Raw genomic sequence first — 57671 nt, forward strand, 5'->3', positions numbered from 1 at the left:
CTAGCTTGTATTTTTCCTAACCATCTTTACTGTTATTGGTTTGTTGGATCTTTCGATCCGACGTTCTTGAAATTCTTTTTTGGAATTTCAGGGTTGTCATGTTGTTAATTTTTCAAGGTTCTTATATAGCTCTGATACTAAGTATGTCTAACGGAGAAGGAGGGATTTGAACCCTCGCGCCGCTATTAACGGCCTACTCCCTTTCCAGGGGAGCCCCTTCAACCGCTTGGGTACTTCTCCAGTATCAAGCGCTTGAACTTTCATTATGTATGAAAGCCAGCGGAGAGAGAGGGATTCGAACCCTCGCGCCCTTTCGGACAAACGGTTTTCAAGACCGCCTCGTTATGACCGCTTCGATATCTCTCCAAGTTGTTTTTGTTCGTCGCCATCAACCGGCGACTTGTACATATTATCACTTTACCATCTTTGTGTCAACATCTTTTTCCAAAAAATTTGAAGCAATTTTTAAATCCTCAGGAGTGGTGATTTTCAGGTTCTCATACGCCCCCATTATCACCTTCGTTCTGACGCTGCTATAACGCTCCACTATCATTGTGTCATCTGTTATAACCTGACTTTTGTCATGCGCCAGTCTATCATAACAGGTAAGCAGAAGTTCCCTGTTAAAACTCTGTGGAGTCTGAACCTGCCACAGCCTGGATCTATCAGGAGTATCCACTCCTATATGATCCTCATCTACTATCTTGATGGTATCCTTCACAGGTACACCCACTGTACACGCAGAATATATCTTTACTGCATCTATGGAATCTGTGATGATTTTCTGGGTTATGCATGGTCTCGCACCATCATGGATGAGTACATACTTCGCACCATCCGCCGCAATAAGTCCATTATGTACGGAGTCATAGCGCTCTGCCCCACCGGTCACGATCTTCCTGACTTTGGTGATGTTGTACCTGTCTACTATGTCATTTCTGCAATATTCTACATAATCCTCACCTGTGACAAGAATTATGTCATCAACCGGACTGTCCTGAAAGGCCTTGAGCGAATAATACAGTACGGGATAATCCCCTAGCGTCATAAATTGCTTAGGTATATCGCTGTGCATCCTGCTGCCCTTTCCGGCTGCAAGGACTATTGCCGTGACCTTTACTTCATCCACTGTATCAAAGATTTCTATATTTGATTCTTTGTAATCGGCATTATCCGCATCGCCCATGTTCATCTTCTCCCTAGTAGTAGTCTGACACCATCACACATTTGACCAGGCTGGTTATCTCTCACCCAGCTTGAGGTTTGGTATGGCATTCAGATCCCATCCATGTCTTGTTCCATTTATGTATTCGTAGTATCCCGCCGCACCTATCATGGCCGCATTGTCCGTGCACAGTATCGGCGATGGATGATACAATGTAAGCCCAGCCTTCTCACAGGCCGCCTTCATGCTGGCTCTGAGAGCAGAATTGGACGCAACTCCGCCAGCTATGGCTATCTTATCCATATGATATTCCTTTGCCGCAGCAACCGCATGCTCTGTAAGCACTTCCGTTACTGCTTTCTGGAATGATGCTGCCACATCGGCCTCATTGATCTGCTCGTCTCTCATATGAGCCTGATTGATATAGTTGAGCACTGCGGACTTCAGGCCACTGAAACTGAAGTCATAGGCTGATTCTGCCACCTTTGCCCTTGGAAATTCTATAGCGTCAGGATTGCCCTCCTTCGCCTTGCGATCTATCTTCGGTCCACCCGGGTAACCCAGTCCTATAGCCCTTGCTACCTTGTCAAATGCCTCTCCTGCCGCATCATCCCTGGTTATTCCCAGTATCTCAAACTTGCCGTAATCGACTACCTTTACAAGATGTGTGTGACCTCCTGACACGACAAGGCACATGAACGGAGGCTCAAGCTCCTTGTTCTCTATATAATTTGCTGCGATATGACCTTCTATATGATGCACACCAACAAGTGGTATATCTTTTGCAAATGCTATGGCCTTGGCTGCTCCCACACCAACGAGAAGAGCGCCAACAAGCCCCGGTCCATATGTGACTGCAACCGCATCTATGTCATCCAGTGTGCACTCTGCCTCTTTGAGCGCCTGTCTTATGACCTGTGTAATCTTCTCTATGTGCTTTCGCGAAGCTATCTCCGGCACAACGCCTCCATAAAGTGTATGGATATCTATCTGTGAATATATTATATTTGACAGTACGTTTCTTCCATTCACAACAACCGCTGCGGATGTCTCATCACATGAGGATTCTATAGCCAGTATCTTTACATCTTTCTCCATAATTCATCTCACCTTTGTCGATCTATTCTACTCCTCCGAAAACTTGAGCGTTGTTGTCGTCCTATCCTTTGCTGCAATAGTTCTCGGGAATATCTCTCTTATCTCATCCATAAACACCGCCGGTTTTGCCATCGACGGACTGTAATGTGTAAGCCACATCTCCCCCACATCTGCCTTTGCCGCTATGGCCGCAGCCTCCTGCATCATCATATGCTTATGCTCTATGGCTTTTATCTCTTTCTCCTTTTCGCCGTACATGCCCTCGCATATGAACAAATCTGATCCGGCTGCATACTTCTCTATAAGGGGGGTCGGTCTGGTATCTGTGCAGTATGTGAGCTTCAGGCCCTTGCGGTCAGGACCAAGCACCATATCAGGAGTATATATGTGTCCATCCTCCTCGTATGTGTTGCCCTTCTGCAGGCCATTCCAGTATTTCATCGGAATCTCGTTCTCTCTAGCTCTGTCCACGCTGAATTTTCCTGTTCTTGGAAGTGAAAGGGAATATCCATAACATGTCACATTGTGATTCACCCTGAATGCATCCACCCTGAGATCCTCCCACATAAAGCTCTCCTCAGCCTCCGAGAGCTCCTGGAACCTGATCTCAAACGGAAGCTCAGGCGCTATAACCCTGAGGGAATTGACTACCTTCTCAAGTCTCTTTGGGCCAACCATAAGAAGTGGCTCCGTTCTCTCGGCATTGCCTATCGTGAGCAGCAGCCCCGGCAATCCGCTTATATGATCTGCATGAAAATGTGTGAAGCAGATCACATCTATCTGCTTAAAGCCTATCATGCCCTGCTGACGCATTGAGGTCTGGGTTCCCTCTCCGCAGTCTATCAGCATCTCGTGTCCGTTATATCTGACCACGAGAGATGTAAGTGCCCTGTATGGCAGCGGCATCATCCCTCCGGTCCCCAAAAGACATACGTCTATCATCTTCTATCTCCATTTCTAAGGCAGAGTCTATATGCATACTCTATGCATACTCTGTCACATCATCTATCCTTGGAGGTATGACACATTCATTTACAAGTCTGTCGTAACAGTCCTCACACATCCTGAGTGTGTATTTTCTGCCATCCTTGCGCGAGAAATATCCCCACTCCTTCTGAATAAGGACGTAATCCTCCTTGTTATGCATATCTCCAAATACAATTATCCTTCCACACCTATTACATCTGATCTCACTCATATTTATCTCCTGTCCGACTGCATGCAGCCCTGTTATGAGTCTGATTATAAGCCAGATCCTTCACAGAATATACCGACAATGTTTTCCAGCCGTGCAAATGTGGTCTCCACGCACTGTATATTCTGCATATATCTATTACTACAACTGTTTTTGCATAACCAGACCATCCTCCACCGGTGAGTCGTAGTATTTTTTTCTTGTAGAAATTTTTATAAATCCAAACTGCTCATACATAGCTATCGCAGCAGCGTTGGATTCCCTGACTTCCAGAAATATGCTCTGCACATTCCTGTCCTTGCAGTCATCTATCATGGCTTCCATCAGCTTACAGCCGATGCCACGACGTCTTGATCCGGCATCCACTGCTACCCTGAGCAGATCTGCACTGTCACACACCGCCGAATATATGATATAGCCGGCGATTTTTCCTTCAGAAGTCTCAAGGATCTTGACATGATCGTATGTCCCCTGTATAGATGAGGACACCATCTCCTCATTCCACGGATGCGAAAACACCGCCATCTCAAGTGCAGCTATCCCGGCCAGGTCTTTCATATCTGCCAGTCTCGGGCGTACATGAAAAAAGCAACTATTCATGTCCATCATTCTCCAGTTTTGCCTTTTCAGCTCTCTCCCGCTCTGCCTGTGACTGTCTGAGATATTCAGGAGCAAATGTATCCCCCTCCTCATACTGTCCGGCTGCATATCTCACCTGGGCTGCGGCTGCCACCGAGCCAGCTCTCTGCTTATTCATGTGTGCCGGAGCAAACGCATAGTCTGCCGTCATCTTCTCTTTCAAAACATCAGCATACACATCTATTCCATCTCCCACAAATATAACCTTTTCCCCTCTCTCATTGAGCTGGTCTATAAGGTCGGCAATATCCATAGGAGTCTGATCCATTATCGTCTCAAGCCTGTCATCACTGTTAAAACTGTAAAGTCCCGTATACACCTGTTTTCTTCTCGCGTCCATGATAGGGCAGATAAGTCTGTCAGTTCCCCACACATTGTATGCAAGCCCCTCAAGTGTCGGCACCGCAATAACCGGTATATTCCATGCAAGTGCAAGTCCCTTGACCGTCGCTGAGCCTATCCTGAGTCCTGTAAATGATCCCGGTCCTGCAGCAACAGCCAACGCATCAAAGCTCTCTTTGTCCGTCTCTGTCATCTTCACGATCTCTTCCAGCATAGGAAGCAGTGTCTGGGAATGTGTCTTCTTGTAGTTGGTTGTATATTCAGCTATCAAATTATTGTTCTCGACTATGGCAACGCTCGCCACAAGTCCTGAGCTGTCAAATGCTAAGATCTTCATATCTGATCATGCCTCTCTTCTATCGTAATACGCCTGTAATCAAGGCCCTTTGAAAGGTCCTTCTCTATATCGATTCTGGTGTATGTGCCAGGTAATATCTCCTCAATGAGGTTAGCCCACTCTATAAGACATACTCCATCTCCATACACCATCTCATTGTAGCCTATCTCATCCATCTCGTCCACATCGCCGATCCTGTACACGTCAAAATGATACAGAGGCAATCTGCCCTCGTCATACTCCTTCACAATAGTGAAAGTAGGGCTGTTCACCACTTCAGTGATTCCAAGTCCAGCTGCCACCCCCTGGGATATTATCGTCTTGCCAACTCCCAGATCTCCATATATACAGTACACCTGGCCAGGAGCTGCATTCTGTCCAAGCTGCACTCCTGCATTGTAGGTTTCTTCCTTGCTATTACTCTCTATGACCATATTCTCTCCTGTCTGTCATACATATGTGTTCTCTCCGGTATTCCGGAACTATTCTGTTAACTCTAAAGATTGAGCGTGATCTTCCTGCCTTTTGCTTCAAATGGTCTGTATGCAACACCAGCCATGTCAAACATTTTCTTGGAGGCTATGGTGCTCTCTGTCATCGCATACTTGTCTGACATATACACTACTTCCTTTATACCGCACTGAATAATAGCTTTGGCACATTCATTGCACGGGAACAGAGTAGAATATATGATCGCATCCTTGAGATTGCCGCCTCTGTAATTAAGAATAGAGTTCAGCTCCGCGTGGCATACATAGAAATATTTGTTGTCAAGCGGGGCTCCAGACTTTCCCCACGGCATTGTGTCATCGTCGCATCCTGCCGGCATACCATTATATCCCATGGACAGAATTCTGTTGTTCTTGTCCACTATACACGCGCCAACCTGCGTTGACGGGTCTTTGCTTCTCTCTGCCGACATCATCGCAATGCCCATAAAATACTGATCCCACGATATGTAATCTGTTCTCTTCATACCCTGACTCCTTTCAATTTCTTTTATGTTCCCCTTATCTACGGGTGCAGACGCATGAAAGGCGCTCCGCGCGGCGTCTGCTTCATCATAAGGAATCCCCCGCCTTAACGGCGGTTCCCCCTTATGATAATATAAGCCGGAGTTTCCCCCGGCGTATATTGTAAGGTCCTGCAGAACAGAACTTCATATGATTCTGTTAGAATTAACGATCGCCGAGTGCGAACTTGTCATGGATCGCGTTCATTGCACGCTCTGTATACTGCTCGTCGATGAGAACTGTAACTCTGATCTCTGATGTTGAGATCATTCTGATGTTGATATTCTCATCATAGAGAGCCTCGAACATCTTGGCCGCAACACCTGCATTTGTCTGCATTCCTGCACCAACGATAGAAACCTTTGCAACATTCTTGTTGACATCTATGCTCTCAAACTTGCCTATGTTGTTCTTGATGATCTCCTCTGCTTTGTCTGCATTCTCATCACTACATGTGAATGTAATATCCTTTGTTCCATGTCTTCCTACTGACTGCAGTATCATATCTATATTGATGTCATTCTTTGCAAGCAGGTTGAAAAGCTTGAATGCAACACCTGGTGTGTCCTCTAATCCTACAACTGCCACTCTCGCTGAATCTGCATCCGCTGCAACTCCACTAACTAACATCTTCTCCATTCCAGTATCCTCCTTAACTATTGTACCCTCTGAAAAATTGAGACTTGAACGAACAACCAGCTGAACGCCGAACTTCTTTGCAAGCTCAACTGAACGGTTGTGCAGAACGCCTGCTCCAAGTGTAGCAAGCTCAAGCATCTCATCGTATGTTATCGTATCCAGCTTACGTGCGGTCTTTACCTTACGTGGATCTGCTGTATATACTCCATCCACATCTGTGTATATCTCACACGCATCAGCGTTAAGTGCCGCTGCAAGTGCAACAGCTGTTGTATCTGAACCACCACGACCAAGAGTTGTGTAATCGTCATACTTGTTAATTCCCTGGAATCCTGTGACAATAACTATCTTTCTCTGCTCCAGCTCATGTCTTATTCTCTCAACATCGATTCTCTTCAGACGCGCATTGCCATACACTGAAGTTGTATGCATTGCCACCTGGAATGCGTTCAGAGAGATTGCAGGAACTTTAAGAGAATTCATAGCCATAGCCATAAGCGATACGGACATCTGTTCACCTATTGTAAAAAGCATATCCATCTCTCTCTTAGGTGGATTCTCATTTACCTGCTTAGCCATATCTATCAGTTCATCTGTGTATTTACCCATCGCAGACAGAACTACGACTACGTCGTTCCCCCTCTGCCAGTCCTCAATACATCTTTTGGCCACGTTAAAGATTCTTTCGGTATTTCCAACAGAAGTACCACCAAACTTCTTTACTATTAACATATTGTCCTCCTGATCGCTCATTTGAAAATTTGTATATTTAACTCTTCACCGGAGCGGTCCGGTAAAAAGAAATAAGCCTTTTGTAAAATACCGCAATTCGACTAGGATTGCAAGGTCATTGAATAATATTGTACTAATCCAGCACTCTAAGAGCACTCTTGACACCAATCTTATTGCAACGTGCCTCAAATTCACCCTCTGTGATCACTGCTGTAACAAATGCCTTTTCATCGAGATCAGAATCGACATACTCAACATCACCAAATACCGCCTTGATGGCAGCCTCATCCTTCTCATCTGTTCTGACAAAGAATCTGCTCTCTGAGTCCGCAAATGTACCCATCTCAAGTTCTTCGTCCTCCCATATGATAGGAACATGTCTTCCCGCATTCTTCACTGCATCAATAACGTCTGATACAACCGCAGACGCTGTTGGAAGCTTTCCGGCGCCCTTGCCGTAGAACATTACGTCGTCAAGTGCATTACCATGTACAAGTATGCCATTGTATACATCATCTATCTTTGCCAGCGGATTGTCATGTGGAAGCATAACCGGGGCAACATATGAATATAGCTTGCCGTCTGTTTTTCTGGTTGTTCCGACAAGTTTTACAGAATAGCCCATCTTATCCGCATACTTGAAATCATCTGTTGTTATCCTGGTTATTCCCTCCATATGTATCCTGTTGTAATCCAGGTTCTTGCCATATACGAGAGATGTAAGTATAGCTATCTTTCTACACGCATCGCCACCCTCTACATCAGCCTCAGGATTGCGCTCCGCATATCCGAGCTCCTGTGCCTGCTTCAGCACTGTCGCATAGTCAGCCCCCTCTTTATCCATCTTGGTTAGGATGTAATTCGTTGTACCATTGAGTATTCCTGTGATCTCCGTAACATCATCCGCAGTTATGGATGTGTTAAGTGGTCTTATAACAGGAATTCCACCGCCTGCTGATGCTTCAAAGAAGAAATTGATATCGCCCTCTCTGGCAATCTTTATAAGCTCAGGTCCATGAACGGCCACAAGCTCCTTGTTGGAGGTTGCCACACTCTTGCCGGCAAGCAGACACTTCTTGACAAATGTATATGCAGGCTCAACACCTCCCATAACCTCCACAACGACGCTTATATCATCGTCGTTAAGTATATCTTCAAAATCATGGGTGAGAATGTTCTCGACAGGATCCCCAGGAAACTCCCTGAGATCAAGCACTCTCTTAACGTTTATCTCCTGTCCAGCTCTCTTGTTAACAATATCATGGTTGGTGTTAATCACTTCCACAACTCCTGAACCCACTGTACCATAACCTAATACTGCTATATTCACCATGTTTTTATCTCCTTCTTATCTCCTTTTTCTGCATAATAATGCAAGTTTAGTACGTCATTACTTTATCAGTATAAAGCGTCATTGTCAAAGACTAATTTCTTATCATCAAATGACTCTCATGTGCTGCTACACCTCAACCTTATTCACCCATTTGAGATAGGCTGTCATAAATCCATCAAGATCTCCATCGAGAACCGCCGATACATTTGAATTCTCATAGGCTGTACGTTTATCCTTGACCATGGTATATGGTTGGAGCACATACGATCTTATCTGACTTCCAAAACCATTGTCAGTTACCTCTCCGCGGATGTCCGAAATCTTCTCCAGATTCTCCTGCTTCTTCAAAAGATACAGCTTGGACTTCAGCATCTGCATAGCCTTATTCTTGTTCATGAGCTGTGATCTCTCATTCTGGCACTGAACAACTATACCGGTAGGATAATGTGTGATTCTGATGGCCGATGATGTCTTATTGATATGCTGGCCACCTGCACCGCTCGATCTGTAGGTATCTACCCTTATATCTTCATCCCTGATCTCTATCTCCAAATCCTGCTCTATATCCGGTATGACATCACAGGATGCAAACGAAGTCATTCTCTTGCCGGCCGAATTGAATGGTGATATTCTTACCAGTCTGTGCACTCCCTTCTCTGACTTGAGATATCCGTACGCATGCTGCCCATTTATCTGAATGGTCACAGACTTTATACCAGCCTCATCGCCCTCAAGGAAATCGAGCACCTCAACACTCATGCCGTGCTTTTCTGCCCATCTGGTATACATTCTGTACAACATACTCGCCCAGTCGCAGGACTCCGTTCCGCCCTCTCCTGAATGGAGTGTGAGTACCGCATTACAGTCATCAAACTCGTCAGTGAAGAGAAGATTTATCCTATACTCCTCAAATTCCTTCGTAAATATATCTATCTGCTCCCCTATCTCAGGCACAAGACTCGGATCATTCTCCTCCTCCGCCATCAGGATCAGTGTATCTATATCCACATAGTCATTCTCAAGCTTCTTATAGTTGTCAACCAGATCCTGAAGTCCCTTCAGTTCCTTCGATACCTCACGGGATCTGTCGATATCATCCCAGAAATCCGGCTGTTCCATCTCATAATTAAGCTTTGCTATTCTGTCTGTCTTGTTTTCAATGTCAAGGGATGACTTGACCTCCCCCAAGGGATCCCTATAGGAGGCCATCGTCGCCCTGAACTCATCCAATTCTATCACTTGGTTTCTCCTGTATCACGTATTTATGCGTTCTTACCGCAGCAATTCTTATACTTCAGACCGCTTCCGCATGGACAGAGATCATTTCTGCCTATCTTCTTGGCTTTCTTTACAGGTCCCCTTGACGCTGTGTCATCCTTATTGGTTCCTGTAACCTTATTCACCTCTTCACGCTCAATCTTCTGCTCAACCTTTATTCTGAGAAGAAGCTTTACGGTATCCTCACGGATCGCTGCTGTCATGTCATTGAACATGTCATATCCTGCGAATTTGTATTCTACAACAGGATCTCTCTGGCCAAGTGATCTAAGTCCGATTCCCTGTCTCAGATTATCCATGTCGTCGATATGATCTGTCCACTTTCTATCTATAGTCTTGAGGAGTATAACTCGCTCGATCTCTCTCATCTGATCAGGATCACCAATCTCTTCCTCCTTGGCAGCATAGAGCTCAAGAGCTTCATTGTACAGTCTATCCTTCAGCTCGCTGATATCTGCCTTTTTGATCTCCTCTTCGGTAAGTGTAACCGGCTCAGCAAATGGAACTATGCCCCTTATCATGTCATCCAGCTCTACCTGATTCCAATCCTCAGGTGCTGTCTCTGATGAGCATACCTGATCTACTGCTGCATTTATATCATCCTTTATCATCTTGAGGATAACCTCGTGCATGTTCTCGCCGTCAAGAACTCGTCTACGCTCCTTGTAAATGATCTCTCTCTGCTCGTTGTTAACACGGTCATACTCAAGAAGATTCTTTCTTATGGCAAAGTTGTTACCCTCGATCTTCTTCTGTGCCTTCTCTACGAAGTTGGAAATAGTCTTATGCTCTATCTCCTCGCCCTCAGGTATCTTAAGGGTATCGTACACTGACATAACTCTCTCTGATCCGAAAAGTCTCATCAGATCATCTTCCAGTGACAGATAGAACTTTGACTCTCCCGGATCTCCCTGTCGTCCTGAACGTCCACGGAGCTGATTATCGATACGTCTGCTCTCGTGCCTCTCTGTACCGATGATCCTGAGTCCTCCGAGCTCTGCAACACCCTCGCCGAGCTTGATATCAGTACCACGTCCTGCCATGTTAGTCGCGATGGTTACCGCATTCTTCTGTCCAGCATCTGCAACTATCTCAGCCTCAAGCTCGTGGAACTTGGCATTGAGCACCTTGTGAGGTATCTTTCTCTTGGACAGCATATGACTGAGTTCCTCTGATGCGTCGATATTGATCGTACCGACAAGCACCGGCTGTCCCTTTCTGTAACTTATATTAATCTGCTCAACGATCGCATTGAGCTTTTCTTTCTTAGTCTTAAATATAGAATCCGGCTGATCTATTCTCTGTATAGGTCTGTTCGTAGGAATGACAACAACGTCCATTCCATAGATCTCTCTGAACTCCTCTTCCTCTGTCTGGGCTGTACCTGTCATACCTGCCTTCTTGTCAAACATGTTGAAGAAGTTCTGGAATGTGATCGTTGCAAGAGTCTTGCTCTCTCTCTTGACCTTTACATTCTCCTTTGCCTCTATAGCCTGATGCAGACCATCTGAGAATCTACGTCCTGGCATGATACGTCCGGTAAACTCATCAACGATGAGTACCTCATCATCCTTCACCACATAATCTCTGTCTCTGAACATGAGGTTATGTGCACGGAGTGCCAAGATGATATTGTGCTGGATCTCCATGTTCTCAGGGTCTGAGAGGTTGTCAATATGGAAGAACTGCTCTACCATCTTCACACCATTTGCAGTGAGCATGACGTACTTGTCCTTCTCATTTACAAGGAAATCTCCATCCTCCTCTATCTCTGTCTTCATGAGCATATCCATCTTGGATATCTCTCCATCACCCTCACCTCGCTTCATCTGTCTCGCAAGGTAATCACACATCTTGTAGAGCTCTGTGGACTTGCCGCTCTGACCGGATATGATAAGAGGAGTACGTGCCTCATCGATAAGGACTGAATCCACCTCATCGATTACACAGTAGTGAAGATCTCTCAGAACAAGCTTCTCCTTGTAGATTACCATGTTATCTCTCAGGTAATCGAAACCGAGCTCGTTGTTGGTAACATATGTAATATCGCAGTTATACGCCTCACGTCTCTCGTCTGTTGTGGAACTGTTGAGTATGATTCCGACCTTAAGTCCGAGGAATTCATGCACCTGCCCCATCCATTCAGCATCTCGCTTTGCCAGGTAGTCGTTGACAGTTACAACATGGACACCCTTTCCTTCAAGGGCATTCAGATAAGCAGGAAGTGTTGATACAAGTGTCTTTCCTTCTCCCGTTCTCATCTCTGCGATTCTTCCCTGATGGAGAACTATTCCTCCTATGAGCTGTACCCTGTAATGCTTCATTCCAAGTACACGGTATGCAGCCTCTCTCACAACCGCAAATGCTTCTACCAATATATCGTCTAACGTCTCGCCGGCAGCAAGTCTGTCCTTAAACTCTTGTGTCTTGCCCCTCAGCTCTTCATCTGAAAGTGCCTGCATCTTCTCGTCGAGTGCCTCTATCGCATCAACTATAGGATTGATCTTTTTCAATTCCTTCTCGCTGTGCGTTCCAAATATTTTCTCAAACAAACCCATGTTGTTTTTGACCTCCTAGCTATCGTTATTCAGGGTACATTCTAACATCATATGACATTTATATCAAGCAAAAAGGAGACCTTCTATAACCGAAAGTCTCCTTTAAAATACTATATTCAATTATCATCGGCACTTATATTAACCGTGCTTTTGCCAATATCTGATCTTAATATTCAGGCTCGATGATTCCGTATGTGCCGCCCTTTCTCTTGTATACGACATTGACCTCATCTGACTCTGCATTCCTGAATACATAGAAATTATGTCCAAGCAGATCCATCTGGATACATGCATCCTCTGGATACATAGGTTTTACTTCGAACTTCTTAGTTCTCACGATCTTGATATCGTCATCATCCTCAACGTCCTCGTCGACAAATGCATCGTTCAGGTATGCTACATTCTGCTCCTTGTCAATGAGCTTCTTACGATGCTTGGTAACCTGTCTCTCAATAACCTCTACAACGAGATCGATCGAAACATACATGTCATCACTAACCTGCTCGGCTCTGATGATATGTCCCTTCATAGGAATCGTTACCTCTATCTTCTGTCTATCTTTCTCAACGCTGAATGTGACCTGTGCGCCAGTATCAGCCGCAAAGTACTTCTCAAGCTTTGAGAGCTTGTCCTGTACTGCATTTCTAAGTCCTTCTGTAACTTCAATGTTCTTACCGCTGATTATGTAATTCATGATGCCCAACTCCTTCTTTTTTGGATATGATCCAAATTGATATGACCATTATACCACAACGAGTCTTTTTTTCAATATATTTGACGTATTTTTATGTGCATATTGACAACTTTATTTATTTTCGCTGTCATGTTTTCGCCATTTTACACAAAAAGCGCACATGTATACCATGTGCACTTCAATGTATTCATTATACCCTATTATATACAGCTTGTCTACTGTCCTATGATTCTGACTGCACAGAGCGGATCTCTGTAGAATGCAGAGGATATCTTGATACCGGTCTCCTCTGTGCTGGCATGTACTATCATTCCGTCTCCGATATATATAGCGCAGTGCTCTATAGAGCTGTCTCCATAGAAAAGTATGTCTCCAGGCTCAAGACTTGAAGTGTCTACTCTTGTTCCATACTGTGACTGTGCTCCCGCTGAGTGTGGAAGTGAATATCCAAACTGAGCGTATACAGCCATGACAAAGCCTGAGCAGTCAGCTCCATCCGTAAGACTCGATCCGCCATATACATATGGATTACCCACAAACTGTGTTGCAAAGTTCGCAAGGTCTATTCCTGTCTGGCCGCTCGGTGCCACTACATTGTTCTGTGAATCGTCTGAATCGCTGCTGTCAGATGATGTGTCGTCTGATGTATCCGATGACTGATCTGCAGAATCTGTATCCGGCTGATCTGGCGTGTAGGAATCATCCTCTGTGCTCTGGCTGTCATCTGATGCGTCCTCAGCTTCTGCCTCGTCTGCGCTCTCCTGTTCCTGTCTTGCCTGCTCCTCTGCCGCCTTTTCTTCCGCAGCCTTCGCATCAAGCTCTGCCTGGATCTGTTCCATGGACTTGGCAGTTGCAAATGCATATGTATCATCTACAAATTCAGTGCTGACATAACCATTCGTCTCGTCGTCAAGTGCTATCTGCACCCATTTGTCATCCTGTGATATGACATCAAAGCTCTGGCCTGATCCAACCTGTGTTATACAGTCGGAGTTCACATCAGCCTCCGTTCTTACGTTGAGTGTCTCTGTATTGACAGTTACCTGCTTCGGACAGTTCGCCTCGGCATAGGCTCCCGCATCATCTCCAAAAAGAAGCAGGTCATTCCTTATGTATCCTGTACAGTCACCTGATGTGACCTTGGTCCACTCCTTGCCCTTCTTCTCTATGGTTACTATTCCATTGTTCCCTATGATACCAACTACATCTGAATCAGTTCCGGCTCCCGATCTTATATTCACATAATCCTCGGTGGCAACAAGACACTTATCCTTGAAATCAGGATATTTCACCTTGTTCTCTTCGCTTGTCTTGTCCTTCTTGGTCTCCGCAGCATTCTTTCCTGCGGATGCTGTAGTCTTCTGTGCATCTGTGGACGTTGCCGCCTTTGCAGCATCGCCTGCGTTTTTATCATTGCCCGCAAGGGTGTTAGCATATCTGTCAAATGCAGATGAAATACCTACAGTTGAATCGCTGTATATCTGTCCCGCGCTCACCGTTCCTATGGAAGTGGTGATCATCATTCCTGCCGCTGCAGCAACAACTATAGTCTTCTTAAATGACTTTGCTTTAGACATTATAAAAAACCTCCTGTGCTGATCTTAACGCAACAATTATTACATCTTTGTTACAAATCTATTGTAGTATAGCAATAATGATTACATTTGTCAACACAGGAGGCGTTGTTTTATACGTTTGTATTTATTTTTTGTTACATATTTGTTACATGTACTAGTTTGAAATTACAACTCCATCCTCGCCATTTACAGTAACTATAGAGCCCGACTTAAGGATCTTAGTTGCGTTCTGTGCGCCCAGGATAACAGGTATGTCACGGCTGAGTCCGACTATGGCAGCATGTGAATTGCCCCCGTTCTTCTCACACACGATCGCAGATGCAGTCTTGAGCTGATCCATGATCCTGTTGCTGGTCTCATTTATGACGATTATGTCTCCATCCTTATAGTTCTTGATGAGCTCATCCTCTGACTCGCATACACAGAGCGGTGCGGTTGCAGATCTCTCATTTATAGAGAAGCCCTTTACAAGGATATGTCCTACAACGTGTACCTTTATCAGGTTTGTCGTGCCGGTCACGCCAAGTGGGACTCCGGCGGTGATTACAGTCACCTCACCGTCCTTAACATAGCCGTGCTTCTTTGCCGCATCAACAGCATGCTCGAAGAGATCGTCAGTGTTGTTCTCCTCACCTATAAGAAGAGGCTGAACTCCCCATGAAAGATTGATCTGTCTGGCAACCTTCTTAACAGGGGTACATCCGATGATCGGACATTTTGGTCTGTACTTTGAGAGCATTCTCGCTGTCTTTCCTGACTTGGTAACAGTGATGATGGCTGCCGCTGCAAGGTCTATGGCCGTTGTACATGTCGCATGTGATATAGCACTCGTTATATCAGGATTCTGCACCGCATCCCTGTTGAAGAATCTCTTGTTGTAATCTATGTCTCGCTCTGCTCTCTCTGCGATGGTCTTCATGGTGTGAAGAGCCTCAACCGGATACTTGCCCGCTGCGGTCTCTCCTGAGAGCATGATTGCACTTGTTCCGTCATATATGGCATTTGCAACATCTGTCGCCTCTGCTCTGGTAGGTCTTGGATGTATCATCATAGAGTCAAGCATCTGTGTAGCTGTTATGACCTGCTTGTCCGCATTGTATACCTTCTTGATGATCATCTTCTGGATGATAGGCACATCCTCAAGAGGTATCTCAACACCCATATCTCCTCTTGCGACCATGATTCCATCGGACACTCTGATTATGTCGTCTATATTGTCAACGCCCTGCATATTCTCAATCTTGGCGATGATATTGATATTGTCACACTCATACTCGTCAAGGATCTTCCTAATCTCAAGTATATCGTCGGCTGTTCTTACAAATGATGCAGCGATGAAATCGAAATCATTCTCAATACCAAAGATTATATCCGCCCTGTCTACATCGCTTATGTATGGCATGGTGAGGTTAACTCTTGGAACATTTACACCCTTGTGGTTTGATACAGGTCCGCCATTCTCCACGCGGCACACGATATCTTTATCAGTAACCTTCTCTATCTTCATATTTATAAGGCCGTCATCGATGAGTATGGTATCTCCCGGCTTGACATCGTTCACAAGATTCTTGTATGTAATGGATACCTTTGCCTGGTCGCCCACCACATCCTCTGTCGTCAGTGTAAATGTCTGTCCTTCTACGAGTTCAACCTTGCCCTCCTTGAAGTCCCCAACCCTTATCTCCGGGCCCTTAGTATCAAGCAGTGTTGCAACCGGAAGTCCAAGCTCCTCACGAAGCTTCTCCACTCTGTCCTTGTTCTTCCTGTGCTGGGCATGATCACCATGAGAAAAATTGAATCTGGCAACATCCATACCCTCGATCATGAGCTTTCTGAGCACCTCATCATCGTCCGTCGCCGGTCCCAATGTACAAATTATCTTTGTCTTTCTCAAATTCATATGAATACTCCTCCTACTGTTTTATATATTGTATTTGAATGTGTTCTATAATTATTTACCTTTGCTCATACTGGGCAAATTCCTGCGCCAGATCATTCTGTTCTACCTGTGCCGGACCTTCCTGTGGATCGTCATCCGGGGTATTCTTATGATACTGCGATACAGCGGCAAATATGTATATCACAGATATGAAAAGCGCCAGCATCCCCATCGTTCTCTTCGCCGGCCATATGTATGTTGCAATGACCATCATGAGGAAATACCATAATAACCTTATATATATGGCAGATTTGTAAATAGTGCCAAATGATACCTCTATCTTCTTCATGGATGCCGCTATCAGTCCCGCTACCGTTATGAGCAGTGACCAGAACAACGTGAGCACAAATCCAACAATTATCTGAAATACCCATGCAAGCACAAGCACTGGTGTGTCGAGCTTATTTATGAGATCGATCACATCCTGCTTTGTAACAGCCTTGAATCCATATGTCTCATTCAGGGATTCATATATATCCTTACATCTTATGATCTGTGTTCTTCCTGAGTTATATGTGAGTATCTCATCCGCTGATATGATGAATACGGTACGATACCCGCCGTCTGCAGCAAGGTCTCTTGCAACAGCTTCATCCACTTTCGTCTTCGATGTGTCGATCTTTATGTAGGACATGTTCTCATCATCCGACCAATCGAATGTCCCATCGTAGTAAAAACCATCTCCGGTCAGTGAAAAATCCTCCATATTCCGGTCTATCCTGTCCGCAAACCTTCCGCCGCCAAACAACTGGTTATATGGAATAAAGAATATCACCAGATAAGTCAGTGTGCTCATGATAAATGTTATCAGCATCGCCGATGACATCCGTCCAAATCGTCCATTTCTGTAATAAGCTTCCGGTTTTGCGACACCTACGAACATGTTCTTCAGCGCGCCTAAAAATCCAACTCTTTTTTTATCATCCAACAGTTATTGTCCTCCAAATTTCATATGCCTGCTAATTATAACATAGACTTTATGTATTTAATATGAAAAACATCAACCTTTACCGACTTTTTTCTTGTTTTTCATTCAGGCTTTATGTTTTAGCTGGATTTTAATAAGCATTTTGTAATATATTCGTAACAAATCGGCGTAGTTTTATTGACTTTTCATAGCGTACATTATATTATGTAAACTGTGCTAAAAACTTTTTACAAAACGGGAGGAATTCATGATTATCAGAAAATTTACCAGGATAATTCTGGGCGCTGCTCTGGGTATAAGTGTATTCGCATTTGCCGGCAACGTGCCCGAAACAGCCTATGCCGCAGACATGTCCGACATAAGCGTTACATCGACGAGGGAGGATGTACAGCAGGTGGTGGACGATGGAAACTTCCACTACACAGAGCTGGACGGTACAGAGATCGATCACATATACGAGTTGTATAATAATGATCCCGAAACCATCAAACAGCTCCAGCGTCAATCCGATTACAACGCCACCGGCGATATAGCTACGCTGAGTGCCGGATATACCCACTCTTCCATGTTCGATGGCTACAAAGTCATCAAGGGCATAGACGTATCCGAGTGGAACGGCGACAGCATCAACTGGAAAAAGGTTAAAGCCGCAGGAATATCCTACGCATTCATACGTGTGGGCGGACGCTACTACGGTTCAGGAAAATATTTCATCGATTCTACATACAAGGATAATATCAAAAATGCACTGAATGCAGGTGTTGACGTGGGTGTGTACTTCTACTCACAGGCCATCAGCACATCGGAGGCCAAGACAGAAGCCAAATACACTACCGACCTGATCTCAGGCTACAACATAACTTATCCCGTTGTCATGGATTATGAATACGCATGGGAAGATGGAGGTCTGAGCGGTCGTCTGTACAACGCCCACCTTTCCAAGAGCGCAGCTACAAATGTCATAAAAGCATTCTGTGCGGCAGTTGAATCAAAGGGCTACGTAGGCATGATCTACGCCAGCAAGACTGTCATCACAGACGACATGAACGCATCTTCGATCGCACAGTCATATCCTATATGGAATGCCCAGTACAACGACACGGACACTCTCACAGTGAAACATTCATACTGGCAGTACAGCGACGTCGGCAAGGTGTCAGGAATCAGCAATGCAACTGATATGAATTTCAGATATGTCAAATCTCCTGCCGCGCCTTCATCTCTGACACAGTCAGCGTGCACAGACTCCACTATCACACTGACATGGACGAAGATCCCTGAGGTCTATGCTTACCAGATCGTGCGTTACGACAGCTCCGAAGATAAATACGTCTCCGTGGGAACTGCCAAGGGTGCCGGAACGACTACATTTACAGATAAGAATCTTCAGGACGGTAAAAAGTATACATACAAGGTACGCGGATATTACAAATTGAGCTCAGGAGCCATCTACGGAACCTACTCAGCAGAGTGTACCGGTATTACAATAGCTGATACCATAGAGAACTTTGCGGCTACAGTTACAGCGCCTACATCTGTAAAACTTTCATGGTCACCTATCCCTGCAGCAACAGGATACAGAGTATACAGAAGCAACGGTTCATCAGGCAGCTACGAGACGATTGCCACGACCAATTCTCCTGACGACTGCGAGGTTACCGACAGCCAGCTCAATCCTGGCACAAAATATAACTACAAGGTACGCGCATACACAACAACTGATACCAACACCATCTGGCACGTTCTGTCAGATGCCAAGACCATAACCACCGACCCAGGCGAGGTTACAGGGCTCAAGATCACTTCAGCCTACACAAGCTCACTTACACTAAAGTGGAATAAGCAGGAAAATGTTGACGGATACATCGTATATGTATGGGAGCCATCCAATGCTACTTGGACAAGGCTTGCAAAGATCTCTTCCAAGTCTACTGACACATACACACACAAGGGACTTCCTCATTCAACTGAGTACAGCTACACGGTATGTGCATATTACAAGAAAAATGGAACATACCACTACACAGAGACAGCCAGCGCAGCGAGCGGATTTACCGGACCTGCTGTTCCTTCCCAGATTGCAACCGCATCAAGGACAGCCAATTCCGTGACCATAAGATGGACACAGATATCTGATGCCACAGGCTACACGGTATACAAATATAATACGTCCAGCAAGTCATTTGAGCAGGTGGCACGTATCAGCGGAAGCAGCAACAGAACATATACATTTACAGGACTTAAAGCCGGAACAGAATACAAATTTGGAGTGAGAGCATACACAGAGCGGAATGGATTCACAGGCTTCAGTGACCGCAAGGATTTCAGCTCCTGCACTCTCCCGGCAACCTTTACATCATCCTTCAAATACACACCACTTGGATCGCAGAGATTCCTCCAGTGGTCAAAGCTGTCATACGCTGACGGCTACATCGTATACAAGTATGATCAGAAGGCAAACAAATACACAAGAGTTAAGAAGATAACATCCAACAAGACAAATTTCTGTTTTGTTCCTAACCTCAGAAGAGGCTACGGTTACCGTGTTCTCGCTTACATGAAGTACAACGGCAAGATATACTACGGTGCACTTTCAAAAGCACCGATCAAGAATACATCTCTTACCGGAACGATCACTGACAGCAGCGTAAACCTCCGTGCAAAAGCCGGAACAAACAGCAGAGTAGTCAGAACGCTTGCAAGGGGTTCAAAAGTCAAGATCTCCGGCTATGCAAAGTCTGGAAGATATATCTGGTATAAGGTCACATACACCAGAGGCTCCAGAAAATATACCGGCTATATAAGATCTGATCTCATACGTGTCAAGTAATTCTTATACTTATACAATTAAAATAGGGAAAAGCATACATACTTTGTATCTCCTGCTTTCCCCTATTTTTTTATATTTTTCTCAATATTTTTCTCACGCAGGTCTTTTATTAATAATATTTTAATAATCTTTTTGTAATATAATTGTAATATTTGTATTAGGAGGCTTACATGAGAATAAAACGATTATCTAAACAACTTTTTATTATTTCCCTTGGAATATTTATACTGACTGCGGCAGATAATATCTTCCACTCTGCCACAGTATACGCGGCTGACACCTCCACCATCTCAACATCATCGACCAGATCTGAGGTCCAAGAGGTTGTGGATGAAGGTAACTTTGACTACACTCAGTTGAGTGATGCCGAGATCGACCACATATATAGTCTTTACGGCAACGATCCTGAGACGATAAGGCAGTTGCAAAAGCAGTCAGACAGCGCTAATCCTTATGGTGTTGCCACGCTCTCATCGACAACATATACACACGCATCCCAGTTCAAGAACTCCACTGTCATGAAGGGGATAGACGTATCGGAGTGGAACGGTTCCATCAACTGGAGCAAGGTAAAATCTAGCGGCGTTACATTTGCCTTTATCAGGGCTGGAGGAAGGTACTATGGTTCAGGTGCATATTTCGTCGACTCCAAATTTGCTGAGAATGTCAAGAATGCAACTGCGGCAGGGATTGATGTCGGAGCGTACTTCTACTCTCAGGCCATAAACGCCACCGAGGCCAGGCAGGAGGCGGCATACACCTTGAACATCGTATCCTCTTACAACCTTACACTTCCCATCGTCATGGACTACGAATACGCATGGGAGGGTGGACTGACCGGCAGGCTCTACAATGCGCACCTGTCCAAAAGCGCTGCCACCACGGTCATCAACACTTTTTGCAGTACAGTGGAGGCAAGTGGCTACGTGGGCATGCTGTATGCGAGCAAAAGTGTTATAACCGATGACATGAACATCACCAGTATAAACAACAAATACCCAATATGGAATGCGCAGTACAACGATTCAGACACGCTGACCGCCACTCATTCATATTGGCAGTACGATGACAACGGAACCGTCGCCGGAATAAGCTATCCGACGGATCTTGATTTCAAATATGTAAATACACCGGCAGCACCTACAGAACTCACATTTAAGTCATCGACCAGCTCATCCATAACCCTCACCTGGAATAAGGTTCCTGAGGTATATGGTTATCAGATAGTGCGTTACGATGAGGCCGAAGGAAAATATGTGTCGATCGGAACAACAAAGGGGGCCGGCACTCTGACCTACACTGATAACGGTCTCACCAGCGGTAAAAAATATACCTACATGGTGCGCGGATACCATAAATTAAATACCGGCACTGTATTCGGAGCTTACTCGCAAGAATATAGCTGCACCGCCACCTATGCAGAGGCTGTAACTGCATCGACAGATCCTGAACCTCCAATCTTCGATACCGCCCCGGACATGCCTACCCAGGCCGCAATAGCAGACAGGACTTCCAGTTCCATTAATGTCCGCTGGAGCAAGATTTCCGGAGTCACAGGCTATTTCGTGTACAAATACAACACGTCCACTGGTAAATATGACAGAATTGCAAGATGCATAGGCGACGAATCCAGAAGTTATAACTTTACCGGACTTTCTCCCGCCACAACATACAAATTCGGCGTGAGGGCGTATTATGAATACAACGGTGTGATCATGTACAGCAACCGCCTGGAGTTCAGCAAATGTACAAAGCCACGAACCTTTACATCTTCATTTAAGTATACTCCTCTCGGTTCGTATCGCTGTCTGCACTGGCAGAAGCTTTCAAATGTATCCGGCTACATCATATACAAATATGATATTGCCCATAACAAATACACAAGAGTAAAGAAAATATTCTCTTACAAAACAACCAGTTGTATACTTCCTGCTTTGAAGAGCGGCTTCGGCTACAGGATTCTTGCATATAAGAATGTCAATGGTTCGATAGTATATGGCGACATTTCAAAAGCTCCCGCAAAAGCCAGCTCATTGAGCGGAACAGTCATTGACAGCCAGGTCCGTCTCAGGGCAGGGGCAGGAACCAACAAACGTATCATCCGGGAACTTGCCAGAGGATCAAAGGTCAAGATCAGCGGCTGCAAATATTCCGGCAAGAATGCGTGGTATAAGATCACTTACACCAAGGGCTCAAAGAAATACACCGGATATGTAAGATCCGATTTCATAAGAATAAACTAGTCTTAATTCAAACAACAAAATAGGCATCATACCTGATCAGGTATGACGCCTATTTTGTATCTATCATAATGATCGTCTGTTAGCGGAAACTATTTCACAACCTTGAATGAAGCCTTTACATAGCCATCTGCATAAAGCACAAGCTCTCTGCCATTGCTGCCCCACATGAGCTCTTCCTCTGCGTATGAAGGCTCTACAAACTTAACGTCAAGTCTCTTCAGGTCCTCGTGTGCACATGCTGCTGTGCGGAGGAGCAACATTCCCTGAACTACAGGATGGTCTGTGAGGTGGATCTTATTCTCGTCTCCTGTCTCCTTGCTGAATGCATAAACCTCTTCCTTTGTAAATGTGTGGAATGGCTTCTCGTCCTCATAATCCGTCTTCTCCACTCTCTTGATCTCCTTCTCCTTGTCTGATGCCTTTACGAGTGTGATGGTCATCTTCTCAACAGGAGTCTCTTCTCCCTCTACCTTTCCAAGGATAGAGAGTATGTACATGAATGCGTTCTCCTTAACATCACCATACTCATATGTGATGCTATCGGCAGCCTCTGCCTTCTCTCTGTCTACTGTGTAGGATATCTTGCCTATGAATGCGCCCTGATATGTGGATGCATCCATGTCTGTCATCTTTGTTCCAAGTCCCATGATCCTGTCATAAATCTTCATATAATTCTCCTTCTAAAACTTATTCTGCCTGTTATATTCTCTTATTTGCGTGCAGTTAATCCTTCTCATCCAATTGCCTTGCGCACGGAGCACCCACTAATGTCTATGAATGTTTTCTGTCCGTGACAAATCCGTTTCTTCTTATCATGTCAAAGTCAAGGTCAAATGATGTGCCATCGGTGGTCAGGAAGTCACCGCTTATGACCGCATTTGCCCCGGCTGCAAGTGCAGCCTCGCCGTTGTCCTCATATCTTCCTCTTCCGGCCGCAAGCCTTATCATGACTTTTGGCATGACAAATCTGTATACCGCTATCGTTCTGACGTACTCCTCCTCAGTGAGAGGTGTCTTGTCATAGAACGGCGTTCCCTCCCTCGGATTGAGGAGGTTCATCGGAACCGAATCCACGCCAAGCTCTCTGAGTTCAAATGCAAGTGCCACCCTGTCCTCAAGTGTCTCGCCCATGCCGAACAGACTGCCACTGCACACCATGAGTCCCGCAGCCTTTGCAGCGCGTATTGCCGCCTTCTTCTGTTCCTGTGTGTGACTGGTACACACCTCCGGGAAATATGCCGGAGAGGTTTCAAGGTTGTTATGTATCATCGATAAGCCCGCGTTCTTTAGCTTCGTGAAATCCTCCTGATCCAGCAAGCCAAACGATGCACATATATTAATATCCACATTGTCGTGTATATCCTTGACCGTTTTCTCAGCAAGCTCAACCTCCCGCTTTGAAAGTCTCCTGCCCTCAGCCACAAGGCAGTACCTGAAGCTTCCCTTGCCACAGTCAATCGATGCACCCTCAGTAACCGCTTCTTCACCCAGAAGATTTATCTCAGGTACATCCTTCTTCGCTATCCTGGACTGTGCACAGTATCTACAGTTCTCTGTGCATCTGCCCTCCTTCACGCTTATGACCGAGCACACATCGCACCGGTCTCCGCAGAAATGCTCTCTTATCTCATTTGCTGAAGCCGCCAGTATATCCAGATCCTCATGTGCAAGCTTTAGAGCCTCATCATATGTGATCTCCGCTCCACCATTCAGCATGCGATCCTTAAGCTCCTCTACATACTCTCTGCCCATATGATTCCTACCTCTTTTCTGTAAAGTTCCCAGTTTCATCTGGTCTTCAGCCCTTGTGTATGTTAATCACAGAATCTGCCGGATGCCTGCAGTGTCTACCGCCCATCTGACAGTTCATATGTATATATGGAAAGAGCCTGCCACCGGCAGGCTCCCCCATCTGTATATAACTCTCTATATCTTTCACAGATATTTAGTATCAGCTATTTATCTTGTGTTCTCTGTTATGTCTCCAAATGATCACATTAGGATTACAGCGCAGCCTTGATCTGCTTGTAGATACCCTCTGCATCAAGCTCGTACTTGTGAAGCAGTTCCTTTGCAGGGCCTGACTCACCAAATGTATCTCTCACACCAATCCTTGTCAGCTTTGTAGGACACTTCTCAGCAAGCACCTCTGCAACAGCACTTCCGAGACCACCTATGATGGAGTGCTCCTCAACTGTGAACACTCTTCCTGTCTTCTGAGCTGTCTCAGCGATGATATCCTCATCGATAGGCTTGATAGTGTGGATGTTGATGAGTTCAGCATCTATACCGTCAGCAGCGAGCATATCCACAGCCTTCACAGCCTCAGATACACAAAGTCCTGTAGCTATGATAGATATGTCCTTGCCGTCCTTGAGCTTAACCCCTTTGCCGATCTCAAACTTGTATGTGCTCTCATCATTGAGTACTGGAACTGCCAGTCTTCCGAATCTGAGATATACAGGTCCAACATACTCGTATGCAGCTTTCACTGCTGCTCTTGCCTCTACATCATCACATGGGTTAATGACAACCATGCCCGGGATCTCTCTCATGAGTGCGATATCCTCACAGCACTGATGTGTTGCTCCATCCTCACCTACTGAGATTCCTGCGTGGGTTGCACCGATCTTCACATTCAGATGTGGATATCCGATAGTATTTCTCACCTGCTCAAATGCACGTCCTGCAGCGAACATTGCAAATGAACTCATAAATGGAACATATCCGCATGTTGACATTCCGGCAGCTATTCCTGCCATGTTCGCCTCCGCGATGCCACAGTCAACGTGTCGCTCAGGATAAGCTTTCTTAAAAATAACTGTCTTGGTTGCCTCTGCAAGGTCTGCATCTAAAACAACAAGATCATCGTGCTCCTTTGCGATCTCTACTAAGGCATTGCCATAGCTCTCTCTGGTTGCGATTGCTTTATTCTCTATCATAATGCTGCAGCCTCCTTCTCAAGTTCTTCCATGGCGATCTTATACTCTTCTTCATTTGGAGCCTTTCCATGCCAGCCGGCCTTGTCCTCCATGAATGATACACCCTTGCCCTTGATCGTGTGGGCGATGATCGCTGTAGGTTCACTCTTGTGGGACTTTGCCTCAGCAAATGCCCTGTCGATCTCGTCAAAGTCATTGCCATTGATATTGATAACATGGAAGTTGAATGCCTTGAACTTCTCATCTATAGGATATGGTGAACATACATCCTCAACCGTTCCGTCAATCTGAAGATTGTTGTTATCTACTATAACGCACAGATTGTCAAGCTTTCTATGTCCTGCGAACATAGCTGCCTCCCATATCTGTCCCTCCTGGATCTCTCCATCACCGCAGAGACAGTATGTTCTGTAATCCTTGCCCTGCATCTTGGCTGCAAGTGCCATACCTACTGCAACTGAAAGTCCCTGTCCCAGTGATCCTGATGACATATCCACTCCTGGAGTGTGCTTCTTGTCAGGATGTCCCTGAAGGTAAGATCCAACATGTCTGAGTGTCTTTAAGTCTTCTATTGGGAAAAAGCCTTTTAACGCAAGTGCTGCGTAGTAGCCCGGAGCTGTGTGTCCCTTTGAGAGCACGAATCTGTCACGATTCTCGTCCTCAGGATTCTTAGGATCCACATTCATCTCCTCGAAATAAAGATAAGTAAACAGGTCTGCTGCTGATAATGAGCCGCCTGGATGTCCGCTCTTTGCATTGTATACACCTGTAACAATGCCCTTGCGAACTTCTACAGCTTTTTTCTGAAGTTCTAATTTGTTCATCTCATTCTCCTTTTAACTGGATACTGTATTTGTATCATACAGAGCCATTATAACATAATTTCTTCTATTTAGAAGTACGTTTTTACATGCATTTTTCAAGAAATATTACAAGGTTTTTTCAAGGTTATCTGTGCATTTCGACCAAATATACCTGCATGGGTGTCCGGCGGATCATTGTATTCACTTTGTCCGCCTCGCAGCGCACCTGTCCACGTATCAGCCACTGATCCACTCATACAGTATGCCTGCCATCTCCCTGACATAGTATGTCGGAAGCAGCCACCATGCAGTGCTTCCGGCTATGGATCCCGTCTCTATGCCCTGTTTGTCCGCTATACGCTTTGCCCTGTACTCGTGGAATTCATTTGTCACTATATTCATCTTGTCCGGCAGTCCGTTCTGTCTGATGATCTCAGCCGAAAACTTTATGTTCTCCCTTGTGGACGTGGACTTGTCTTCCATATATATTCTCTCCGGAGCAATTCCGTGCTCTGTAAGGTATTCATACATGCACTGAGCTTCCGACATGCTCTCATCTGCGCCCTGTCCACCGGACACAACACATACAGCCTCCGGGTTCTCATCAAGATAATCCTGTGCTGCTATAAGTCTCTCTCTCAGCATAAGGCTTGGACCGCCGCCTCTGACCGCGCATCCGAGCACCACGACTGTGGCATCCTGTTTAGGCTTTACATGAGCCGCATAGACCATGTGATACGTGATGACCACAACAAGGGCAAGAGCAATGGTTACAAGCGCAAGCACGATACTGAGGCATATCTTTCCTGCTTTTTTATCCCAAAGCTTTCTGACAGATTTGTCTATCTTTGCCCTGAATACTCCATACAATGTGAGAAATGCAAACACGCCTGTTCCCAGCAGGGTTCCTATATTCACATGACAGCCTCTAAGCACCGGATATATGAACATCAGCATTCCCAGCACGCCTATTATACAGAATATAAATCTCCATATATGATATCCCCGTGTACGCACCGCCACACCATCTTTTTTTATTTCTTTACTCATATCTTCATGGCTCTTCTGAGTCATTTTATCTGTCATCTATTCTATCCTCCCTGTTTTTTCTCTTTTCAGCTTCTTAATACCATTCACACAGAATAACAGTGACATGACTGTTGCTATAGTCCAGCCTATCGGCCAGGCCAGCCATATTCCTGTGGCGGAACCTATAACTCTTGACAGCACTATCGCCAGCACCACCCTGAGTATCAGATCCGTAAATGTCGATGTCATGAATCTGCCCATCATGCCTGTTCCCCTTAGTATTCCATCCGCTATAAGTTTTGCCGATACTACAAAGTAGAACGGCGCCAGTATCCTGAGATACGTGACTCCCGTGTCAAGGGCAAGTCCTGTCCTGTTCTCCATAAATGGATACATGCCATAACGGCCAAAGAAGAAGTACAAAACCGCAAATGGTATGCATAGTCCCCATATGAGTTTTATTCCAGCTTTAAGTCCCTGTCCTATCCTGTCGATCTTACCCGCGCCAAGATTCTGTGCGGTATAGTTGGATATTCCATTTCCAAGTGTTGTAAATGACGTTATGACGAGATTGTTGAGCTTTACAGCCGCCGCATATCCCGCTATGACAGAGGCTCCAAATCCATTGATTACGCTCTGAATAATTATATTTCCGACTGAGATAAAACTCTGCTGAAGTATGCTCGGTATGGCTATGACTGCTATCTTGCCCAGCATGCTTCCCGAAAATACACGGACCTTCCCCTCAGTGCGAACTGCTGCCAGACGTCTGAACACAACTATTATCGCAAGTACAGCGCTCACGCCCTGACAGATGAATGTAGCCCACGCAACTCCATTTACCCCCATCTCAAATATCTTTACAAACAGTATATCAACGGCTATGTTGGACACCGATGAGATGGCTAGGAATATGAATGGTGTTCTCGAATCGCCCAGCGCAGAGAATATTCCTGTCGCTATGTTGTAGAAGAACAAAAATGGCACGCCCAATATGTATATGTTCAGATAAGTAAGCGAATCTCTCATCAGCTCATCCGGGGTATCAATAAGTGCCAGCAGTCTCTCTCCAAGCAGAAATCCAACCAGCATGAGAACCGCCACAAGTACCGCGCTTGCTATGAGAGTAGTCCAGACAGCAGTCTTCATCTCGCTGTATTTCTTTGCCCCGAACAGCTGGGATACTATGACCGAACAGCCTATATTGCATCCAAATGCAAATGCTATGAAAATAAGTGTTATCTCATAGCTGTTGCCGACCGCCGCCAGAGCATTTTCTCCTATGAACTGCCCCGCCACAAAGCTGTCCGCTATATTATAGAGCTGCTGAAATATCACACTTCCGAAAAGTGGCAGGCAGAATCTCCAAAGCACGGATTCAGGCCTTCCCACAGTAAGATCTTTGTTCACATTTTTCACTTCTTTTCTATAATTTACTCCTGTTTTCGGTTTTATTCTAACCTCGTTCACCCGGCATTACAATAGGCAAAATATTAAACATCTTCGGCTGAACACCCGTTTTTTTGTACTTATTTCCATATATTTTTATGCATATAAAACGGGCAGTACATGCCGAGATGGACATATACTGCCGGGTCTTTTTATATTTTAAGTTTCTTGGGAATTACAATATATCTATGTACTCCCCTGACAGCGCCTTGTTCATCGATCTGACAGCACAGAACTTACCGCACATACTGCACGTGTCGCTGTACTCATCATCAGGCTTTCTGCTGTCCCTGATCTCCTTTGCAGTCTCAGGATCTATGGCACATGCAAACTGTGCATCCCAGTCGAGGACACGTCTCGCATCCGCCATCTTGTCATCTATATCCCTCGCTCCAGGTATTCCCTTTGCTATATCTGCCGCATGGGCTGCTATCTTGGATGCGACGATTCCCTGCTTAACATCTTCTACATTTGGCAGGGCAAGGTGCTCTGCAGGTGTGACGTAACAGAGGAATGCTGCGCCGTTCATGGCTGCGACCGCTCCGCCTATGGCACTTGTGATGTGATCGTATCCCGGTGCTATATCTGTGACAAGAGGTCCAAGTACGTAGAATGGTGCGCCCATACAGAGTGTCTTCTGAACTTCCATGTTGGCTGCAATCTGATTGAGTGGCACATGACCAGGGCCCTCAACCATAACCTGTACATTATGATCCCACGCGCGCTTTGTCAACTCTCCAAGTCTGACAAGCTCCTCTATCTGACATACATCCGTTGCGTCCGCAAGACATCCCGGACGACATGCATCTCCAAGTGATACCGTCACATCGTATTCCTCGCATATATCAAGGATCTGGTCAAAATACTCGTAGAACGGATTCTCATTGCCTGTCATGGTCATCCATGCAAATACAAGACTGCCGCCACGGCTGACTATATTCATCTTTCTCTTATGTTTCTTGATCTGTTCGATTGTCTTTCTTGTTATTCCGCAGTGGAGAGTCACGAAGTCAACTCCATCCTCCGCGTGAAGACGTACCACATCGATGAAATCCTGTGCAGTAAGAGTTGCGAGATCTCTCTGATAATGAATAACGCTGTCATATACCGGCACAGTTCCTATCATAGCCGGACACTCTGAAGTGAGCTTCTGTCTGAACGGCTGTGTGTTGCCGTGGCTTGACAGATCCATGATCGCCTCTGCTCCCATCTCGACAGCACTCATAACCTTCTGCATCTCGATACCATAATCCTTGCAGTCTCTTGACACACCGAGGTTGACATTGATCTTGGTCCTCAGCATGCTTCCAACTCCCTCTGGGTTTAAACATGTGTGCTTCTTGTTGGCTGGTATCGCTACCTTGCCCTCTCCTACCAGTTTCATCAGCGCCTCAGTGGACATATGCTCTTTCTCGGCAACTTTCTCGATCTCAGGAGTTACTATGCCTTTTCTTGCTGCGTCCATCTGTGTTGTGTAATTTCTCATCTGTTCCTCCAATCTGATCCGGCTTTATAAATCTGTTCCAGATCTAATATTTGTTTCTCTTACACTTTTATAGTGGCGGAAGGTGGTGCCCCCAATCAGCCACTTTAGGGAATATCCCACTTAAGCGGGTCCCTCCTTATGAAAAAAGAGACACAGGAATGCGTCTCTTCTTTCTTACATCATTATGTATGTATCAAACGTATCCCTACGGCGGCATTATCCGCATCAGGTTGTGGGTCGAAGCATTCAGCCTCCTCTCAGCCGGCTAACTCGCCAGCTCCCCATACTTATATCCAATTCTCTGACAACAAGTATACCGCTGTCAGATCGTAACATCAACATATTTTTCTGTGATGTTACACCGTATGCTGCAACTCATTACTGATCTGCATCTTTTCTAAGGTCATAATAGTGCGGAATGATGTCCTCGTAATGTCCATCCGGCATTCTGAATCCTCCCGGTATGACTCCCAGCGGAGTAAATCCAATCCTCTTATACAGATGGAGTGCATGTACATTTGATGCTACTACGGCATTGAACTGGAGCACTCCAAAGCCTTTCTTCTTTGCCATGGAGATACAGTCAAGCACAAGCTTTTCTCCTATGTGTTCACCGCGGACGTCGCGTCTCACGGCATAGCTGGCGTTACATATATGTCCGCATCTTCCCACGTTGTTCGGATGAAGTATGTAGAGTCCTACCACCTCACCACTCTCTGCGTTCTCGGCAATACCGGTATATGTCTGCTCTTTGAAAAATGCACCGCCTGATTCCGGTGTCAGGTCTTCCTCCTGTGGAAATGCTACTCCGTCATCAACAACCTGGTTCCAAATTTCTGACGCAGCGATCGCATCTTCTGTCGTGTACTCTCTTATGTTGATATTCATCTGTGCGTCCTCCTATTATGATAAGATTTCACTTATGTTCTATTTATTATTATATCGTTCTGTCTGGCAGCGCACTATGTATACATCAAAACAGTGTATATTGCCGATATTCAGCAATAATAATCAGATTATGGTGCTGACAGTTATGGGCATATAGCTGTCAGCACTTTAAACATTGTACTACTGTCTATTTATGTTGCAAATTGCACCTCCTTTATCTGCTACATATCCACAGCCTGCCTCACTTCTCTCTTTTTCCAGCTCACAAATCCATACATGTCGTTCACAAAGAATATGACGAAGTTTACAACTACAGGAATATATGACGGATTCTCAAAAGATGCGAGAACCCATAATACTATGAGTACTACATCATTTGCTGCATATCCCACCGCATAGTATGACGATCTCAGCATGGTGAGCGCAGCCGCCAGGAAACTTGTGACTATGGATATTGTGCTGAATACTATATTCGGCGTGTCAAGTATCATGAGTATATAGTAGAATACAACCGTTACAAGCACTGTGCTGACAGTGAGCCATATCACATGCCTGCGTGTCAGTTTCTGTATGGCTACCTCACTGCTGTTGCCCTCCGATGGATTCTTAAACCATGTTATGGCTGACCACACCGCCATCGGCATCGTCATCCCGAGGTAGGTTATCATCTCCCCCCAATAACGGAACCTGAAGGATATGATACCGTATAATATGCTGAATACGACCATCAATATCTGCGCCCACACATTTCCCTTTGCCGCAAATATAAGCGATGTCACACCTATGAGTGCCGCCGCAAGTGTGAGTATGTCCAGATCTGCAGTGAGAAGATTCGACACCAGCACTATAGCCAGGGAACTCAGCCAGATAAGCCATTCCCGCTTAGTCAGTTCTTTTATTGGATTGTACATTTCGATCTCTCCTTTTTATCGCCTATCTTTAGCAAACTCTTTTCTAGTTGCCTGAATTTTCAAACAATTCTATTGTTCAAGAAAGTCATTCATCTTCTAATTTCTCTCAGATTTTGACTATATTCTTTCCTGCCCATCTCTAAAGTCTTATTTTCTCCAAATCATCTGGCACATGCAGGTTGCCACTGTAATACCTTTTGCCCTCTGCCACGTACAATCCTTTTCTATGTGTTATATTTTTATCCTCTGTATGATATAGCAACAGATTCTGAACTTCAATCTTTTCTGCAAGTTCACAGGCATCCTTGACTGTTGAGTGATGTTTCTCGTATGGATCAAATATATCCGCCTCAGAATACAGGCAGAATGCCTCATGGAGCAGCCATTTGCTGCCTCTCGCATACTTCTCCTCACAATCATTGTAAGGCTCGTCTCCGCAGCACGTAATTTTCGCGCCATCACCCATATCCATACAGAATCCAAATTGCTTTGTCTTAGTTGAACCAGTATCAAAAAATGTGACCTTTCTGCCCATTATCTCTTTCGTATCGCCGTCATTCACCTCAACCAGATGAAGTCTGTCACCAATATATACTGTCTCCTTCTTATTAAGAAGTTGCATTGCCATCTCCCTAAGTAAAGCGATGACCTCGTCATGTCCGTATATAACGGCTTCGCCTTCATACGAACCTTTTTTCATATGCTGGCATATCATGCGGATCATCCACACCGCGCCGAGTATATGATCTACATGTTTATGCGTCACAAATATTGTCCTCATGTCCTGCCAGTTAAAACCCGCTTTCTTAAGCTGTGACAGTATGCCGTTACCACCGCCGCCATCCACTAGAAAATGTTCGTCTCCATCTGACAGCACAAAGCATGTATTATAACACTCTGTCACAAGTGCACTTCCTGTTCCAAGCATCGTTATGTCCATACACCCTTTCTTCCTTTCCCAAATACTTAATTCGTATAATAAGCACCATCCGCATACTCATATTAACCTGATTAACAGCTTACTTCTCCTGCTCCTTACACACATCAACCCAGCCGGCAGCCCCAGATGCATCCTCAAGCTCAGAGATGGTGAGATTCACTGCACTGTGGTTATTGCCCGCCGCAGGGAAAACCCTCTCGTATCTCTTGAGGCTCTCATCAAGGTATACATCTATCCCCGGATTTATGCCAAATGGACACACTCCGCCCGGTGCATGTCCGACAAGCTCCTCCACGCTATCAAATGGCACCATCTTCGCCTTGACGTGGAATCTGTCTCTATATTTCCTATTGTCAACTCTGGCTATGCCCTCGGTGAGTATGAGTACTATCTTGTCATCCTGTATGAACGCCATGGTCTTAGCGATCATGCCCGGCTCAACTCCAAGCGCCTCCGCCGCCATGGCAACAGTTGCCGTCGGAGCGTCCATAAGTATGATCCTGTCTCCATATCCTTTATCTTCAAGAAACTTTTCTGCCTTTTCCAGTGACATGGCTGTACGTCCTCCTTGTTGTAATTATCTGTATTCCAGCACTTCATCCATTTTCTTTCTAGGTCTCATATCCGAATTCTCTGCAGCAGGTTCTGGATCGCAGCACCTCGATAAGCTGTCTTATAATCGCCGGCTCCACTGGGATATCTTTAAACTTTCTAATACTGCGTCTTTTTTCTATGCTATCTCTTACCTCCATAGCTATGTCTGTCTCCGTAAATATATGTATGTAAACTGTCTATTATAAAAAGTATCATAATTGCTGTATATCTATAACCATGCACTCCTCCGATGCCTTAAATCCCACTGATTCATACAGCGGTCTGCCGCTTTCCGTAGCATCAAGGCTTACCTCCGTGGCACCATGTACACGCGCGTCCTCTATAAGCATATTCACAAGCTGCCTGGCGATTCCTCTTCTCCGATAGTGCTCTTCTGTATATACATTCATGAGATGTGCTCTCTTTCCTGATGGGTGAGAAAATGTTGGCATTATTTCAATATAAGACATACTGGCACACGCCACACATCTTCCGTCATCGACAGCTACAACTGTTGTCTGATCACCCTCAAGAAAATACCTTCTGCTGCTCACCACCAATTCATCGTCAAATATGTAATCAGCAGGAAGATCATTGACTATCTTAAGCATGGACAATCTGACATCCATCAGCATATCTATATCATTTGCATCTGTCACTCTATACTCCATAATACCCCCTTATTAATCCTTGACATTTTTATGCCTCATGTTATAATAACACAAGTCGGACGGTATGTTGAATATTAATATACCTTGCAAGGTGTTCTGCAGATGCAGGATTCCCGGATGGAACATGAATCGCGATAAAAATATATCAGAATTTTCATGAGCCAGATAAGATACTTTATCTTATCTGGCTCTTTTTTTATGCGGCTAGCAGGATAATGTGTCCCCTCGATCATGTGTCTTTCCGATTTTCAATTATAAACTTTTTTTATTAAGGAGATTTACAAATGAATCTGTTAAAAGACGATCTGAAAAAGCTTTACTTCAAATTCCTCATTCCTTCCCTTGGAAGTGCCATGGTCATGTCCATATACACCCTGACTGATGCCATCGTCATCGGCAAAGGTGTTGGAGCTGATGCCCTGGCCGCTCTGAGCATCACAACGCCTCTGCTGTGCATACTTATGTCAACCGGAATTCTCTTTGGCGTAGGTGGATCAGTGCAGATGAGCGTGCACAGAGGAAGTGGCAACACAGTCAAATCTAACCGCTACTTCACCGTGTCATTCATGATGATCGCGGCCATCACCGCGCTGCTGTGGATACTGTACATAACATGCATGCCATCACTGCTGAGGCTCATGGGTGCAAATGCCACTCTATACCCATATGCCATGTCATACATGCACTATATAAATATGTTCCTGCCGGTTGCAGTATTTTCCAACTTCATAGCTATATTTGTGAGGGCTGACAATGATCCGAACCGAGCCATGGCAGGCGTCCTGCTGGGCGGAGTGTTCAATATCGTGATGGACATCGTACTGGTATTCCCGCTGAAGCAGGGAATCGGCGGAGCCGCACTTGCTTCTGTTATCGGTATGCTGATCCAGGTACTTGTCGCCTCATCGCATTTCCTCAGCAAGAAGAATGAGCTGCGTTTCATAATGCCACACAGGATCCTGAACAGCATGAAAAATATTGTGACAGCCGGTATCCCGAGCTTTTTCAATGAATTTGCAAATGGATTTATAGTGCTGCTGTTTAACATACAGATATTGAAGTACTGCGGCGAGAATGCCCTGTCCATATACAGCGTCATCTCCAACTGCGTCATCCTGTTCAACTCTCTGTTCACAGGAGTTGGTCAATCCGTGCAGCCTGTGATCTCGACCAACTACGGAGCAGATAACATAAGCAGAATAAAAACCATAAAAAGAATGGCTTACACAACCATCCTGATCATGGGCGTGCTGTTCTCACTTATTGGAATACTTTTTCCACGAACATTGTGCAATGTATTTATAGATATGAATGAAGGCCTTGGTGTCATTGCTGATCTTGGTGTCAGAGCGTACTTCTTTGCATTTGTGCCATTTGGGATCAACCTGATGACCTCCTACTATCTTCAGGCCATACTGAAATCCGGGCAGTCGCTGTGTATATCACTGCTCCGAAACATCATACTCAGCAGCGTGTGTATACTGACGTTCCCAGTTTTGACCGGTGGCAACAGCTTGTGGTTTGCTGCACCTGTGACCGAGGCTGTGACACTTACCGTCAGTCTTGTATTTCTGGCACGGGAATCTAAAAGGTAGGATGTCCATTACATGTGTATGCAAATTAGGCGATATGAGATATACTGGATGTGTTGACTTTAACAAATAGAGATTAGGGGGTATAAGGCGAAAATGCACGAAATGGATTTGATTGAATTCCTTATTAAAGAAGGACACACTGATATTGCAGAAAGTATTAAAGACTACCGAAAAAATACTATTAAAATGTGTATGAAGGATGAGGAAAATGTAATTGCAAAAGGCACAAGTAAAATCGGCGGCTTTCCCGATCTTCCGCCCGAAATTCCATATCCCACAATGTCGGGCTATTCCTGCAAGCGCGGAGATGACACTGAGCGGTACGAAAAATCAGCAATGCAGCTTGTTGCTCAAATCAATCTTGCGGACATTGCCGACTTAGATATTGAAAACAAGCTTCCGCACACGGGTATTTTATATTTTTTCTGGAGCGGAGAAATCGACTCAATTCACCAGACCAACAAATGGGTTGAAAGCGTTGCTGACGCCCCCGAAAATTCGGCTTATCACAAGGTGATCTGGTACAATGGCGACCTGTCAAATTTAAAGAGAACTGAGCCGCCTGTTCCATATTATTCAAAGTATTTTACAGAAACTTTTGAGGAAAAGGCCGTCGAGTTTGAACTCACCACAGATTATCAGCCACTGGGAGATGTGCTTGACTGTGACCTATTTGACCGTCTTGAAGAAGTTGCTCCAGATTATGATATCGAATATCTTTCGTATGACGGAAACAAATTATTCGGTTATCCTACGGGGGGTAATATACCGGATGTAAACACAAAAACTCATCTACTGTTTCAATATGGTTACAACGTTGGTTGTCTATGGAATATCTTTTGGATCATTTCAGATGAAGATTTAAAGAACCGCAATTTCGACAAAGCGGTCTTTAGTTTCGATTTGGACTAATAACTATAATTCTAAGTAGGAGCAGAACACTCCTGCTCCTACTTGGTATAAAATCAGTGCTTTATACAGAATTCGCAGCCACCGCTATGTCCAATACAGTCTCTGCAATCAGAATCTATCTCAAACACATCTTCACCCGCGATCAGATATGTTCCAACAAGACTCATCTTCGGCGACATGCATTCTCCGTTCCATGACACGCCTACCTGTGATGCATCCATAAGCCCCAGCAGCTCAGGTACTGCCTCCATGCCCATTCCATAGTATCCTGGACCGAACGACGGACTGCAATACTTCTTCTCATATACACTGTTCTTTCTCTCAAGATATCCTTGCAGCCACCCTCTTATGACATCTATGCATGCCACCTGAAATGCCTCCATGTAATACTGGTCAAGCACAGAACCAGTGTTTTCCAGATCTACAACCGGTGCATGAAATGCATAAATGTAACCTTTATCAATAAGACTGATGTCAAGCTGTGTCAATATTCCGCACTCTATCTTTTTCCCACAAAAAGTAAAATAGCCGGGGCAAATGCACTCAGGAGCAAATTCCTGTAAAAGAACATCCACCGCACAAGATCCAGACATATCTTTCATAACCCCATCCAATATTCTGTCAATATTGATCTGATGCTCATACTTCATATCTGCATCTATTTCATTTATATGGGTAATCTGCATCAATCGTTCTTTCACCTGAGTCTTGAGCTTTCGAAGATCTATATGCAAAAGCTCATCTTCCCTCTGAAGGCGTCCAATAACCATATCATACATCTCTGGCTGATGTACTAAAAGGCAATTACTGCAATCTTTTATCCGCTGCCCTTTCCGGCTGATCACATACTCAGGATTACCTAGGCACCGTTCCTCGCGATAAAGTGGGCAGTAGCAGAACATGCAATTAAAGTTCTCTACTTTCTCCACTTTATGACACGGGAAAAACTCACATTGTGTATTCTGAAAAAATTTATAACTATTTTCCATAATATATTATGACGTTTTATTTTTCTGTTTTTTCATTTTTTTCTTAACTATCTCTACACCTGCATAAATCAGGAATCCAGCAAGTGACATGATCAGCCCCAGCCTCAAACCTGGCGTATGATAAACCATTTGTACTGTATGCTTACCCTTATCAAGTTTTATTCCCATAAAAGTATCTGCAAGCTCATCAATTTTAACCTCTTTACCATCCACAACAGCAGACCATGCATCTTCATAAGGTATTGAAAGCAGTATTTCTGTATCATCGTCAACATCTACTTCACCAGTAATTCTATTTTTAGAAATTTTTAAATCTGTTTTATATCCAGTATTAAGAATATTGATCGCTTTTTCAAACACATCTGTATTCAGCTGCGATACATACAATGTATGCTTCTTGTCCCTATTAGTTTTTCTCTTTATAACTAAATCTATTTGATCTCCAGCCTTATATTCACCAATGTACATGCTGTTGATTTCAAACCTGTGACATGCATTCTGAATCAACTCGCCATTTACATATACCTCACAATTGTTATCATATAATCTACTATGTGTTTTGCTTCCATCAACAAACACGTATACCGGTCCATCTTTTTTTACATCCAATTTCCATTCTTCATTACCATTCTTGTCAGTATGTATATATTCTGAATCAACATTCTCATATACATCTACTTCTTCACCAAGCATAGCGGATAACAGGTTCTGCTGATTTTCAAATGGATCATTGCCAAATGAAACCTTCTTTATATCGTCATTCACCGGATAGCCGAGGGGCAAAGCGTATTTATTTTTATATACCTGTGCATACTGAGTCTTCAGATCCGTTTTCTCGTATCCTGATGCCGGACTCTTTAATTGGACATATTTTATTGACAGCAAAGAATCTGTCAGCAACATAGGACTATTCCAATATGTCTCACGTAAAAAAAGCTTCTCCCCAGGGATATCAGAATATCCCATATAAGCTAGAAATCTGTCAACATTAAAATCATAAGCTGAACTATAATGCTCTATGCTATTATAACCATACAGCAGTGACTCCCCCGTCGCTATATCTCTTCCAATAGTCTTTAGATAATTATAATCATTTTCATATCTGAAAAAGCTTCCCTTCTCAGTCTCATTAAGACTATCGACTATATTCTCGGCAACAACTGTGTAATCAGAAAAACTCCTTGCATCATTATTGTATTCAGAAAAAGCAATGTACACATTATAACCGGCTTCTATCGCAGTCAGGCATGCCACTCCAAAGCATACTACCTTGGAAACATTTTTTCTATTGTTACCACATAACAGCACTATTATCCCTATACCCAAAATTGCCATATAAATAATGACTATATTACGCGGTGAATTTATTTTCTTTATATAATATAAAAATGCCAAACCTACTGCAACAACCCCCATTGCAGAAGCTACTTCTTTTTTTGATACCTGGTCTTTTTCCCATAATTGAACCTCTCTTGCAGCGATCATTATCATTACAAAAGAGAGTACAAAACTAAATCTGAAGAAGTATGAAGTGCTTCTAACAAAGGCTGTCCACACAAGTTCTAAATCTCTAAGACAATAACAGCTGCACAACAAAGCAAGCAGACATGCCATACAGATTTTTTCTTTTTTCTTCACAGCAGAATTAAAGAAAAATGCAACAACAGCAATAAGAACGATGGTTCCCGTAAAAATAGGGGGTGCATCCTGCGCATTCACTTTCGCACCAACATCAAATCCACTAAGGAACTGTGTTATATCCATATTAACTATACGGCTCAATCCAACGGTATTATTTGTTGCAATTCCTCCAACAAGCGCCATACACGCAGGAAGAAGTATACACAGACTCGCCAACACTCCACATAACATTGTTACTATATATCTAAATATACTTTTCCATTCTGTTTTCAACGCTTTTTTTATACTAAAGTCATTTGCATTAAGATATTCAACAATAAATAATATTCCTGACATCAGACATACCATATAGCCAGTGTACCAATTACAGAAAATTGCAACGAATACAGAAGTAAATAGCAGCCCCGTTTTCTTCTTATCAACGCACTTCCATACTCCTAGTGCTATCAATGGCAAAATAATAACTCCATCAAGCCACATAACGTTTCTACAATTATACACATTATATTCCATAAGTGCATATAACGATGATAATACAAGGCCTGGTATCACCGATATTTTGAACCTTTTATCAACATATATGTATCCTGTTATTCCACACAAACCAATTCTGAGCAAAATCATAAATGCCATAAACTGTGGTATCTGCGCCTTTGAAAAAAACACAATAAACAAATTTAATGGACTAGACAAATAATAAGCTACTATCCCTATCATCCTGCCGCCAAGTGCTTTTCCTGTAGAATATTCTATACCTGAATTTCCATGAAACACATCCCATAAATATCCATAATAGTCCTTATACTGTAGCAATGAATCCCAGATCATCGTAGACTTGTTACCAAATGGTACCACTCCGCACACAGCCATAACAATCAACGTTATAATAACCGGTAACAAAAATGCCAATGCAATGATGATCATTTTTTGTCTTAGAGTTTTTTGCTTACTCATCAATCTCCTCCTGTAATCCACATCTTTATTATCAACTATCTATAGCTTGACAATATCTAAAAAGCAATTAATTATCTGATTGTTCTGTTTTTCGCGGCCCCCATAAACATGACAACCGGAACAACTATTCCAACGATCATCATGACAACGGCTATAAGCTTGCTGTCACCGGACACCAGTGTCACTATACCGCTTATTATCGCAAGTATCACCAGAAATGCTGCCCATACAACTATGGCAGACGCCTTTGCAACCTTGTTGCTTCCGGCTATTCCAAATATACCGCCTATGATGGCTGCAAGCGATGCTATTCCGGCCACAACGCCACATACGACAGCCTTTGTCGATGGCTCATCTGCAAGCACAAGCTTTGCAATGTCATAATATCCGGCATTTACAAGCCCCCATATGAGCATGATGAGCGACGATGCCGTCACCATTCCCTTTCCAGGTAATTTTTCCATAGATTATTTCTCCTTTTTCATTCTCATATCACTGTCTGCTCCACACATAACAGAAGGCCTGTGTTCTGGCTGCAAACTTCTCAGTCTTGAGCAGTTCTCTTACCTCTGCCTTTGTGTACCATCCTGGAGTGATCTCCTCCAGAGTTGAAGTGCTCGGCTTGAACTCGCCTCTCGCCTTGCCTACAACACACATATTTGTCTCATTTGAAAATCCTACAGCACTGTAGCTTGTCCCTATTGTGTCACTGATCTCGTACAGCTCAAGTCCCGTTTCCTCCATAAGCTCACGTCTGGCACTGACCTCAGGAGTCTCCCCCGGATCTATGAGTCCGGCAGGGAAATTATATACCCATTCACCCGGAGCAAGTCTGAACTCCTTATCTATAAGGATCCTCTCATCTGCCTCGTCTGTGGCGATGATGACCACCGCATCTGCTGCCTTGCCATGAAGTCCCTCGAAATCGGTGATTTCTCCATTCCTGCTTATCATCTCATAGTTCTTAACTATTCCGTCTACAGTCTCGTACTGAACATCGTATCGTGTGATAAACTTTCCCTGTTCTTTCTTTTCAATTCCTACAAATTTCAAAACACTTTCTCCTCTACTTGCAAAGCTCTGCCACAACCTGATTGATGACCTTGCCGTCTGCCTTGCCCTTGAGTTCAGCCATAACAGCCTTCATGATCTGGCCTTTATTCTTTGTTGCTATCACATCTGCAAATTTTGTTGTGAGGATATCTCTCACCTCATCCTCTGACAGAAGTTTTGGCGCATACTCGTTGAACACATCATATCTTGCCTTGTACTGCTCCAGAAGATCTGTTCTGTCTGCAGGGCAGGTATCGATCTGCTCTTTTACAGACTTGATCTCCTTGAGGATAACACTGTCAACTATATCCTCAGGAATGTTGTCTCTGCAGCCGTTATCGATTCCGACCTTCTTAACTGCTGATACGAGGGATGAGATGCTGTCCTTTCTCTCCTTATCCCTTGCCTTCATTGCTGCTATCATATCCTTCTGTAACTTCTCAAGTGTCATTTTTATTTCCTTCTTTCTTTATTTTTATCACTTTTTTATTTTATACCATATTGAACGCTGCTTTTGCAAAACAACATTCTCTGCCTGAAGCTGTTCCAATTTCTTCTGAATATCTGCTTTTTCTGTCTGAAGTTCTCCAAGTTTTGCCTGAAGATCAGATTTCTCCTTCTCAAGTTCTTTTATCCGGATACCCCTGTCAGCCTTTTCCTTATATGTCTGCTGTAGTTTTGCATTTATCTCCGACTTTTCCTTGTATGTTCTTTGAAGCTTGGCATTTATCTCTGACTTTTCCCTGTAGGCACGCTCATTTTCTTCAATGCGTTTCTTTAATTGTCTGGAATTTCTACCAATCTCATCCCTCAATTCTCTGCGTTCTTTTTCATGACATTCACATACCCTGATCAGTGCATCCTCTACCGGCTCTCCATCATATTCAAGAATCTTATTCGCAAGTGCATTATCTCCATATTCAGGTTTAAGCCATTCCTCTATCTTCTGTAACTGAACGTCATTCTGGTCGGCGTCCACATTCTTATGGTAAAGGCCTATTTCCTGTGAGCCCGGTAAGTACCGAAGATCCTCACATGGCATAGCCGCCACAACCGGAACTCCTGACATGATCTCTATTAGCTTAAGCCAGATGTCATCCGCCCACAAGCACATCCCCACCATCTTGTCTTTGTCGAACCACTTATCATCATAAATTCCTGGTGGATATAAAGTTCCTGCGCCCCCGGTTGCAAATAACTGCATCTTTGGTCTGTACAGACAGGCAACCGTCTCCTTCATCCAATACCTGTACGGAATAAGCTGCCCTTTATCCGAAATGACCATCCAGTGTGTCCTCACAGCGGATACCGCCTCTGGATACTGTAAATATGACATATACAGATTCTCAAGCATGTATGGAGGATATTGCAGATCGTCATCTATCGTCACGACCACGTCGTCCGTGAACTCCTGCAGCGCATAGAAATACTTCTTGTGCGGCTTCAAATCATCACACCATCTGACCTCCAGCTTATCCTCAAACTGCAGCTTTCTGAGATCATCCGGGAGATCGTCATCCTTATTCGGGAACTGCTCCTCCGCCAGCCACAGAACAATCTTATCTGCCTTTCTGGTCTGTGAATATATCGACTCAAGCATCTGTGCTATGCCCGCAATTCTGGCGGGATAGGATGTGAGCGACACTATTATCCTTCTCGTCTTGAGCTTTTTCAGCTCCGATGAATCATGTTTCTTTATGATGGAATATTTGCGGAATAACTTGTCATCATTGAGTCCCTTCTCTGTCAATCCGTCAAATATCTCACTGTTAAATACGCTGTGCGCTTTCTCGTAAAACTCTATTCTCTCTGCAGAATCCAGTTCTCTGCAATACTTCTCATAATTGTCCACATACTGACGTATGGCAAAGTACATAACAGCATTCCACAGATCAGTCCTGTCTGCCATGCCCTTCACATGCTCCGTCACACAGTCAACGGTCTTCGGAACATCCGGCAGCTTCTCAGCCTCACTCTCAGGAACAACATTCCTTGAAAATGTCAGATTGCTTATATATGCTATCTTCTCCGCCGCTACAGCTCCAATTGCCGAATATATAGCTTCGCTGTCACAACCGGCAATGCCCAGTCCTGCATCTATTATGAACTGCTTTCTGTAGAGTTTATTGCCAACTAATGGTCGTACCACATTCATGATCCTGCCACGGCAGTCCTTCCAGTTAAACACCTGCTTTCCGCCGTGAACCCACTCAAAATGTACACCTCTTCCGAAGGTCTTCCCACCGTCACTGTCTATAAGCTCGCAGTTCGAAATCACCATGTCCGCCCCGCTCTGCTCTGCGGCGTCATGCAGCTTCTCCAGCATGTTCTCCGGATAAACCTCCGAGCCATCCACGAACAGTATATATTCTCCATGCGCGCGCTCAATTCCCGCGAATCTGTCCGCTTCTATTATCTCGTACTCCTTAAATGTCTGGCCAGCCAGCTTTGTCCGGCATGTCTCCACACCGCTTCCGGCTGTAAAAATCACTGATATAACCGGTTTCATAACCCGATACTCCTTTCATTGAACACCATCCTATTGCTGTCCCTCATGATGTCCCGACTCTAGGTCTGTCAATAAATTTTATATCTTAAGTATTTCCGATAGATTCTTCTGTATTCCTGCCGCAACCTCAGGCTTATTCATGGAATACACATGTATATGCTTCACTCCATTTGCCATGAGATCTATGATCTGGTCTGTGGCATATGCAATTCCCGCCTGCCTCATCGCAGCCTCAGTATCGCCAAATACATCGACTATGCTCTTGAATCTCTCCGGCACGTTACAACCTGAGAGCTTGACAGCATTCTTGACCTGTACTCTTCTTGTTATAGGCATAATACCCGGTATGATCGGCACTGATATTCCCGCCTCTCTGATTCTGTACATGAAATTAAAGAATATGTTGTTGTCGAAGAACATCTGGGTCGTGAGATAATCACATCCAGCATCGACCTTTTTCTTAAGCCCAATTATGTCTTCGTGCTTATTTGCCGAGTCTGGGTGTACCTCAGGGTAACATGCTCCGCCCACGCAGAAATCTCCTGTCTCCTTGATGAGCTCCACCAGCTCTGATGCATGTGAGAACTCTGCAAATACCTGTCCATCATAGTTCTTCGGTATATCGCCGCGGAGAGCAAGTATATTCTCTATACCGGCATTATTCATGTCAGCAAGCGCAGTCTTGATGCCCTCTTTGCTGGCACACACGCATGTCAGATGTGCTATGGTCGGCACGTCGTACTTCTCCTGGATCTCCTGGGCAAGCTGGATCGTATGTCCCTTGGTGCTTCCCCCGGCACCATATGTAACGCTCATGTAATCCGGCTTAAATGCCGCTATACCAAGCGCCGCTGCCTCAACATCCGCAAAGTCTGTATCCTTCTTTGGCGGGAACACCTCAAATGAGAGTGTCGCCTTGTCCTGTGTTATCAAATCTCTTATCTTCATGTACTACCTCTGTATATTTGACTATTACTGTTTATTTCAATCTGGACTCATTTATATCCGGACTCATTTGTATCCGGTCCCGATAAATAATTTTGTTTTTTTGCTTACAACTCTTCAAGCAGCGCCGGAATATCCATAAGTTTTTTCACCTCATAGTCCGGATGTATATCCGCCGCCTGCTGACCATCAGGGTTGAACCATATCGTCCTTATCCCAGCATTTATTCCGCCCTGAATATCTGATGTCAGACTGTCTCCTATGATCACAGTCTCATCTGCCTCTATCTCTGGTCTCCTGCCAAAGCAATAGTCAAAGAATTCTCTGGATGGTTTCTCCGCTCCGGCATCCTCAGATATGAATATAGCCTCAAAATACTTGCCTATACCGCTGTCCGCAAGTCGTCCGCTCTGTACATTTGATCCGCCATTTGACACAATGTACATTCTGTATCTTCCGTGCAAGGTTTCAAGCAGCTTTATCGTATCAGGGAACACAAATCCCTTCTGGCTGAGCTGATCCTCATAGTAGGCTGTCGCCTCCGCAGCAGAGTAGTCAACTCCCAGCTCTGCAAATAGTATCTCGTATCTGCTCTCCTTCACCTGCTGCCTTGTGAGCAGCCCCTGTTCAAGCAGCTTCCATCTTGATTTGTTGATCTCGCTGTATCTGGATATGACCTTTTCTGTAGGCTCCACCCCTATATGCCTGAGCATATTTGAGAGCGCTCTGCTCTCGCTGCGCTTGAAGTCCAGCAGTGTCTCATCCAGATCAAACAATATGTTCTGTACCATATAAATTCCTTATATCTTTCTTTTCAAATTCATATGCTGACTTATCAGTGTCTGTCGTTATGATTCTGCATTTTATACATTACTCTTATGCGCAGCTGCCGGATTTTTCCAGTGCGCACATTCTTAAATATTATATTCCACTCACCAGATAATAGCAATAGAGCCGGTTACAAATCTTCTGCTGTGACCGCCCTCTCTTCGGCAATCCCGCACGATCCGCAACCGGCTCTGTTCCGTCTATTTTATTAAGTTTATTTGTATTTCAATTTACTTCATGCTCTTGCTGAGTCCGCTCATTGCGATCTCTGACAACTGTTTTCTGTAGAGAAGTGAACTGATTAAATACTCTATAACACCACCCAAAAGGATGGCCGCATATCCAAGAACAGCAAACTTTACAAGCCCAAGACTTATAACATCTGATATATGACTGATTGTTGACATGCAGGTCATTATCACCAGCATAAACACAATAAAGCTTGCCACAAAATATTTGTAACATACACCGCAGAATATCATAGCTCCGAACAATATAAATATGATCATAAACAATGTATCCAGATAGTTTTCTGTATTCTCCGGATACATTCTGATAAGTATATATTTCTCCACAACAAGTATTGTGAAAAGTACAAGATACACAACTGTGCTGACGATCACTGGCATTCCCACCTCCAGTTTTCTCTTCATCACGCTTGACTGCACATAGTCCGATGCATTCATGTATATTATCATCTGATAGGCAAACATTCCAGTCAGCATAAAATAGAAACCGCCCAGAATATTCGTTCCGTGTGATGATATTTCAATCAATAAACCTATTGCAGTGAATAACCCCAACATCATCACATTTGTCTTTAACTTATATCCATATCTAAGAAGTTTAAAACCAAGTATCAAATCTTTCATCCCTTAATCCTCCTTGTCTAATATATATCATTTCTCCCGCCGGCAGGCGGGGCGGATAGTCTAAGCCGTTTCCGGCCTTGAACAACAATCTGTTAATCCATATCCAGATAAGACGCCTCAACCTTGCAGTACATATGTCTGCGCGTCACATATATTCCAACCGGCAGCAATACCGCCAGTGCTGTAACTATGAGCCATGTAAACTTCTGCAATTCCGAAGATATCGTTATATATATAACCGCAGCTCCCGATGCTCCTGATGACAGCATGGACAGCAGACTCATGACCTGAACATTCTGGACATATCTCGTAATGTTCAGCGCCCACACGGAAATATCTGCTGTGAGCAGTATCGACAGGCAAAGCAGTCTTACCGGGTTACCCACCATAATTTCATATGGTACGGCCACTATCACCATGCATATCGCGATCCTCGCCGGTCGGGCAAGCAGATCCGCCGTAAGCGCATTCCGTAACATGGCTTTCCCCTTTGTTGACGTCTTCAGATAATCCATTCCAAGGCAGCCCTTCACACATATTGCACCGAATCCCCAATAATCAGCCATAACCTCGATCGCAGTCATGAGCGCCGCTCCCACACCGAGCATGACCGCTGTTACATAATATTTTCTCACTCCTATATCGATCAATGCCAGTATCACCCCCAGTATGATCGGTATCAACACATTACACACTAGCCGGTATTTTCCATTCGTGATGGCTCTGTAATCCTTTATCATCATCATAATTACGCTCCTATAAATACGTGAAACACTCTAAGCTGTTTTTACTTTAATACCATTTTTGTATTATTCTTCATGACCGCAACACTTATCTGAAACAGCGATGGTATCTCCTTGCTCACATTCATTCCGGCAAGCTTGTCCAGATTCTCTGCAAGACAGATTCCCTCAAAACCATATGGATTCTTAGTCATGGTATAAAGGATGTTTGATGCCACCTCCGCATCCTGGGCATCTCCCTTTATCAGTATGTATTTCTCCTTCAGATCCTCCACAAATCCGCACTCGACCACATTTCCATGTTCCATGATGATCGCATAATCAGTGATGCTCTCCATATCGGATATATTGTGTGTTGAGAACAATACACTCTTCTCCCCCGCTCCGTCGCTTATATAATCGCCGATCATCTGACACAGCTTATCTCGCATAAGAGGATCAAGAGGCGATGCCGGCTCATCGAGCAGCAGCAGGTCAGTATCCCTCGCCATAACCCCGGCAAGCATCAGCTTAGTTCTGGTTCCATCAGAGAGTGCTGAACACTTTTTCTTCAGCGCAACACCGTTCGGAGAATCAGGAAATATCGCAAGTTCACGGCAATATCTTTCAAACTCGTCCCTGTCAAAATTGTCAAAGAGCAGACTGCTTATCTCCTCCACATCAGATACAGTCCACTGTGGAAGGTAATATCTGCCTGTTCCCGTATAGCCTATCCTGTTCTTTACATCCGCCCTTCTCTCCTTCTCCTCCGATGAATACTTGTCAAAGAAAGTCAGCTCACCTTTGTAATCAAGCCTTATTCCTGAAAGCATATTGAGAAGTGTCGTCTTTCCCGCTCCATTTTCTCCGATGAGTGCTGTCGCAAATCCCTTTGGCACCCTCAAATCAGGTATATCCAGTGTAAATGTCTTAAACTTTTTGGAAATATTCTCCCCTTTTACAGCGCAGTCATAATTCATCATCCAATCCTCCATTAAACCTTAAACTCTCTTCACGTCTTTCTTTTTCCCTATTCTCTGTCCACTTTGTTCTCTGCCTGTCAAATCGTCAGTCCTCCACCATCAGCAGAGCATCAAGCATGTTCTTGAGCTCATCGTCCGACAACCCCGCAATACGTGCCGCAGCTATGGCCTCCGTCAAAGATGCCTCTACCTTTCGAAGATGCTGCTCTATCAGCATCTCACTGTCCTGTGCATTCACATAAAAGCCCTTGCCCTGTTCAGCGGTGACCAGCCCCTCCTGCTCCAGCAGCTCATAAGCTTTCATGGTGGTGATAACACTTATCTTCAGATCCCGTGCCAGCCCCCTGATAGACGGCAGATATTCGCCCTGGGCATATTTGCCCGCCAGAATGTCCGACTTGAAGCTGTCTGCTATCTGCTGATATATAGGCACTCCTGAGTTCTGAGAAAGTCTCATATGTACACCTCCTTAAACTGTTCTCAACTGTTTATATGTTATATATACACTATGTACAGATATGTGTCAACAACTTTTTACTCTAAACCCTAAAATAATAATATCTTCATCTCCTTGTCCACGCAAAAAATCCCCGCCGGCACTGATCTGTTCGGTACCGGCGGGGATTTATCTGTCATATTATTCTATTGTTCAAGCGGGCATGTTATCTGGAACATCTCCTCACACACCTTGTGTACAAGTCTGGCTGTCTCCGTGTCTGCCAGCTTGTAATATACCTCCTTGCCCTCTCTGCGGCTCACGATCAGGCCGCTGCCCTTGAGCTGCTTCAGGTGGTGCGATACGGCCGGATCACTCATCTCCATGGCCGCCGCTATGTTGCTGACACATTCCTCGAGGTGGCACAGCATCCAGAGTATCCTGAGCCTTGTGCCATCGCTGAGCTGTTTGAATATATCTGCCATGCTGCTGCAATCTTCCACAGACGGCATGCATTTTATGATCTTGTTCTCATTGTCGCAGTGACAATGCGGCAAATGTATCTCTCCCATGCGGTCTCCTCCTATTCTTTGAAGCTCAGTGCTCTTGTCGCATTTAATACCGCAAGGATCATAACTCCTACATCTGCGAATATTGCCCACCACATATTGACAAATCCAACTGCGCCCAGTGCAAGGCATGCAAACTTGATCACAAGTGCAAATACTATGTTCTGGTGTACGATCCGGAGTGTCTTCTTGGATATCTTCATGGCTGTCGCTATCTTTGCAGGATCATCATCCATGAGGACGATATCCGCAGCTTCGATAGCTGCATCGGAACCAAGGGCTCCCATGGCGATTCCTATATCTGCTCTCGAAAGTACAGGGGCGTCATTGATTCCATCTCCGACAAATGCAAGCTTCTCCTTCTCTCCCTTGGCTGCGATGAGCTTCTCGACCTCATCCACCTTGTCTCCAGGGAGAAGTTCACTTCTCACCTCATCCACGCCAAGCTCGCTTCCGACTGCATCTGCAACCTTCTTCGCATCACCTGTGAGCATGACTACCTTCTCCACGCCTGCTGCCTTGAGACCACTTATAGCCTCCTTTGCATTTGGCTTGACAACATCTGATATGAGAATATATCCTGCATACTTTCCATCCACGGCAACATGTATCTCTGTTCCAACCGATGTAGGAACCGCTGCCTGTATGTTCATCTGCTTCATGAGCTTGACATTTCCTGCGGCAACCTCATGACCATCAACAACCGCTGACACACCGTGTCCGCTGATCTCCTTTGCGTCTGTGACCCTGTTGTTGTCGATTTCCTTGCCATATGCCTCCTTCAGGCTCTTGCTGATAGGATGGTTGGAATAGTTCTCGACCAGCGCTGCCTTTTCAAGAAGATCAGCTTCGCTCATTCCCCCCTCAGGATGTATCTCTGTAACCTGGAACACACCCTTTGTGAGTGTTCCTGTCTTATCGCACACGACATACTTTGTGTATGAGAGAGCCTCAAGATAGTTGGAACCCTTGACCAGAATACCCTTTGCCGAAGCTCCGCCGATTCCTCCAAAGAAGCTCAGTGGAATGGATATTACCAGTGCACATGGACAGCTTATAACAAGTGTTGTCAGTGCTCTGATGATCCACTTGGACCATGCTGCAGGATTACCCATGATAATGTTTACCAATGGCGGAAGCACTGCAAGTGCAAGTGCTGCTATACATACAGCCGGTGTATAATACTTTGCAAATCTTGTGATGAAGTTCTCTGATCTGGACTTCTTCATGCTTGAGTTCTCAACGAGATCAAGGATCTTTGATACAGTTGACTCTCCAAATTCCTTGGATGTCTCGATCTTGATAAGTCCTGTGAGGTTGACACATCCACTGATAATCTCATCGCCGACATGAACCTCTCTAGGTACGCTCTCACCTGTGAGGGCACTGGTGTTGAGTGATGAAACTCCCTCAACAACCTTTCCATCGATAGGTACTTTCTCTCCAGGCTGTACAACTATGACTGTTCCGATCTGAACGTCATCAGGATCTACCTGCTCAAGCTTGCCATCCTTCTCTATGTTCGCATAGTCAGGACGGATATCCATAAGTGCGGTAATATTCTTCCTGCTCTTGCCTACGGCGTAGCTCTGGAACAGCTCGCCTATCTGGTAGAACAGCATAACCGCTGATGCCTCCTTGTACTCACCGAGCACCATGGCACCTACAGTGGCAATCGCCATGAGGAAATTCTCGTCAAATACTTCTCCGTGTATGATTCCGAGAAACGCCTTCTTAAGTATATCGTAACCGATGATGAGATATGGAATCAGGTACGCCACGATCTCTATACATCGCCACATAACTGACGGATTCTCAAGATCCACCATCCCGGTCTTGTCAAGCACCGTAAATGTGACAGCCATGGCAACCAGAAGAACCGCCGATATTATAATTCTTCTGAGCACTTTTTTCTGTTTCTTTGTCATAACATCCTCCTATCTGATAGAGCACAGATCTTTCACAGTTAGCCGTGACTAAACAACCTGCTATACCATAATCCGGCAGTCAGCATGCACATGCATAACCGCCTTTGGTTACATAAAGATCTCGCAGTCAGGCTCAACCTTCTTACAAGCCTTAAGTACGTTCTTCATAACCTCAGCCTCGTCAGCTCCGTCGTCGAACTCAACGCTCATCTTCTGTGCCATGAATGCTACAGTTGCATCCTTAACGCCTGCTACCTTCTTTGTAGCCTCCTCCATCTTTGCTGCACAGTTTGCACAATCAACTTCAATCTTATACTTCTTCATAATAGTTATCTCCTTTTCATTGTTCTCATTGAATCTATGAACATTTAAACATATATTTAATTATATGTCAACAGCAAATTGCAATTCTTTTTTAAATTTGTTTATATGAACATCTGTGCATTTTAAAAAACCTGTGTATATAACATATACACAGGTTTTTGTTCCAGATATATCTGATTCCACTTTCAGATCATGTTTCAGATCCTACTTCAGATCCTCCACAAGCTCATAGAGAGCGATCGCTGAGTTGAAGTTATCAGGTATGATCTCATCACTTGGGATGACAACTCCGTACTTATCTGCTATCTCTGAAATGATAGAGATGATATCGAGTGACTCCAGGATTCCGTCGTCAACGAGTGCCTCCTCATTTTCAAAATCAACATTTGGCTTGATCTTCTTGAGCATCTCAATAAATTCTTTCATTGTTCAATTCTCCTTTGTATGATCTTCTCTGCAAACCATCTATACGTTCTGCTCTGCAAGCTTTCTTACTTCCTTTCGCAGAACTGAACCCTTGAACGTCTTTGGTATACTTTCAACATAGATATACTTTCTTGGAAGCTTGTAGCTCTCAAGTCTGTCAGCAAGAAAGCTTTCAAAATCAGCTTCCTCATAGCCATCCTTCTGCACGACCAGTATGACCGGAAGCTCTCCGGTGATCGGGTCTTTGATTGAAGTGTAAGCCACATCATCTATATGCTCATATCCAAGTGCAAGGTCTTCTATCTCTGCAGGAGATATCTTGCTTCCACCATAGTTTATCACATCATCGGCCCTGCCTACAAGTATGCAGTCGCCATCCTCATCCAGATATGCCAGATCCTTTGTCCTAACATATCCATCCACAATGGTCTCAGCAGTGAGTTCGGGGTCATTGTAATAGCCTTCCATGACTATAGAACCGCCCCAGGACAGAAGTGCCGGTGACTCCGGGCTGCCATTTGTAACCACGTTACCCTCGTCGTCAGAGAATCTTACGACCGAGTTCACGGTAGGTCTTCCTATACATCCTGTCTTGTTGCCATTGCCACTGAACTCCAGTATGCATGCGCATCCGGCTTCAGATGAACCATAGAAATTATACAGTCTTGTATGTGGAAGCAATCTGAGCAGCTTCTCCTTGTCTGACTCGGCAAGAGGTGCTGAGCCTATCTGTATATAATCAAGCTGATCTGCATAATCCGCGATCCTGTCATCCGACAAATGGAATATCATTCCGAGTGATGCCGGTGATATCGCCATGGATGTCACTCCGTATTTCTCTATGAGCTTCCACAGCGTTCCGATAAATACCATTCCGTCCATCAGACATACTGTGCCGCCATTTACCATGTCTGACTGGTATCTTCTTATTCCAAATGAATGGTTGAGAGGCATTGGTATTATCTCCACATTGCCCTTCTTCATGGCTGTTCCCTCGATGACATTGCCGGCTATTCCCACATCACCTCTGTGGTGCATGACAACGCCCTTTGAAGATCCAGTAGTTCCCGTTGTGAAGAGCAGCATCGATCTGTCCTCCTCACCCGGAAGCTCAAGCTCTGCCTCGCTCTCATCCTTCATCCTGGTTATTATTTCCTTCTGGCTTATACACTTTATTCCATCCACAGGCTTGTCTGATATGAGACATGCCGCATCAACTCTCTGGCCTATCTCAACTGCCCTCTCTGCGGATGTGGATTTCTCTATCGGCACGACAAGCACCTGCATGTACTGCAGTGCAGTGAACACTGTCAGATAATCTATGTTCTGTGTGCATCTGATCATTACATGATCGCCCTTGCATATGCCCATATCCTGCAAAACGTGTGCAGTCTTTCTTATATTGCTCCAATACTCTGCGTATGTGACTGTCTTTCTTAGCTCACACACCGCCAGAGTGTCCGGCTGCGTCTGGGCATACTCCTGAATATAATGTAATACCGTCTGCTTATACATTATTCGTTCTCCTTCTTGTACTTCTCCCATTCTGCCATGAGACTGCTTTCCTCATCTGCCCAGGCATCACAGGCATCAGTCCAGCTCTGCTTCTGCTCATCTGTAAGCTTACTCTGCAGGCCGTAATTGTCCTCTATATATTGTGCAAGATATGTGGTAACCTTCTTGGCACCCGCAATATTTACATGCTTGCTGTTGTAGAAATCTGTGGAATAATCCAGATTCAGTTCATCAAGAACATTGTTCATGTTCAGATAATCATATCCCTTTGAGGCTATGTACTCGTCAAGCTGAAGCTGCTTGGACGCCTGGCCCTTTGATGGATAGTAAGGTGTCGCAACCAGCAGAACCTTAACTCCGAGCTCCTCTGCCTTTGCCTCTATGTCATCTATATATCCGAGTGTCTCATCCGACAGATGAAGCTGTCCGTCAGACTCAAACACAGGCTCCTTGATCTTCGTGATCTTCGCCCTCTGCCTGCCTGTCTTGAACTCGTCCGTTCCCTGATTGAGTCTGTCTATAAGCACCTGTCTGTCAAATGTCAGCAGATTATCGTGATACTTCAGAATAGGGAACATGAGCTCGAACTTGGACTTCTCGTCCGCTCTGTAATACTTCTGTATCATCTCAAACTTCGTCGATGATGGTCTCATGCCCGATGTCATGACTTCCATACGATAATTGTAATGCTCATCCTTTATCTTTGTGACATCGCCTCGTATGATAATACTTCTGACCTCAACCACAAACAGATCCAGATCCTGGGTCTTGGCAGCCTCCTCCATGAGATACGGCGCAAGTCTTATATCCTGAGCCGCAGTACCTATGAGCATCGATGTGTACCCCTGCTCCTCATACGCCTGAGTCGGTATCCAGTATCTGTACATCGAGCTGGAGCCGATGAGCACCGTATTGATGGTGTTATCCTCCTCCGCATAGTAGTTTGTCCACACATCTGAGTCAAAATCCTGTGGCCTTGCCAGTTCTCCCGCCTTGTTCAAGCCAAGGAAAAGCACTGTACATATCGAAAATACTGATATTGTATATTTTATCCACGCTGGCATATCTTTCTCCCTTCTCATTAGAACTGTTCATATATAAATGATGCTCCCGCACCGGAGCCGTATACTCCGCAAATGGCAATGAATGCCAGACCTGCTGCCATGACCAGCCATTTGAATACTATGTTCTGCTTTGCAAGCCATTCTCTGACATCGCCTGTGCTGCCTCTTCTCTCCATGATCTCCTGCGCGATGGACACAGCAAGAAGGAGAAGGCATCCAAATATCAAAACTCTCCACTCTCTTCCTGAAAGCGAAAATTCATCCACAATATTATACACCTTTGAGTGATCAAACACCATGGAACGGATCATCCAGATCGAACTTCGGATTCCCTGTCCCATAAATATAAGACGTCCGATGACACAGAGGATGAATGTCCTGAGCATTCTGAATATCTCCCAGCTTATGCAGTCAGTCTTTATCCTGAGCGCCTTTGTAAGCTTTGCCAGCGGTTCCTCAAAAAGTGTCGACATGCATATCAGCACTCCGTGATACAAGCCCCATGCTATATAATTCCACTTTGCGCCGTGCCAGAGACCGGTCAGCACCCACACACACAAGATAGGTATGCTCGCTGCAAATACCTTTCCTATCACATTTCCTAGGTGATCTCTTATCTTGACATTGAGCTTGAGGAACAGCTTTGATGTTGACACCGGGTAGAATACATATTCTCTGAAGAATGCACCCAGTGACAAATGCCATCTTCTCCAGAACTCAGGAAGTGTCTGTGAAAAGTATGGTCTTCTGAAGTTCTCTCCCAGAACGATGCCGAAGCACTCTGAAGTGCCCCTTACTATGTCCATACATCCTGAGAAATCGCAGTATATCTGGATGGAATATGCGATTCCCACTGCCAGGAATATTCCGCCATGATAATCAAATGTATGCCCAAATATCTCTGTTGTAAAAGCTCCTATCCTGTCAGCTATAACGATCTTCTTCACAAATCCCCAAAGCATGAGCCAGACACCTCTCATGATAGTGTCCATATTGAAGCGGTGCTCCTCCCAGAGCTGATATCCTACTTCCTCATATCTGGCTATAGGTCCCTGGGTAACATGTGGAAAATAAAGCACATATGACAGGTATCTGAAGAAATTCTTCTGCGCTGATATTCGTCCGTTATACAGATCCACGAGATATGAGATCATCATGAATGAGTAAAATGATATTCCCAAAGGTGCTATGAGATTCCAGTCAGGAATGCTCTGCAATCCATCGTATGGTATGAATCTCTTTATATTGTCGAGCACAAAGCCAAATGCCTTGAACACCGCCAGAACACCGATAACTATGACAAGTGCCCACACAAGAAACTTCTTTCTCTTCGCCTTCTCAGCAGCCTTGATCTTTCGTGCGGTTCTTCTGTCCGCATCCTTTGCCAGCTCCTCCTGCTCGTCCAGACTCTTCTGCAGCCTCAGTGAGAACAGATACACGACAACAGCCGTGGCAATGACCAGAAACAGGTACTCTATCCCGGCATATCCGTAGAACACAAGACTCGCAAGGAGCAGTATCACCCACTGTATCTTCTTTGGAACTATGTAGTATAGCAATATTGTACACAATAAAAAAACTATAAATGTATAAGTTACTACTGACATGCCCTCTCCCTCTTCTACAAGTAAAAATTATTTATACACTGCTAAACGCCGGCCAGTATTTTAGCAGCAGCGCACATACCACTGACATGACCGCCAGAATCAGCAACGTTATCTTCCAGCCCTCTTTGAACATATACTTTGGTGACAGGCCGTATCCAACCGGGATCGCCCTGATGGATGTCGGAAGCATGTACGAGAGGTTTACTCCCACAGATGCCACATATATGTATGGTATCGGATTGAGTCCGCAGCCCTGTGTGATGGATATTACCAGCGGCATGGCTACCGCAGCCGTGGCTGTGTTAGATGTCACATCTGACATGAGAAGTGTAACGGCAAGTATCACGAACACTGTGATAAATCCGCCCTTCATATCAAGCTTTGATATACACTCGCCCAGCGCCTCTGCAGCACCGGATTTGTTGATGAGTGTTCCGGCAGCAAGTCCACCGGCAAATATATACATAAGTCCCCAGATGATCTTACCCTGAACATTCTTCCACACCATGATACGCTCTCCGTTCTTGTTGGTGAGAATGAATGATACTATGGCGCATATGATAAATACATATGCCGGCTTGAGTCCCGGAAGTATGCTCTGGTAGAGCTGTCTGGTAAATGCAAGCACCGTGGCAAGAACAAATAACACAAGCGCGGCCTTCTCCTCGTAGCTCATAGGAGGAAGCTCCTTGTATTTTGCTACAAAGTATTCCCTTGAACCGCCAAGCATCTCTGTCTTCTTCACATCACGGATCATGAACAGGATATTTACAAGCACAAGTATGAGCATGATAGGCAGGAATCTTACGACCCATGAAGAGTACATGTACTCCTCGCCTGTTATCTGCTGTATATATTCGACCGTCACAAGATTCATCGCACCTCCGAGCGGCGATGCCAGACCACCGAGTCCGGTTGCATATGCTATCGTGAGAAGTATCTTTGATGCAGTCTTGTTTGTCTTGATGTCGTCCATTCCTATGTACTTGAGCATGGCGATCGCTATAGGTGTGATCGTCGCACATACCACTGCATTTGGAAGCACCGCTGACAGAACTGCTGACAACACAAACCAGAACACAAGCTGTATCCTCAAACTGCTGCCGATAAGTCTCAGGAATGTAATGGCTATCCTCTTGTCAAGCCCAGTATTCTCCCACATCACGCTTATGATGGAAGCTCCCAGAAGAAGCAGTATCGTCTCGTCTGCGTAGTTGGAAATGACCGCCGACATGTCAGTCATCTGAAATATCGCATTTAAGGCTATCGGGAGGAATGCAGTTACCGCATAGTCCACCGGGCCTGTTACCCACCAGTACGCCATCCACATGATGGTTCCTATCGCTGCTCTTGACTCAAATGTCGTGAATACTCCGTGTGGCAAAAGCGCCGTAAACAGCCCGAATAACAATGGACCGATCAGTAAATGTACTATTCTCTTTCGTTCTTTCATAAATATATCTCCTATTTTCAATAAAACACTAATTTTAAATTTTACACATTTAAGATTAATCTTTCATTAAAAAAATTAATATATATTAAAATC

The 57671-nt window shown here is 44.7% G+C and carries 53 protein-coding genes, 2 tRNA genes and 1 riboswitch; of the genes, 4 read left to right on the forward strand and 51 right to left on the reverse strand.

All coding sequences use genetic code 11. The features are described from left to right. Nucleotides 1-151: 151 nt before the first annotated feature. The 18 genes from DW159_RS10255 to DW159_RS10340 form a co-directional block, all read right to left on the reverse strand. Nucleotides 152-240, reverse strand: a tRNA-Ser gene (locus DW159_RS10255). A gap of 40 nt (nt 241-280) precedes the next feature. Continuing rightward, nucleotides 281-366 (reverse strand) — tRNA-Ser (locus DW159_RS10260). A gap of 46 nt (nt 367-412) precedes the next feature. Next, entirely contained in the window at nt 413-1186 is a 774-nt protein-coding gene (gene ispD / locus DW159_RS10265) for a 2-C-methyl-D-erythritol 4-phosphate cytidylyltransferase (protein WP_187115870.1), read from the reverse strand. Nucleotides 1187-1240: 54 nt separating this feature from the next. Next, nucleotides 1241-2263, reverse strand: a complete 1023-nt coding sequence (gene tsaD, locus DW159_RS10270; protein WP_022215803.1) for a tRNA (adenosine(37)-N6)-threonylcarbamoyltransferase complex transferase subunit TsaD — start codon at nt 2261-2263, stop codon at nt 1241-1243. A 27-nt stretch (nt 2264-2290) separates the two neighbouring features. Continuing rightward, nucleotides 2291-3205 (reverse strand): ribonuclease Z, encoded by a 915-nt coding sequence (locus DW159_RS10275; RefSeq protein WP_015533863.1) that lies wholly within the window; start codon nt 3203-3205, stop codon nt 2291-2293. Between the two features lie 40 nt (nt 3206-3245). After that, nucleotides 3246-3461, reverse strand: coding sequence for a hypothetical protein (locus DW159_RS10280; protein ID WP_015533862.1), 216 nt, complete (start codon nt 3459-3461; stop codon nt 3246-3248). A 138-nt stretch (nt 3462-3599) separates the two neighbouring features. Next, the gene (rimI, locus tag DW159_RS10285) at nt 3600-4058 is read right to left on the reverse strand and encodes a ribosomal protein S18-alanine N-acetyltransferase (protein WP_117550600.1); all 459 of its coding nucleotides are present in this window, start codon (nt 4056-4058) and stop codon (nt 3600-3602) included. Continuing rightward, nucleotides 4051-4776 carry a tRNA (adenosine(37)-N6)-threonylcarbamoyltransferase complex dimerization subunit type 1 TsaB gene (gene tsaB, locus DW159_RS10290; protein WP_022215805.1) on the reverse strand — a complete coding sequence of 242 codons (726 nt, stop codon included), beginning with the start codon at nt 4774-4776 and terminating at the stop codon, nt 4051-4053. Before tsaB ends, rimI begins: the two co-directional genes overlap by 8 nt. After that, nucleotides 4773-5210, reverse strand: coding sequence for a tRNA (adenosine(37)-N6)-threonylcarbamoyltransferase complex ATPase subunit type 1 TsaE (gene tsaE, locus DW159_RS10295; RefSeq protein ID WP_055223209.1), 438 nt, complete (start codon nt 5208-5210; stop codon nt 4773-4775). Before tsaE ends, tsaB begins: the two co-directional genes overlap by 4 nt. A gap of 62 nt (nt 5211-5272) precedes the next feature. Then, nucleotides 5273-5752, reverse strand: coding sequence for a deoxycytidylate deaminase (locus DW159_RS10300; protein WP_015533858.1), 480 nt, complete (start codon nt 5750-5752; stop codon nt 5273-5275). Between the two features lie 202 nt (nt 5753-5954). Then, nucleotides 5955-7160 (reverse strand): aspartate kinase, encoded by a 1206-nt coding sequence (locus DW159_RS10305; protein WP_117550602.1) that lies wholly within the window; start codon nt 7158-7160, stop codon nt 5955-5957. Between the two features lie 133 nt (nt 7161-7293). Continuing rightward, a complete protein-coding gene (locus DW159_RS10310; protein WP_117550604.1) occupies nt 7294-8493 on the reverse strand; it encodes a homoserine dehydrogenase in 1200 nt (399 codons plus the stop codon). Between the two features lie 126 nt (nt 8494-8619). Beyond that, entirely contained in the window at nt 8620-9732 is a 1113-nt protein-coding gene (gene prfB / locus DW159_RS10315) for a peptide chain release factor 2 (protein ID WP_117550607.1), read from the reverse strand. A gap of 23 nt (nt 9733-9755) precedes the next feature. Then, the gene (secA, locus tag DW159_RS10320; protein WP_117550609.1) at nt 9756-12329 is read right to left on the reverse strand and encodes a preprotein translocase subunit SecA; all 2574 of its coding nucleotides are present in this window, start codon (nt 12327-12329) and stop codon (nt 9756-9758) included. A 166-nt stretch (nt 12330-12495) separates the two neighbouring features. Further along, on the reverse strand, nt 12496-13023 hold the full coding sequence (hpf, locus tag DW159_RS10325) for a ribosome hibernation-promoting factor, HPF/YfiA family (RefSeq protein ID WP_022215810.1): 528 nt from the start codon (nt 13021-13023) through the stop codon (nt 12496-12498). A gap of 215 nt (nt 13024-13238) precedes the next feature. Beyond that, nucleotides 13239-14600 (reverse strand): C40 family peptidase, encoded by a 1362-nt coding sequence (locus DW159_RS10330; protein ID WP_117550611.1) that lies wholly within the window; start codon nt 14598-14600, stop codon nt 13239-13241. Nucleotides 14601-14754: 154 nt separating this feature from the next. Further along, nucleotides 14755-16500, reverse strand: a complete 1746-nt coding sequence (gene pyk / locus DW159_RS10335) for a pyruvate kinase (protein WP_117550613.1) — start codon at nt 16498-16500, stop codon at nt 14755-14757. 55 nt (nt 16501-16555) lie between these two features. Next, on the reverse strand, nt 16556-17467 hold the full coding sequence (locus DW159_RS10340) for a DUF1189 family protein (protein ID WP_117550615.1): 912 nt from the start codon (nt 17465-17467) through the stop codon (nt 16556-16558). 247 nt (nt 17468-17714) lie between these two features. On the opposite strand from DW159_RS10340, the gene DW159_RS10345 reads away from it, so the two are divergent. Next, entirely contained in the window at nt 17715-20297 is a 2583-nt protein-coding gene (locus DW159_RS10345) for a fibronectin type III domain-containing protein (RefSeq protein WP_117550617.1), read from the forward strand. 170 nt (nt 20298-20467) lie between these two features. Beyond that, nucleotides 20468-22540, forward strand: coding sequence for a GH25 family lysozyme (locus DW159_RS10350; RefSeq protein ID WP_117550619.1), 2073 nt, complete (start codon nt 20468-20470; stop codon nt 22538-22540). A gap of 89 nt (nt 22541-22629) precedes the next feature. Here DW159_RS10350 and DW159_RS10355 read toward each other — a convergent pair whose 3' ends face one another. From DW159_RS10355 to DW159_RS10410, 13 genes are all read right to left on the reverse strand, one after another. After that, nucleotides 22630-23208, reverse strand: coding sequence for a hypothetical protein (locus DW159_RS10355; protein ID WP_022215816.1), 579 nt, complete (start codon nt 23206-23208; stop codon nt 22630-22632). Nucleotides 23209-23311: 103 nt separating this feature from the next. Next, nucleotides 23312-24292, reverse strand: a complete 981-nt coding sequence (gene bioB, locus DW159_RS10360; protein WP_117550621.1) for a biotin synthase BioB — start codon at nt 24290-24292, stop codon at nt 23312-23314. A 251-nt stretch (nt 24293-24543) separates the two neighbouring features. After that, a complete protein-coding gene (locus DW159_RS10365; protein ID WP_015533848.1) occupies nt 24544-25482 on the reverse strand; it encodes a transketolase family protein in 939 nt (312 codons plus the stop codon). After that, on the reverse strand, nt 25479-26306 hold the full coding sequence (locus DW159_RS10370) for a transketolase (protein WP_117550623.1): 828 nt from the start codon (nt 26304-26306) through the stop codon (nt 25479-25481). The genes DW159_RS10365 and DW159_RS10370 overlap by 4 nt, the downstream gene beginning before the upstream one ends. A 216-nt stretch (nt 26307-26522) precedes the next feature. After that, nucleotides 26523-27371: a YdcF family protein gene (locus DW159_RS10375; protein ID WP_117550625.1), complete on the reverse strand. Its 849-nt coding sequence runs from the start codon at nt 27369-27371 to the stop codon at nt 26523-26525. Continuing rightward, nucleotides 27372-28724, reverse strand: a complete 1353-nt coding sequence (locus DW159_RS10380; protein ID WP_117551041.1) for an MATE family efflux transporter — start codon at nt 28722-28724, stop codon at nt 27372-27374. It abuts the gene before it with no gap. Nucleotides 28725-28938: 214 nt separating this feature from the next. Then, nucleotides 28939-30249: a phosphomethylpyrimidine synthase ThiC gene (thiC, locus tag DW159_RS10385; RefSeq protein WP_022215820.1), complete on the reverse strand. Its 1311-nt coding sequence runs from the start codon at nt 30247-30249 to the stop codon at nt 28939-28941. A gap of 185 nt (nt 30250-30434) precedes the next feature. Beyond that, nucleotides 30435-30543: riboswitch (TPP riboswitch) on the reverse strand. A gap of 84 nt (nt 30544-30627) precedes the next feature. Next, entirely contained in the window at nt 30628-31137 is a 510-nt protein-coding gene (locus tag DW159_RS10390) for a GNAT family N-acetyltransferase (protein ID WP_117550627.1), read from the reverse strand. A 221-nt stretch (nt 31138-31358) separates the two neighbouring features. Then, nucleotides 31359-32048 carry a nicotinamide riboside transporter PnuC gene (gene pnuC / locus DW159_RS10395; protein WP_022216111.1) on the reverse strand — a complete coding sequence of 230 codons (690 nt, stop codon included), beginning with the start codon at nt 32046-32048 and terminating at the stop codon, nt 31359-31361. A 139-nt stretch (nt 32049-32187) separates the two neighbouring features. Then, nucleotides 32188-32988, reverse strand: coding sequence for an MBL fold metallo-hydrolase (locus tag DW159_RS10400; protein WP_117550629.1), 801 nt, complete (start codon nt 32986-32988; stop codon nt 32188-32190). Nucleotides 32989-33067: 79 nt separating this feature from the next. Continuing rightward, complete coding sequence (locus tag DW159_RS10405) at nt 33068-33541, reverse strand: YbaK/EbsC family protein (RefSeq protein WP_117550631.1); 474 nt, start codon at nt 33539-33541, stop codon at nt 33068-33070. Nucleotides 33542-33599: 58 nt separating this feature from the next. Then, entirely contained in the window at nt 33600-33740 is a 141-nt protein-coding gene (locus DW159_RS13640; protein ID WP_158547603.1) for a hypothetical protein, read from the reverse strand. A 54-nt stretch (nt 33741-33794) separates the two neighbouring features. Continuing rightward, nucleotides 33795-34253: a GNAT family N-acetyltransferase gene (locus DW159_RS10410; protein WP_117550633.1), complete on the reverse strand. Its 459-nt coding sequence runs from the start codon at nt 34251-34253 to the stop codon at nt 33795-33797. A gap of 284 nt (nt 34254-34537) precedes the next feature. Between DW159_RS10410 and DW159_RS10415 the strand changes: the two genes are divergently transcribed. Next, nucleotides 34538-35848 carry an MATE family efflux transporter gene (locus DW159_RS10415; RefSeq protein ID WP_117550635.1) on the forward strand — a complete coding sequence of 437 codons (1311 nt, stop codon included), beginning with the start codon at nt 34538-34540 and terminating at the stop codon, nt 35846-35848. A gap of 102 nt (nt 35849-35950) precedes the next feature. Then, nucleotides 35951-36760 carry a DUF1963 domain-containing protein gene (locus DW159_RS10420; protein WP_242992679.1) on the forward strand — a complete coding sequence of 270 codons (810 nt, stop codon included), beginning with the start codon at nt 35951-35953 and terminating at the stop codon, nt 36758-36760. Nucleotides 36761-36813: 53 nt separating this feature from the next. Here DW159_RS10420 and DW159_RS10425 read toward each other — a convergent pair whose 3' ends face one another. The 20 genes from DW159_RS10425 to DW159_RS10520 all read right to left on the reverse strand — a co-directional run bounded on the left by DW159_RS10425 (nt 36814) and on the right by DW159_RS10520 (nt 57578). After that, the gene (locus DW159_RS10425; protein WP_117550639.1) at nt 36814-37749 is read right to left on the reverse strand and encodes a cysteine-rich small domain-containing protein; all 936 of its coding nucleotides are present in this window, start codon (nt 37747-37749) and stop codon (nt 36814-36816) included. Between the two features lie 6 nt (nt 37750-37755). Beyond that, nucleotides 37756-40344, reverse strand: coding sequence for a YfhO family protein (locus DW159_RS10430; RefSeq protein ID WP_117550641.1), 2589 nt, complete (start codon nt 40342-40344; stop codon nt 37756-37758). Nucleotides 40345-40415: 71 nt separating this feature from the next. Further along, nucleotides 40416-40808 (reverse strand): hypothetical protein, encoded by a 393-nt coding sequence (locus tag DW159_RS10435; RefSeq protein WP_117550643.1) that lies wholly within the window; start codon nt 40806-40808, stop codon nt 40416-40418. A gap of 28 nt (nt 40809-40836) precedes the next feature. After that, on the reverse strand, nt 40837-41397 hold the full coding sequence (locus DW159_RS10440) for an NUDIX hydrolase (protein ID WP_055146459.1): 561 nt from the start codon (nt 41395-41397) through the stop codon (nt 40837-40839). Between the two features lie 13 nt (nt 41398-41410). Further along, entirely contained in the window at nt 41411-41848 is a 438-nt protein-coding gene (locus DW159_RS10445) for a GatB/YqeY domain-containing protein (RefSeq protein WP_015533834.1), read from the reverse strand. Nucleotides 41849-41875: 27 nt separating this feature from the next. Continuing rightward, the gene (locus DW159_RS10450) at nt 41876-43906 is read right to left on the reverse strand and encodes a glycosyltransferase (protein WP_117550645.1); all 2031 of its coding nucleotides are present in this window, start codon (nt 43904-43906) and stop codon (nt 41876-41878) included. Between the two features lie 78 nt (nt 43907-43984). Next, nucleotides 43985-44854 carry a methylenetetrahydrofolate reductase [NAD(P)H] gene (metF, locus tag DW159_RS10455; protein WP_117550647.1) on the reverse strand — a complete coding sequence of 290 codons (870 nt, stop codon included), beginning with the start codon at nt 44852-44854 and terminating at the stop codon, nt 43985-43987. A 104-nt stretch (nt 44855-44958) separates the two neighbouring features. After that, the gene (locus DW159_RS10460; RefSeq protein ID WP_117550649.1) at nt 44959-45642 is read right to left on the reverse strand and encodes a YjjG family noncanonical pyrimidine nucleotidase; all 684 of its coding nucleotides are present in this window, start codon (nt 45640-45642) and stop codon (nt 44959-44961) included. A 267-nt stretch (nt 45643-45909) separates the two neighbouring features. Next, a complete protein-coding gene (locus DW159_RS10465) occupies nt 45910-46551 on the reverse strand; it encodes a hypothetical protein (RefSeq protein WP_117550651.1) in 642 nt (213 codons plus the stop codon). A 92-nt stretch (nt 46552-46643) separates the two neighbouring features. Further along, complete coding sequence (locus tag DW159_RS10470) at nt 46644-47297, reverse strand: hypothetical protein (RefSeq protein ID WP_117550653.1); 654 nt, start codon at nt 47295-47297, stop codon at nt 46644-46646. 41 nt (nt 47298-47338) lie between these two features. Beyond that, nucleotides 47339-48256 carry an ATP-binding cassette domain-containing protein gene (locus tag DW159_RS10475; RefSeq protein WP_242992681.1) on the reverse strand — a complete coding sequence of 306 codons (918 nt, stop codon included), beginning with the start codon at nt 48254-48256 and terminating at the stop codon, nt 47339-47341. Between the two features lie 85 nt (nt 48257-48341). Further along, nucleotides 48342-48713, reverse strand: coding sequence for a GntR family transcriptional regulator (locus DW159_RS10480; RefSeq protein ID WP_117550657.1), 372 nt, complete (start codon nt 48711-48713; stop codon nt 48342-48344). A 185-nt stretch (nt 48714-48898) separates the two neighbouring features. Continuing rightward, complete coding sequence (locus tag DW159_RS10485; protein ID WP_022216672.1) at nt 48899-49264, reverse strand: ArsR/SmtB family transcription factor; 366 nt, start codon at nt 49262-49264, stop codon at nt 48899-48901. Between the two features lie 11 nt (nt 49265-49275). After that, complete coding sequence (locus DW159_RS10490) at nt 49276-51189, reverse strand: heavy metal translocating P-type ATPase (RefSeq protein ID WP_117550658.1); 1914 nt, start codon at nt 51187-51189, stop codon at nt 49276-49278. 108 nt (nt 51190-51297) lie between these two features. Then, a complete protein-coding gene (locus DW159_RS10495; protein ID WP_055146474.1) occupies nt 51298-51516 on the reverse strand; it encodes a cation transporter in 219 nt (72 codons plus the stop codon). Nucleotides 51517-51717: 201 nt separating this feature from the next. Then, nucleotides 51718-51939, reverse strand: coding sequence for a phosphopantetheine attachment site (locus tag DW159_RS10500; RefSeq protein WP_015533823.1), 222 nt, complete (start codon nt 51937-51939; stop codon nt 51718-51720). Between the two features lie 39 nt (nt 51940-51978). Further along, nucleotides 51979-53454 carry a class I adenylate-forming enzyme family protein gene (locus tag DW159_RS10505; RefSeq protein ID WP_117550660.1) on the reverse strand — a complete coding sequence of 492 codons (1476 nt, stop codon included), beginning with the start codon at nt 53452-53454 and terminating at the stop codon, nt 51979-51981. Next, complete coding sequence (locus DW159_RS10510; protein ID WP_117551043.1) at nt 53454-54518, reverse strand: hypothetical protein; 1065 nt, start codon at nt 54516-54518, stop codon at nt 53454-53456. Before DW159_RS10510 ends, DW159_RS10505 begins: the two co-directional genes overlap by 1 nt. Before the next feature lie 17 nt (nt 54519-54535). Then, nucleotides 54536-56125 (reverse strand): MBOAT family O-acyltransferase, encoded by a 1590-nt coding sequence (locus tag DW159_RS10515; protein ID WP_117550662.1) that lies wholly within the window; start codon nt 56123-56125, stop codon nt 54536-54538. A gap of 31 nt (nt 56126-56156) precedes the next feature. After that, entirely contained in the window at nt 56157-57578 is a 1422-nt protein-coding gene (locus DW159_RS10520; protein ID WP_117550664.1) for an SLC13 family permease, read from the reverse strand. Between the last annotated feature and the right edge of the window lie 93 nt (nt 57579-57671).

Source organism: Coprococcus sp. AM14-16 (assembly GCF_003434675.1).
Lineage (GTDB): Bacteria > Bacillota > Clostridia > Lachnospirales > Lachnospiraceae > Coprococcus > Coprococcus aceti.

Excerpts from the sequence above, each read along its gene's own strand:
- DW159_RS10500 (WP_015533823.1), bottom strand. The coding sequence starts at position 51,939 with ATGAAAGAATTTATTGAGATGCTCAAGAAGATCAAGCCAAATGTTGAT.
- DW159_RS10445 (WP_015533834.1), bottom strand. The coding sequence starts at position 41,848 with ATGACACTTGAGAAGTTACAGAAGGATATGATAGCAGCAATGAAGGCA.
- DW159_RS10480 (WP_117550657.1), bottom strand. The coding sequence starts at position 48,713 with ATGAGACTTTCTCAGAACTCAGGAGTGCCTATATATCAGCAGATAGCA.
- DW159_RS10350 (WP_117550619.1), top strand. The coding sequence starts at position 20,468 with ATGAGAATAAAACGATTATCTAAACAACTTTTTATTATTTCCCTTGGA.
- metF (WP_117550647.1), bottom strand. The coding sequence starts at position 44,854 with ATGAAGATAAGAGATTTGATAACACAGGACAAGGCGACACTCTCATTT.
- DW159_RS10305 (WP_117550602.1), bottom strand. The coding sequence starts at position 7,160 with ATGTTAATAGTAAAGAAGTTTGGTGGTACTTCTGTTGGAAATACCGAA.
- DW159_RS10310 (WP_117550604.1), bottom strand. The coding sequence starts at position 8,493 with ATGGTGAATATAGCAGTATTAGGTTATGGTACAGTGGGTTCAGGAGTT.
- DW159_RS10515 (WP_117550662.1), bottom strand. The coding sequence starts at position 56,125 with ATGTCAGTAGTAACTTATACATTTATAGTTTTTTTATTGTGTACAATA.
- DW159_RS10280 (WP_015533862.1), bottom strand. The coding sequence starts at position 3,461 with ATGAGTGAGATCAGATGTAATAGGTGTGGAAGGATAATTGTATTTGGA.
- tsaE (WP_055223209.1), bottom strand. The coding sequence starts at position 5,210 with ATGGTCATAGAGAGTAATAGCAAGGAAGAAACCTACAATGCAGGAGTG.
- DW159_RS10400 (WP_117550629.1), bottom strand. The coding sequence starts at position 32,988 with ATGGACATAACGATGCTTGGAACAGGAAGTGCACTTGTGACAGAGTGT.
- pnuC (WP_022216111.1), bottom strand. The coding sequence starts at position 32,048 with ATGTACAATCCAATAAAAGAACTGACTAAGCGGGAATGGCTTATCTGG.
- DW159_RS10355 (WP_022215816.1), bottom strand. The coding sequence starts at position 23,208 with ATGAAGATTTATGACAGGATCATGGGACTTGGAACAAAGATGACAGAC.
- DW159_RS10425 (WP_117550639.1), bottom strand. The coding sequence starts at position 37,749 with ATGGAAAATAGTTATAAATTTTTTCAGAATACACAATGTGAGTTTTTC.
- bioB (WP_117550621.1), bottom strand. The coding sequence starts at position 24,292 with ATGGGCAGAGAGTATGTAGAGGAGCTTAAGGATCGCATGCTGAATGGT.
- DW159_RS10405 (WP_117550631.1), bottom strand. The coding sequence starts at position 33,541 with ATGTCACTGGAAAAGGCAGAAAAGTTTCTTGAAGATAAAGGATATGGA.
- DW159_RS10390 (WP_117550627.1), bottom strand. The coding sequence starts at position 31,137 with ATGAATATCAACATAAGAGAGTACACGACAGAAGATGCGATCGCTGCG.
- pyk (WP_117550613.1), bottom strand. The coding sequence starts at position 16,500 with ATGAATTTGAGAAAGACAAAGATAATTTGTACATTGGGACCGGCGACG.
- DW159_RS10415 (WP_117550635.1), top strand. The coding sequence starts at position 34,538 with ATGAATCTGTTAAAAGACGATCTGAAAAAGCTTTACTTCAAATTCCTC.
- thiC (WP_022215820.1), bottom strand. The coding sequence starts at position 30,249 with ATGAGAAATTACACAACACAGATGGACGCAGCAAGAAAAGGCATAGTA.
- DW159_RS10275 (WP_015533863.1), bottom strand. The coding sequence starts at position 3,205 with ATGATAGACGTATGTCTTTTGGGGACCGGAGGGATGATGCCGCTGCCA.
- DW159_RS10410 (WP_117550633.1), bottom strand. The coding sequence starts at position 34,253 with ATGGAGTATAGAGTGACAGATGCAAATGATATAGATATGCTGATGGAT.
- DW159_RS10505 (WP_117550660.1), bottom strand. The coding sequence starts at position 53,454 with ATGTATAAGCAGACGGTATTACATTATATTCAGGAGTATGCCCAGACG.
- hpf (WP_022215810.1), bottom strand. The coding sequence starts at position 13,023 with ATGAATTACATAATCAGCGGTAAGAACATTGAAGTTACAGAAGGACTT.
- DW159_RS10345 (WP_117550617.1), top strand. The coding sequence starts at position 17,715 with ATGATTATCAGAAAATTTACCAGGATAATTCTGGGCGCTGCTCTGGGT.
- DW159_RS10485 (WP_022216672.1), bottom strand. The coding sequence starts at position 49,264 with ATGGGAGAGATACATTTGCCGCATTGTCACTGCGACAATGAGAACAAG.
- DW159_RS10375 (WP_117550625.1), bottom strand. The coding sequence starts at position 27,371 with ATGACAGATAAAATGACTCAGAAGAGCCATGAAGATATGAGTAAAGAA.
- DW159_RS10520 (WP_117550664.1), bottom strand. The coding sequence starts at position 57,578 with ATGAAAGAACGAAAGAGAATAGTACATTTACTGATCGGTCCATTGTTA.
- DW159_RS10465 (WP_117550651.1), bottom strand. The coding sequence starts at position 46,551 with ATGAAAGATTTGATACTTGGTTTTAAACTTCTTAGATATGGATATAAG.
- DW159_RS10450 (WP_117550645.1), bottom strand. The coding sequence starts at position 43,906 with ATGAAACCGGTTATATCAGTGATTTTTACAGCCGGAAGCGGTGTGGAG.
- DW159_RS10490 (WP_117550658.1), bottom strand. The coding sequence starts at position 51,189 with ATGACAAAGAAACAGAAAAAAGTGCTCAGAAGAATTATAATATCGGCG.
- DW159_RS10300 (WP_015533858.1), bottom strand. The coding sequence starts at position 5,752 with ATGAAGAGAACAGATTACATATCGTGGGATCAGTATTTTATGGGCATT.
- DW159_RS10460 (WP_117550649.1), bottom strand. The coding sequence starts at position 45,642 with ATGGTACAGAACATATTGTTTGATCTGGATGAGACACTGCTGGACTTC.
- DW159_RS10330 (WP_117550611.1), bottom strand. The coding sequence starts at position 14,600 with ATGTCTAAAGCAAAGTCATTTAAGAAGACTATAGTTGTTGCTGCAGCG.
- DW159_RS10420 (WP_242992679.1), top strand. The coding sequence starts at position 35,951 with ATGGATTTGATTGAATTCCTTATTAAAGAAGGACACACTGATATTGCA.
- secA (WP_117550609.1), bottom strand. The coding sequence starts at position 12,329 with ATGGGTTTGTTTGAGAAAATATTTGGAACGCACAGCGAGAAGGAATTG.
- DW159_RS10430 (WP_117550641.1), bottom strand. The coding sequence starts at position 40,344 with ATGAGTAAGCAAAAAACTCTAAGACAAAAAATGATCATCATTGCATTG.
- DW159_RS10365 (WP_015533848.1), bottom strand. The coding sequence starts at position 25,482 with ATGATAGAGAATAAAGCAATCGCAACCAGAGAGAGCTATGGCAATGCC.
- ispD (WP_187115870.1), bottom strand. The coding sequence starts at position 1,186 with ATGGGCGATGCGGATAATGCCGATTACAAAGAATCAAATATAGAAATC.
- DW159_RS10510 (WP_117551043.1), bottom strand. The coding sequence starts at position 54,518 with ATGCCAGCGTGGATAAAATATACAATATCAGTATTTTCGATATGTACA.
- DW159_RS10475 (WP_242992681.1), bottom strand. The coding sequence starts at position 48,256 with ATGATGAATTATGACTGCGCTGTAAAAGGGGAGAATATTTCCAAAAAG.
- rimI (WP_117550600.1), bottom strand. The coding sequence starts at position 4,058 with ATGAATAGTTGCTTTTTTCATGTACGCCCGAGACTGGCAGATATGAAA.
- DW159_RS10370 (WP_117550623.1), bottom strand. The coding sequence starts at position 26,306 with ATGAACAAATTAGAACTTCAGAAAAAAGCTGTAGAAGTTCGCAAGGGC.
- DW159_RS10435 (WP_117550643.1), bottom strand. The coding sequence starts at position 40,808 with ATGGAAAAATTACCTGGAAAGGGAATGGTGACGGCATCGTCGCTCATC.
- DW159_RS13640 (WP_158547603.1), bottom strand. The coding sequence starts at position 33,740 with ATGGAGGTAAGAGATAGCATAGAAAAAAGACGCAGTATTAGAAAGTTT.
- tsaB (WP_022215805.1), bottom strand. The coding sequence starts at position 4,776 with ATGAAGATCTTAGCATTTGACAGCTCAGGACTTGTGGCGAGCGTTGCC.
- tsaD (WP_022215803.1), bottom strand. The coding sequence starts at position 2,263 with ATGGAGAAAGATGTAAAGATACTGGCTATAGAATCCTCATGTGATGAG.
- DW159_RS10470 (WP_117550653.1), bottom strand. The coding sequence starts at position 47,297 with ATGATGATGATAAAGGATTACAGAGCCATCACGAATGGAAAATACCGG.